The following is a 54,723-nucleotide window of genomic DNA, read 5'->3' on the forward strand; positions in this document are numbered from 1 at the left end:
GTGCGCAAAGCCCTTCATTGTGTCGAGCGATTAGATTAAACAGGAGGCCCATGACGCGGTACATCTTCATCACCGGCGGCGTGGTTTCCTCCCTCGGCAAAGGTCTGGCTTCGGCGGCGCTTGGCGCGCTGCTGCAGGCCCGTGGTTATTCCGTCCGCCTGCGCAAGCTCGACCCCTACATCAACGTCGATCCGGGCACCATGAGCCCGTATCAGCATGGCGAGGTCTTCGTCACCGACGACGGTGCCGAGACCGACCTCGACCTTGGCCATTACGAGCGCTTCACCGGCGTGCCGGGGCGCAAGACCGACAACATCACCACCGGCCGCATCTACCAGACCGTGATCGCCAAGGAGCGCCGCGGCGATTATCTGGGCGGCACGGTGCAGGTGATCCCGCACATCACCGACGCCATCAAGGACTTCATCGCCGCCGAGCGCGAAGGCACCGACTTCATGCTGGTGGAGGTGGGCGGCACGGTGGGCGACATCGAAAGCCTGCCTTTCCTGGAGGCGATCCGCCAGTTCGGACTGGAAGCGGGCCGGGGCCAGGCGATCTATATCCATGTCACGCTGGTGCCGTTCATCGCGGCCAGCGGCGAGCTGAAGACCAAACCGACCCAGCATTCGGTGAAGGAACTGCGCTCCATCGGCATCCAGCCCGATATCCTGCTCTGCCGCGCCGACCGCGAGATTCCGCAGGGCGACCGCAAGAAGATGGCGCTGTTCTGCAACGTGCGCGAAGAGGCGGTGATCCCCGCGCTGGACGTGAACACCATCTATGCCGCGCCGCTGGCCTATCACGAGGCCGGGCTGGACGTGCAGGTGCTGAAAAGCTTCGGCCTCGATGCGGCCAGGGAACCCGACCTGTCGCGCTGGCAGAATGTGGTGCAGCGCGTGGTGGCGCCGGAAAACACGGTAAAGATCGCCATCGTCGGCAAATATACCGGCCTGAAGGATGCCTATAAGTCGCTGGCCGAGGCGCTGGTGCATGGCGGCATCGCCAACAACGCGCGCGTCAACATCGAGTGGATCGAGTCCGAGATTTTCGAGAAGGACGAAACCGCCCTGCATGCCCTGGACGGCGTGCATGCCATCCTGGTGCCGGGCGGCTTCGGCGAACGCGGATCGGAAGGCAAGATCCGCGCCGTCACCTTCGCGCGCGAACGCAACGTGCCGTATTTCGGCATCTGCTTCGGCATGCAGATGGCGGTGATCGAATATGCCCGCTCCAAGGCCGGCATCAAGAAAGCCAGCAGCACCGAATTCGGCCCGGCCGATGAGCCTCTCGTGGGCCTGATGACCGAATGGATGCGCGGCAACGAACTGGAACAGCGCAGCAGGGCCGGCGATCTGGGCGGCACCATGCGCCTGGGCGCCTATGACGCGGCTTTGAAGCCCGGCTCCCGCGTGGCCGAGATCTACGGCAGCACGACGATCTCCGAACGCCACCGGCACCGCTACGAGGTGAACACCAAGTATCGCGACAAGCTGGAATCCTGCGGCCTGATCTTCTCCGGCATGTCGCCCGATGGCCTGCTGCCCGAGATCGTGGAACTGCCCGACCATCCCTGGTTCATCGGCGTGCAGTATCACCCCGAGCTGAAATCCAAGCCCTTCGAGCCGCATCCGCTATTCGCCAGCTTCGTGAAGGCGGCGCTGGACCAGTCGCGGTTGGTTTAGGTTTCTGAAATTGTCATGGCCGGGCTTGTCCCGGCCATCCACGTCTTTTTTGCGCGCATACGCAACTCGTGGATCCCCGGGACAAGCCCGGGGATGACGTATAGAATGGGCCAGGGGCACGGCACAGGAGAGAGTTATGACCGAAGCAGCCAATCCCATCCGCCATGTGAAGGTCGGTGAATTCGAGATCGGCAACGACCTGCCGCTGACGCTGATCGCCGGGCCCTGCGCCATGGAAAGCCGCGAACACGCGCTGGACATGGCCGGCTCGCTGAAGGAGCTGACCGAAAAGCTCGGTATCAGCTTCATCTACAAGTCTTCCTTCGACAAGGCCAACCGTACCTCGATCCGTTCCAACCGCGGCTTCGGCCTGGAAAACGCCATTCCGGTCTTCGACGAGATTCGCTCAACGCTCGGCCTGCCGGTGATCACCGACGTGCATACAGAAGAGCAGTGCCGCGAAGTGGCGCCGCATGTGGACGTGCTGCAGATTCCGGCTTTCCTGTGCCGCCAGACCGACCTGCTGGTCGCCGCCGCGCAGACCGGCAAGCCGGTGAACGTGAAGAAGGGGCAATTCCTCGCACCCTGGGACATGAAGAACATCGTCGAGAAGTTCGACTATTGCGGCAACCCGAATGTGATGCTGTGCGAGCGCGGCGTGAGTTTCGGCTACAACACGCTGGTCAACGACATGCGCGCGCTCCCCATAATGGCCGAGACCGGCTGCCCTGTTGTGTTCGATGCCACGCATTCGGTGCAGCAGCCGGGCGGCAAGGGCACGGCCTCGGGCGGCGACCGCCGCTTCGTGCCGGTACTGGCGCGCGGCGCGGTGGCGATCGGCGTGGCCGCCTTGTTCATGGAAACCCACAAGGACCCGGACTCAGCGCCGTCGGACGGCCCCAACATGGTGGAATTCGACCGGCTGGAACCGATCCTCGAACAGCTGCTCGAATTCGACCATCTGGCGAAAAGCGGGCATTGAGGCAATCCGCTGACCTTAGAGGCGCTGAAGCGCTGCCAGGCCGCGCGATGTGATGGCATAGAGGGGGCGACCGCTTTTGCGCCCGATCCGGGTCTCGGCCATGGTCAGTTCGACCATGCGGTTCAGGCGATCATGGACCAGCGGCTGAGGTAGGCCACTGTCAGTGGCGGTGCCGGCAAGCGTGCGCCAGGTAAAGCTGGAAGCGGCCAAGGCTTTGAGAATCTTTCTGTCGTCGGCGCTCGGAGCTTCCAGTGAGGTATCGGTATCAAAGATCGATTTGACCTCTGCCATCAGAACATCTGGCGTAGGCCGAGGCGGCGAGTCTATGTTTTCCGATACTTCGTCAAGCTTCTCATTCGTCCGCTGGATGGACCGCTGGGCATTCTCGACCGAGCGCTTCATATCGTTGAGCAGCTTCTCGGACATGCCTTGAAGGAAGGCGCGGGAAGAGAATGCCGCCAGCAGACAGAAACCTGCAAAGATGAACAGCTTTCCATACAGGCTCGAGCAGTTTGCGCTTTGTGCTGCGCCGTTCGTTGGCTCGTCGTTGCAGGTAGCTTTGATGATATCGTCCAGCAGCGAGCTTTGCGCGAGACTGAGAAACAGGGGCACGATTAGGGCAGCGATAATCCCGAGAAAGGCATAGCCGAGCCAACTCAGTTGCAGGGCCGGCGTTCCGCCGGCGGGATCATCGCTTTGCGGTCGGCTGTTGCTGAGCAGGTAATTGGCGATGCCACCGAGCATGCCGGTGGAAACGATCACGCACAGAATCAGAATGATCTTGACGGTCATCTCCACGCCCCCGGCTTTATGTGCTGCCAGCTTCTGTCCCGCGAGAGAATATCACGCGGCGCTTTGTCGTGGAGTTGAAAGCAGCGGCATGGGCTGGCCCGAATGACTAATCCAGTATGCGGATATCGGGTTCGTGGGCTTTCCGCTACACGATGATCCCGCCTAGGTGGGTCACACCTCCAGCTTCGCCAGCACCTGGCCTTCCTTGACGCTGTCGCCCTCGGCGACGGTGAGGGACGCGAGCCTGCCCGCCTTGGGCGCTTCGACCGGGATTTCCATCTTCATCGATTCGAGGATCATCACGATGTCGCCGCTGGCCAGGCTGGCGCCGGCCTCGGCCTCGATCTTCCACACCTTGCCGGTGACATCGGCCTTGATCTCGATAACGGGCATGCATCCTCCTCGGTCCGTTAACCCTGTTTCTGCCTTGGAAGTGCCTGTCACGCCAGCGTAAAATGCACGGGTTCCGCCGAGTCCCGAAAGGCCGCCATGTCCTGCCGTAACGTCTTCGCGGTTTTAGTCTTTGCCGGCCTGCTGGCGGGTTGCGACACCTATAACGCGATCCGCCGCGATATCGGCATCGATCCGCGCGATCCTGCCCCGCAGCAGCACATGGCGCAGCCCATGGCCCAGCCGCAAGCCGCGCCGCCACAGGCACAGCCGCTGACTGTGCAGCCGGCGCCAGTTATGCCAGCTCCAGTCATGCAGGGCGGCGTGGCGCAAGCGAACTGGGCCGCCCAGCGCGCGGCCACCGCCGCCGCCAACAACCAGGGCAACACGACGCCGGTCGGTTACAAGGAGCCGGAGAAGCCTGCCGAACCCGTGGCGACCACGTCGGTGGCACCGACCACGGCTATTGCGCCGGCCACTGTGCCGCCTCCCGCCACGCGGCCGGCACGGTCGGCGGCGCCATCAGGCAACGCGACGGCGACCCGTACGGCAACGGCTCCTTCCGCTGCCGCCGCGCCGGGCCTGCCGTCGGGCTACAAACCCTCGGCCTCGGCCACGGACAATCCGGCCAAGGCGACCGAGCAGCAGAAGATGGCGGCTGCCACCGGAGCGATGCCTGAGCCGCCCAAGATGGCCGGCAGCATGAAGGAGCCGGGCAGCGTCACCGGCGGCTCATGGCGCGTGCATCTGGCCTCGCACCGCACGGAATCGGCGGCGATCAACGAATGGCAGGAACTGCTGAAGGCCAATCCGCAACTCTATGGCCAGTATGATCCGCTGGTCTCCTGGGTCGAGCTACAGGGGCGGGGTTCGTTCGCGCGGCTGGAACTGGTCGGCTTCCCCGACAGGAAGGCGGCCGAGGCGGCCTGCGCGAAGCTGCGTTCCGGCACGCGCTACTGCGCGGCGGTGGCGGAGTAAGAGAGACGAAAAAGGCCGGGGATAACCCGGCCTTTTGTAGTCTGGAAAACCTGAAGTGCTTTACGCAGCCGCCTCGGCAGCGCGGCTGGCGCGCTTGCGGTCGTTCGGGTCGAGCAGCTTCTTGCGGATGCGGATCGACTTCGGCGTCACTTCCACCAGCTCGTCGTCGCCGATATAGCTGATCGCCTGTTCCAGCGTCATCTTGCGCGGCGGGGTGAGGCGCACGGCCTCGTCCTTGCCCGAGGCGCGCATGTTGGTGAGCTGCTTGGCCTTCATCGGATTGACTTCGAGGTCGTTGTCGCGGCTGTTCTCGCCGATGATCATGCCCTCGTAGACCGGCGTGCCCGGATCGACGAACAGCACGCCGCGCTCCTCGATATACCACAGCGCATAGGCCACGGTTTCGCCGGTGCCGTTGGCGATCAGCACGCCGTTGCGGCGGCCCGGGATCGGACCGCGATGCGGGCCGTAGCCGTGGAACAGCTTGTTCATGATGCCGGTGCCGCGCGTGTCGGTCAGGAATTCGCCGTGATAGCCGATCAGGCCGCGCGATGGGGCATGGAAGGTGACGCGGGTCTTGCCGCCGCCCGAGGGGCGCATGTCGCGCAGCTCGGCCTTGCGCAGGCTCATCTTCTCGACCACGACGCCGGTATAGGCGTCGTCGACGTCGATATGCACTTCCTCGATCGGCTCAAGCAGCTGGCCGTTTTCGTCCTTCTGGAAGATCACGCGCGGACGGCTGATCGAAAGCTCGAAGCCCTCGCGGCGCATCACCTCGACCAGAACGCCGAGCTGCAATTCGCCGCGGCCGGCGACCTGGAAGGCATCCTTCTCGTCGGTTTCGGTCACGCGGATCGCCACGTTGCCCTCGGCCTCGCGCAGCAGGCGCTCGCGGATCACGCGGCTCTGCACCTTGCTGCCTTCTTTGCCGGCGAAGGGCGAGTTGTTGACCGAAAAGGTCATGGCGAGCGTCGGCGGGTCGATCGGGTTGGCCGGCACCGGTTCGGTGACGGCGGGCTCGCAGATGGTGTCGGCCACGGTGGTGGTGGTCAGGCCGGCGATGGCGACGATGTCGCCGGCTTCGGCCTCGTCCACCGGCACGCGCTCGATGCCGCGGAAGGCCAGCAGCTTGGTGACGCGGCCGGTTTCGATTTCGGTGCCGTCGGCGCGCAGGGAATGGATCGGGCTATTGACCTTCAGCTTGCCGGAATAGATGCGGCCGGTAAGGATGCGGCCGAGGAAATTGTCGGCTTCCAGCGTAGTGACCAGCATCTTGAACGGAGCGTTCAGCTCGACGGTCGGGGCCGGGACGTGGCGCACGATCAGGTCGAACAGCGGAGCCAGATCCTTGCGCGGTCCTTCCAGGCTGTCATCGGCCCAGCCGCTGCGGCCCGAGGCGAACATGCAGGGGAAATCGAGCTGCTCTTCCGTCGCATCCAGCGCGGCGAACAGATCGAAGACTTCGGAATGCACTTCTACCGGGCGGGCATCCTGGCGGTCGACCTTGTTGATGACCACGATCGGACGCATGCCAAGGCCGAGCGCCTTGCCCAGCACGAACTTGGTCTGCGGCAGCGGGCCTTCGGCAGCGTCCACCAGCAGCACCACGCCGTCCACCATGGAGAGGATGCGCTCGACCTCGCCGCCGAAATCGGCGTGGCCGGGGGTGTCGACGATGTTGACGCGGGTGCCGTGCCACTCGACCGAGGTGCACTTGGCCAGGATGGTGATGCCGCGCTCGCGCTCCAGGTCGTTGGAATCCATCACGCGCTCGGCCACCTGCTGGTTCTCGCGGAACGAGCCGGACTGACGCAGCAGGGCGTCAACCAGGGTGGTCTTGCCGTGGTCGACGTGGGCGATGATGGCGATATTGCGGATATCCATGCGGCTTACACAAAAGGCCCGGTCCATCCTGGGGTCAGGCGGCCGGGCGCGATTCCTTTAAATCGGCTAGGGTTGGGCGGGTATATACGGTGCGCGACCGATTGTTACAAGGATAGATTTGTTGCGTCGCAGTGACGGCGGCGCAGGGCAGCCATGTTACTACCCCGCCGGATAATTAACCCCGCCGAATCCGTAGCTTAGCTGGGGCAGGGGTAGCAGGCGCCCCTTCGGCCACGGTTTTCTCGGCTTCGGCCGCCAGCCAGGCCACGAAGGCCCGCACCCGCAGGTCGCCCGACAGGGCCGCCGGCCAGCGCACCAGATGCACCTTGCTGCAGGGCATGCCCCAGCCGGGCCCCAGCGGCCTGACCAGCCGGCCGTCCTTCAGCGCGTCATCGACCAGCAGGGATCTGGCCAGCACCACGCCGCCGCCCTCGATGGCGGCGGTGACAGCCGTACCGATATCGACGAACCGCAGGCTGGTTTTAGGTTTGCCCGCAATGCCGAGCCGTTTGAACCAGATGCTCCATTCCCATTCCGGGGTGTTGCCCTCCTCGGTGCCCTTGTAGAGCAGGGGGAGGGTTGCGAGCTGCGCCGGATCGCGCAGCGGTTTCCTGAGCACCGAGGGTGCGCAGACCGGGAAGACCTGTTCGCGGAACAGCAGGCGCTGGGTGCTGGTGTTGCGTGCCTCCTCGGGTCTGACCCACAGCACGCTCAGATCGCAATCGCCGCTGCGCGCCTTCATCTGCGCCTGGGTGGTGGCGATGACCAGTTCGATTTCGATGCCGGGATGCCGTCGCGCGAAAGCCGGCAGGCGGCGCACCAGCCAGTGCTGCGCCAGCGCCGCGCCGATGCCGACGCGCAGGCGGCCCGGCGTTGTCGCGGCGCGGCAACGTTCACCCAGGCCAGCCATGCTGTCGAACACATCACCCAATCCTTCCGCCAAAGCCGAACCCGCCGGAGTCGGAGACAGACCGGCGCGACGCCGCAGCAGCAAGGATGTGCCGATGAAGGCTTCGAGACGGCGTAGGCGATGGCTCACCGCGCTCTGGGTGATGCCCAGCTCGCTGGCCGCCGCAGTCATGCTGCCATGGCGCAGCACGGCATCGAAGGCCACAAGGGAGTCGAAGGGCGGCAAGGGGCGCATAGTTGTATTATGAATGAAATTCATGATGCTGTGAAGCGATGTCGTTGGCGTGGTGCGCGGCGGCATGCGATGCAGTGCCATGTCCGATCTCGCACAACCCACGCCCCGCTTTGGCTTCAGTCATCCCATGGCCGTGGCCTGGGTGCTGGCGCTGTCGGTCAGCCTGGTCAACTTCGATGTCACCGTCGTCGCCGTGGTGTTGCCGGCCATCCGTGACGAACTGGGTTTCTCCATCAGTGCCACGGCCTGGGTGATGGATGCCTACAGCCTTGCCTTTGCCGGTTCATTGTTCGCCGCCGGCGCCCTGGCCGACCGCTTCGGCCGCCGCCGTATGCTGGTGCTGGGCAATGCCGGCTTCGCGCTGGCGTCGCTGTTCTGCGGCCTGACCTGGGACGGGCCGTCGCTGTGGTTTGCCCGCGCGCTGCAGGGCCTGTGCGCCGCCTTCTATATCACCGGCAGCCTGGCGGCGATCTCGCTGGCTTATCCGATATCGAACGCGGAAAATCGGGCGCGGGCCTTCGGCATCATCGGCGTTACCGGCGGTGCGGCGATGGCGCTGGGTCCCACGCTCGGCGGTTTCGTCGCCGCAGGATTCGGCTGGCGCTGGATATTCCTGATCAACCTGCCGGTTTGCGCGATCTGCGCCTGGGCGGTGCGTCGCGTGATTGCAGAATCGCGCGACGAAGAGGGGCGGGCGCTCGATATTACCGGCGTGGTTCTGCTGACGCTGACCATCGCCCTGCCGGTACAGGCGCTGCTGCACAGCGATGGCGCGCCGGCCTGGCGCTGGTTCGGCGCGGCAGCGGGTTTTGCACTCGGCATCGCGCTGATACGGCAACAGCAGCGCCGTGCCAAACCGATGCTCGACCCGACATTGTTCCGGCGGCGCGAGGCCATTGGCATCGGCAGCCTGCTGCTGTCATTGTCGGCCGGCTACTGGGCCACGCTGATCTATCTGCCGCTCTATCTGCTGGCGGCATTCGGCCTCGATATCGAGCAGAGCGGATTGGCGATGCTGGCCGCCACGTTGCCGATGCTGGCGCTGCCACCGGTCGGTGTCTGGGTAACCCAGCGATACGGCTGGCGGGTGAATTTCACCGGCGGCATGCTGCTGCTCACCGCCGGGCTGGCGTTGCTGGTCTATGCCGCCCTCAGGGATGCATCGCTCTGGTTCGCGCTGGGGGCCATGCTGTTGCTGGCGAGCGGGGCAGGGATCAGCAATTCGCAGGTTTCGGGCGCGCTGGTGGCGCTGGCGCCGCCGGATCGCGCCGGCATGGCGTCTGCCATGGCAACGACATTGCGGCAGGCCGGCTTTGCCATCGGTATCGCGCTGCTCGGTGCGGTCTCCGGCGGTGTGGACTATGCCGCTGCCTTTGGCGTGGCGGCGCTTGCCGCCGCCCTTGGTGCGGTGGCGGCGGCACTGACGCTCAGGAAAAATCTCGTCTAGACAGCTCAGACCAGCATGTCGGCGATGCCGCCGGCGCTCTTGCCGGTGCCCTGCTTGACGGCTTCTTCGATCTTCTCGCGGATTTCTTCTTCGATCTTCTTGCGCAGTTTCTCGTCCAGTTGGGCGAGGCCTTCTTCGGTCAGGCCATTTTCTTCAAGATATTTCGCCCGGATGCGTTCCGGGATCGACATCTTGGCATAATCGAGAAAATCCTGGGTGGCATCGGGGTGCTTCGACGGCGCCGTCGCGGCAACCGCCTCGGCTGTCTGTGTCGCGGTGGCCGTCTGCGTCGCAGCCACTTCGTCGACCGCGCCGACCGCCGTGTTCAGCCAGGCCGGGCGGCTCAGCGGATCGGTGCCTTCGGCTTCCTTGCGCTTCGCCCGTGCCTGCGCGACGAACTGCTCCATCGTCTCGCTGTCGAATGAAAGCAGCTGCAGCCGGCTGCTGCCACCGCCGATACCGGAAACCGACATGCCATCCTCCTGTTGTCTTTGAACAGCAGAGAAGCAATGCGCATGCCATCACTTAGCGGCGACAGGCACGTCGGGATGTTGCGGAAATCGGCAAAATCACAATGTTTCAGGACATGGTAAACACGCGTTAAGCGGAATTTTCTGCCGCCCCATCGGCATGAATGACCCGGACCTCGGGTTTTGCGTCCAGCCAGTCGCCGCTCCAACAGCCCTGATCTTTGCGGCGCTGCCAGAACTGGCAGAAGAAGATGATATCCGGCGTGGCAGAATCTGCATAACGCAGCGGCATCACCAGGCGATAGGTGATCCCATTCACGAAATTACCTTCATCGTGATAAAGGCTGGATGTGTATACCGGCAGGCATTCCGCCAGCACAGTGCGGTTCAGCAGGCGCACATAGTCCAGATAGCCCGCGGGCAGCACTTCATCCAGATAACAGCCGGTCAATTCGCGACCGGTATAGAGTGCGACATGAGTGCCGGCCAGACGGAAGCGGTAACGGTCGTCGTCGGTATTGCGCCCGGTGACGCGGTCGAGCAGCATGACGTTGGGCAGCAGGGCAGGGAAATCGAGCGGATCGATATCGGCGCGCAGCGGTACCTCGCCGGACCGTGCCCGGGAAAACCAGTAGCGCGCCAGCATCTGCAGGCGGTCGTCCGGAATGTCGGCGATACGACCGTGGCCGATCTCTAGGCTGACGCGGGGCAGAGTGGCGAAAGTATCCACGCTTCCTCCTGCCGCTTAACGGTCGATATGGCCGAGATCGCGCTGGGGATCGAGACGGTCGCGCACGATCTGCTTGAGCGTTTTTACATCCGGAAAGCCATTGTCGCGCTTCCTTTCCCAGATCGTGTCGTCGTCGTAGCGGATTTCGAATATGCCGCCCGTGCCCGGCTGCAGGGCGACTTCGGCCAGATCATCGCCAAAGGTGGAAAGCAGTTCCTGCGCCATCCAGGCTGCGCGCAGCAACCATTGGCACTGCGTGCAATAAACAATGGTTATGTGCGGCCGGTCGGCTGTGGGCATGTGATGCTAACCCGGAATGTGATCGCTGCGTAAGCCATCCAGCAGGCCCGGGGTGGCGACCATGCCGCTCACCGCGTCGCCCCAGATGATATCGAAACCCGCCGCAACGCCCATGCGCAGATCGTCGCGGTTGTTGATGTTGGCGAGGATCGCGACGTTACGATGCAGGTGGACGCGGCGCGCGAAATTGCTGATGTCGGTCTGCAGCCGGGCGGCATCGTGCTGGTCGGCAGGTATTTCCGTGCTCAGGCCGTAGCAGCCGGTGCCGGCATAAATGTCCACAAGTTTAACGTCAGCTGCCACATGCGCGACCTGCAGGGAGGATAGCGGCCGGAGGTAGGATACCAGGTCGCCCAGCCGGCTGGCCGGCATACCGACCGGCAGATTGGTGACGGCAAAGGCGATGAAGGTGCGGATGCCGTCGGGCACCTCGCGCAGGCGGCCGAAATACTGTTCCCGCAGACGGCTGATGCTCAGTGTGTCGTAACTGATCGGAACCACCAGCTTGGTCTGCAGGTTGGCGCTGATCATGCGTTGCAGGCCGAGCAGGGCGGCGCCAAGCGTGAAACGGTCTAGCGCGGGCAGCAACTCTTCCGGTTTGTCGAGCAGCGGATCGTCATCGACCAGCACCATTCGCCCCGTGCGCTTGCTGGTGACGCTGGTCAGGAACGACGAAAATACCCGACGTTTCGTATTGAACATCGGGCGGAAGTTGGCGCTGCACTGCTTGAGGTAGTCTTCGGTGCTGGTGCGATGGAACAGCGTGCTGAAATCCTGGTTCAGCTCGGGAATGTCGGCAAACTCCGACTCCGCGCCCCCTTCCATGACCGAGTGCTCCCGGGCCGCCGCGTCGGCACTGACCCGCACATGCTCGATCAACTCATCCAGCGAGTTGACCTTTTCCAGCACGAATTGCCGATTGATTTCGGCCACGCGCGAAACCACGGCGATCTCATGGACGGTCGATTCCTCGCCGACGATCAGTTTCTCGATCTCTTCGGCGATCATGCGGGCCTTGAACTCAGCCTCGCGCTGCCGCAGGCGGGTGAACAGGATCAGAAAGTTTTCGTCATCCACCCTGTAATAGGCATCGGTCAGATCCAGGCGGCGCCGGAATATGCCTTCGATCAGGCGGAAAATCTGTTCGCTGCGCTGTTCCCAGCGCTCGCCCAGCGCAGCCCGGATGCCTGAGAGGCCAATCAGTTGCAGCGAACCGGCGGCAATCTTGCCGGGCGTGATGCCGAGGCCAGTGAGGCCCTGCGGACCCGCATCGGCAGGTTCGCGCCGACGGGGCGCCGGTGGCGGCTCGTCCTTCCCGGCGAGAATCTGGCCCAGCCTCTGGAGGAGGGATGTCCGACTATTATCCATGGAATGGGAACGCGTCGTCTGGTTGGTTGCGGCGGAAAGGCTACGCGCAGACGTAAATTCGACGGAAGTATTACATCATTTTCCAAGTGGATGGCTGCGAGGTTTCTTTAATAGCGAGTCGATTATAAAATATTTATTATATATCAATATGATAGAGTGATTTTTGCGGCCTGCTAATCTCACGGCGCATAGACATTTTTTGACACTAAGCAAAATTCACGAGCATAATATGATGATTGTCATCATATTATGCCTGACTAACGATGAATCAGACCGGACTTCAACTCGCTCCAACCCCGCGCCGCCAGGCCACGCGGGAGAGGATTCTGCGCGCGGCGGCCAGCGCGATCCGGGCCCAGGGCCCACAGGGCGTGGGCGTGCTGGAAATCATGCGTGAGGCCGGCCTGACCCATGGCGGTTTTTATGCGCATTTCAAATCCAAGGACAATCTGGTCGCCGCCGCCATTGCCACGATGTTCGGGCAGGGACGGGAACGCTTTTTCGCCCGTACGGCCGACAGGCAGGGTATCGAGGCCCTGCGTCTGTGGATCGATGCCTATGTCTCGCCCTCGCATCGCGACAATGTGGGCGGAGGTTGCGCGCTGGCGGCGCTGACCAGCGATGTCGCCCGTCTGGATGCGGCAAGCCGGGCCGCCTTCGACGAGGGCCTGCGCGGCATCGTGGCGCGGTTCGTGGCGCATCTGCCGGCGCGCGAAGAATTCGATGCCGAATCTTTCGCCATGGCACTGCTGGCCGAAATGGCCGGCGCCGTGGCGCTGGCCCGCGCGGTGAGTGACGGAGATTTGTCCGACCGTATCCTGCAATCGGCCCGCGTCAGTCTGCAGGCCCGCCTGAATCAGGTGGAAGCATGAACGAGCAGAGCCCTGTCGCTGCCGATCCACGCCCCTTCGTGCAGCCGATCCGCCCGCCACCGCCTGTGCAGGAAAAACTGCTGGCCGCGCCGATCCTGCCGACCCTGCTGAAACTCACCCTGCCCAACACGGTGGCGATGGGGGCCACCGCGCTGGCTGCGATTGCCGAGACGGCGTATGTGGGCCTGCTGGGTGTCGAACCACTGGCCGCGATGGCGCTGGCATTTCCGATGATCATGCTGATGCAGATGACCTCGGCGGGCGCGATGGGGGGCGGCGTGTCGTCGGCCATTGCGCGTTCGCTGGGCGGCGGTGATATCGTCCGCGCCAATGCCCTGGCGCTGCATGCCGTGGTGATCGCGGTTTGCGCCGGCTTGCTTTTCACGGCCTTTTTCTGGCTGCTGGGGCCGGCGATCTATCGGTTGCTGGGTGGTCGCGGCGATACGCTGGCTCAGGCCGTGCTGTATTCCAACACTGTATTTTCCGGTGCCATCGCGGTCTGGCTGTTCAATACGCTGTCGTCGGTGTTGCGCGGTAGCGGCAATATGGCTGTGCCGTCCGCCCTGGGCCTGGCCGTTGCCGTATTGCAGATCATGATCGGCGGCACGCTCGGCCTCGGGCTGGGGCCGGTGCCGCGGCTTGGCATGATGGGAGTCGCGCTCGGGCAGGTGATCGCCTTCAGCCTCGGCACGCTGTATCTGGCCTGGCATCTGCTGGCGGGTCATGCCCGGCTGCGCCTCAGCCCCGGCAGTTTCGAGGCTCGGAGGGAAATGTTCGCCGACATCCTGAAGGTCGGTGCCATGGCCAGCCTGTCGTCACTGCAGACCGTGCTGACCATCCTGATCTTCACCGGATTGGTGGCGCGTTTCGGCACCGTGGCATTGGCCGGCTATGGCATTGGGGCGCGGCTTGAATTCATGCTGATCCCGATTGCCTTCTCGGTTGGCGTGGCCAGTGTGCCGATGGTGGGCATGGCGATTGGTGCCCGTGACGTGCCGCGTGCCCGTCGCGTGGCCTGGACCGCCGGCAGCCTGGCTTTCGGCATCCTGGCTGTGATCGGCCTGATCGTTATCCTGCTGCCCGATGTCTGGTCGGGCCTCTTCACCGAAGATGCCGCCGTGATCGCGGCGGCACGGCAGTATCTGATCGCGGCCGGCGCCGGTTTTCCATTCTTCGGCCTCGGCCTGTGCCTGTATTTCGCATCGCAGGGCGCAGGCAGACTGGTGGGGCCGGTTCTGGCCGGCACGCTTCGTCTGGCTCTGGTGGCTTTGGGCGGCTGGCTCCTGACCATGCAGGCCGCTCCGGTCTGGACGCTGTTCGCGCTGGCCGGCGGGGCGATGATGATCTATGGGTTGGCCACGCTGGCTGCGGTGCGGTTCACCCGCTGGTGAGCAGCGCCGAGTTCAGTCTCTGGCGCCGTGGTAGTAAAACACCGAAATGATACGGTCGATGATGATGCCATCGTCGGCCAGCGGGCAGTGAACATATTCCAGATCTGCATAGTCGTGCCGGAATTTCATGCGCGGCGGCCCATGCCAATAGTAGCTCACGCCGGTCTGCAGTACCTGTTGGCGCACATCGAGTATCACATTGGCAGGCTGGCCCGACAGGTGCGTGTTGGTGGCGACGATCTCGTCGATATAACGGTTCATCATCGGCGATAGCGCTGCTTCAAGCACGACCTCGCCGGCCACACGCACAAAAAACCGCGCGGGCTGCGGCGCCGGTTGGCGCTCCACCTGCACCAGCACTATGTTGGGCAGCAGATGCAACACTGCGGCCATATCGAAATCATGGCGTGCCGGCAGACGGTCAAGCGGATGGATTTGCCGCATGTAGTGCAGGAAATCGCGCACCACATTGCTGTGTGCTCGAGCCAGGATGTCGTCAATCGCTGCAATATTGGGGTGCGGAACCATACCGAATTATGGGTTCGCCAACCAGGAAAGACCAGCCGCCAATAAGGCGACATGAACGCCATCATGGTACCGCAATACCATGATGGCGCGGGTAATCAGACGGGTAGGGCGGCACCACCCTGTTTCACGCGCTCCAGCAGGCGGGCCATGAAGGCTTCGCAGAGGGCGATCTGCTCCAGTGCGATGAATTCATCGGGCTTGTGCGCCTGCTCAATCGAGCCGGGGCCACAGACAATCGTGGGAATGCCCAGTTCCGAGAACAGGCCGGCCTCGGTGCCGAAGGCTACCTTCTGCACGCGGTTGGCGCCGGTCAGGGCTTTGGCCAGTTCGACCACGCCCGCACGATCGTCGGTGGCCAGGCCGGGGAATTCGGAAATCTGCGTGAAGGTGAAGCCGCAACTGGGGTCGATGGCCTTCAGTTCGGGCTCCAGCTTGTTTTTGGCATAGGCCACCACCTCAGCGTAAAGGGCATCCACATCGTCCTGCGGAAGGTAGCGGATTTCCCACAGGAAGCTGCAGTCCTTCGGCACGATATTCAGCGCAGTGCCGCCATTGACAGTGCCGGTATGCAGCGAGGTATAGGGTGGCGCGAATTCGCCGTCGAATGGGCCATGCTCGCGCTTCTTGCGCGCCAGCCCCTTGATGAAGGCGATCAGCTCCGCGGCGGCTTCCACGGCATTGGCGCCCAGATGCGTGAGCGAGGAATGGCATTCGAAGCCGCGCACATCCACGCGCCAGCTTTTTTTGCCCTTGTGCTGGGCGATCACCTGCATCTCGGTCGGTTCGCCGACGATGCAGGCTTTGGGTTTCACCGGCATGTCCTTCAATACCTGGATCAGTTTCTTGGCGCCCAGACAGCCCACTTCCTCGTCATAGGTGAAGGCGTAATGAATCGGGGTTTCCAGTTTCTGCGCCAGAAACTTCGGCGCGTAGGACAGCGCCACGGCAACGAAGCTTTTCATGTCAGAAGTGCCGCGACCGTACAGGCGGCCATCCTTTTCGGTCAATGTGAAGGGATCGGTATTCCATTCCTGCCCGTCGATCGGCACGACGTCGGTATGGCCCGACAACACGATGCCGGGTTTGTCCTGCGGCCCCAGCGTGGCGTAGAGATTGGCCTTCTTGCGGCTGTCGTCATAGACCAGTGTGACTTCCACGCCGAGCGATTGCAGGTGTTCCTGGATCCAGTAGATCAGGGCCAGATTGGAGTCGCGGCTCACCGTCGGCATCTCGATGAGCTGGCGAACCATGGCAAGGGCTTCTGCACTGGGTTTGGTCATGGGGAGGTACGCTTTCTTGCTTAGTTGGACTGTAGGCTTTTGATCTGGTTGTCGAGGTCGTCGGCGATGAAACCCTGCACGATCTCGTCGATGGAGGCGTCTGTGGTGAATCCCAGGGTAGCGGCACGGGCCGAACGCGTTTCTCCCGGCCAGCCATCCACGATCTTCTGGATCGCCGGATCGGGTTGCCAGTGAATCGAACCGATCCTGCGATTGCCCTTGTTGCGTTCGACTGCGGCGGCCATTTCGCCGGCAGTGACGCGGATGCCGCTGAGCAGCAGCGTGCGGTCCTTGCCGAAGCTCTCGCCGGGCAGGTCATGGGCCCGTATGAAGGCATCCACCGTGCGCCGCGGCGACAGGCAGGCCATGGGCGAGTCTGGCCGCACCGGGCAGGTCGCATCCACGCCCGACAGCGGTTCGCGTATGATCGAACTGGCCCAGGTGGATGCGGCTTTGTTCGGTTTGCCCGGTCGCACCATGATGGTGGGCAGGCGGATGGCGCGGCCATCGACGAAGCCTTTACGGCTGTAGTCGTTGATCAGCAATTCGCCGGTCAGCTTCTGCACGCCGTAAGACGTGGTCGGTCGCTGCGCGGTTTCGTCGGTGACTGTCTTTGGCAACCCATCGCCGCCGTATACAGCGACGGAGGAGGCAAAGACCATGCGTGGCGTGTGGGTGGTGATGGCGCGGCAGGCTTCCAGCACATAGCGGGTGCCTTCGAGATTGACGCGATAGCCGCCCTCGAAATCCGCCTCGGCACCGGACGAGACGATGGCGGCCAGATGGAACACCGAGTGCGTGTTGTGCCCGATCAGGCGCAGGACTTCGCCATGGTCGCCGATATCGCCGGCCATGCAGACGATGCGCTCGTCCTGAGGACCCGCTGCTTCGACGGTATCGAACAGGGTGATGCGATGGATCGGTTCAGGCTTGCCGCTCGGGCCGGTCAGGCTGCCGCGCTTCAGCAGTTCCTGCGCCAGTTTCTGGCCGATGAAACCGGCTCCGCCGGTGATGACGACATTGAGCATGAACGCCCCCAGTAGACAGCAGGGAAAGCGCTCACGCTAGCGATGCCGGCCGGCGGAAACAAGCCGGCCGGCATGGTTCGGGTTGGTTCAGTCCTGTGGTGGCGGCGGCAGGCGGTGCGGCGGCGGACCATCCATATGGCGGCTACCACCCGGACCTCCCATGGGGCCATCCGGCGGGGGCGGCATGGGCGGGCCATGCCGCATGAGCCGTTGCGCCAGCTTAGCTCGTTCTTCCGGTGTCATGGCATCGGCCGCGGCCAGCAGTCCGGCCTGCAGGCCCTGCTGCAGCTGATCCAGCCGGCGGCGATGTTCAAGCAGGGCGGCTTCCAGTCTGGCGCGGTCGTAAGGTTCGGCGGCGAGGGCGGTGCCCAGCTCGCGGCTCATGTCGCGCAGGGTGAGAGCATTACCCTTGTGAGCTTTTTCGAACGCCTTGCGGAAAGCCTTGCCAGCATCGTCGGGCAGACGGCGGGCGAACTGCTCCTCGATATGGGCGCGGTCGCGGTCCATCCAGCGGCTGTACTTTACAAAGCGCACGGCGCCCCAGCCGACGAAAGCCAGGTTGATCGCCACCGAGGCGATCAGGCCGATGGCGAGCCAGCGGTTGATACGCGACTTCGGCGCCGGTGCAGCCGGAGGCGGGGTGATGTTTGGGTCGGCCATGATTCTTATTCCTCGTACAGAAGCGGTGCGGTGCTGGCCAATTGCACGGCCACCAACTCGACTTCCTGCGTGTCGATCAAGGAGAAATTGCTCAGTCCCGCACCGATGCCGATGAACAGCGCCAGCGCCAGCGTGGCCAGTTGTGGCATGGCGCGGCCGGCGGGGAACAGCAGGGCTAGGGCTTCGGCGATCTGCGCGCGCCATCCGGGCGGTGTGGCGACGGCGGTGGCGGGCAGGGCGGCAACCTGGGCAAAGATGCGGGCGCGCAGGTCGTCGCTCGGCTCGATCTCGGGAAGCGTGGCTGCGAGCAGACGATTATCGAAACGCAGGGCCGCGCGCTGCAATTCTCGCGCTTCCGATGACGCCGCCAGCAGGCGATCAGCCGCTGCCTGGTCACGCGCCGGCCAATGTTCGATATCGGCGCCATAGGCATCGATCAGGTGGGTGAAGCGGTCGAGATCCATGATTTCACTCCAGACTCATTCCGTGGCGCCGAAGGTCGCGCCGAGATCGTCGCGCAGGCTGCGTTTGGCGCGCACCAGAAGGGATTCCAGGGCGCCGACGCTGATTCCCAAGCTCTGGGCGGCGGTGATGTTGGTCTCGCCCTCCCAGAAGCAGAGCAGGATGGCGGCGCGCTGCCGCTCCGGCAGTCTGGCCAGGGCTGCGGTGACGCGGTCGCCGGTCTCGGCGGCCAGACGCGCCTGGTAGGGATTGGGCTGCGCTTCATCGATCGGTTCGGGCTGGTCGTCCAGTGCGGCCATGCCCGGCTTGCGCTTGCGGTCGATGCACAGATTGACCACCACGCGATTGAGCCAGGTCTTGAAACTGGCGCCGCCATCGGCCCGCCAGCGGCTGGCATGCTGCCAGACGCGCAGGAAGGCCTCCTGCGCGACTTCCTCGGCGTCGGCCCGGTCGAACAGCACGCGATAGGCCATGGTCACCGCATGGCGCAGGTAACGGTCGACCAGCAGGCGATAGGCGGCATGGTCGCCGTTGGCGACCCGCAGCATCAGAGCGGCGTCGATATCCTGCACGGTCTCATTCCGCCGCAGCGGTATGGACAACAGGGTCGTTGGCAACACGCCCGTAAAAGCATCTGGGCGGGGTAGTGCGATGGAAGCAAGCATCCGGATAATTCCTGCTCTGGCCGACGAAACGGGGGCCGGGATTTCTCCCATGTCCCCTATACGGGCCAGCGGGGGAAATCCTGCGCAGGCGGGTCATGCTGCGATCAGGCCTGTCCGGCCGCCTCTAGGGCCTTGAGTTCCTCGGTCAGGCGGGCAATTTCCTGGCCCACGGCCCGCGCCATGTCGGACTGGTCCCAGTCGCGATATTGGCGCTGTCGATAGGCCAGGGCATTGCGGTAATACAGCCAGGCGTTGAGGCGGCAGCGTACGTAATTATTCTGGGTCTTGATCACCTTTCCGGGGCTGCCGACCACCACCGAATTGTCCGGGATCACGGTGCCTTCCTTCAGGAAGGTATGGCCGCCGATGATGCAGTTATTCCCGATCACGCACCCGTCCATGATGGTCGAGCCGATGCCGATCAGGCAGTTGTCGCCGATGGTGCAGCCATGGATGGTGCAGTGATGGGTGATCGAGCAATGCGCGCCAATATAGGTACCGGTCTGGCTGCCGACATGCAGCATCGAGAAGTCCTGGATGTTGGTATAGGCGCCGACGACAATCTCGTAATTTTCGGCCCGCATGGCGACATTGATCCAGACCGAACTGCCTTCCTCCAGCCGCACCTTGCCGTAAATCTGCGCGGTGTCGTGGATATAGGCGGGATTGTTCAGCACCACATCGGGGCCATGCACAGGCATTATCGTTCCTCCATCTTCGGAAAACGACCTTAACCAAGCGCAGCGGAGGGAAAAAGGGCGGAAGGGCGCCTGTCAGGCCGCCACGGCCTCATCGGCCTCGACTGTTTCGCCGCCGGCGATCTTCCAGGCGAGCAGGCCGCCTTCAAGATGGAACAGATCCTCGACACCCTGAGCCGCCAGGCGGGTCAGCGCGGTGGCCGAGCGTTTGCCGGTCAGGCATTGCAGCACACGCCGCTTGCCTTGTGCGGCCGGCAGGGCCGCCGGATCGAGGCTGGAAAGCGGTACCAGTACCGAACCGGGGATGTATTCGTCGGCGTATTCGTCCGGCTCGCGCACATCGATCAGCACGGCCTCTCCGGCCGCCAGCCAGGCCAGCACGGTCTGGGCCGTGACAACGGCTGCGGGGGAATTCAGGATCATGTCATTGGCGGTGGACATAGACCGAATATATGGCCTGCGACTGTGGAATTCAAATGAAATAGCATTTCAATATGTAATAACAAATATTCACAAATAATGGAGTAAAATAAAAAGCGGCCTCCCGGTCTGAGGAGGCCGCTTAGAAAACAGTCGGTTACTTGGTGGCGTCCTTCAGGTAGGCGATCAGGTCAGCCACTTCGCTTTCCTTCTTGATGCCGGGGAAGACCATCTTGTTGCCAGGGATATAGGCCTTCGGATCGGCGATATAGGCGGCAATGGTCTTTTCATCCCACACCACGGCCTTGGCCTTCATGGCATCGGAATACTTGAAACCCTCGGCCGTGCCGGACTTGCGCCCGAAAACGTTGTGCAGGCTTGGGCCGACGCCGTTCTTGCCTTCCGCCAGTTGATGACAGGCGCGGCATTTGGCGAAAGCCTTCTTGCCGGCTTCGACGTCGCCGGCTGCCTGGGCGCCGCTGGCAAGGGTGAATGAAACCGCCAGGGCGGCAAGGGCGGAAAAAACGACTCGCGACATCTCGTGGGGCTCCTCGCGTGATTCTGGTCCGTCCGGGAACGTATACGCCTTTACGGCGCGGCGAAATCCCCGAAGCCGGATGGAAAATAGCATAGCGACTCGCTCTATCAACAGCGGCGCGTTGCCGCATTTACCGGCGCTTAACAGCCGCCTGCTTAGTCTGCCCCGCCTGGACGCAAAAAATGTCCTCGCGGAGCGGGAGTTCGGCTGAAGATGAACATGATGGCCAATCTGGGTCATGGCCGGTTGCAGTCGATGGTTGCAGCCGGGAACGAGGTGCTGCGGATCCAGCAGGCGCTGGCGGCCCGCCGCAGCAACCTGGTGGCTGAATTGCTGCGCGGCGAAGAGGATTTCTACGAACAGAGGCATTATCCGGCCGGGGATGTATTCGATCCGCAGACGGGAGCGCAGTATTACTATCATGCTCATCGCAACGATGGCCGCGAGCATGGTCATTTCCACATCTTTCAGCGGCCGCACCTCTTGCCGGAAAAATTCGAACCGGTTCGTTTCGTGAAACCCGGAATCGGCCGCTGCTCGCCGAAGGAAAAGATCGGCCCGCACTGGCCGCGGGGCCATCGCGCACTGGCCCATATCGTTGCCGTGGCGATGGACCATTACGGCCAGCCGATCCGGCTGTTCACCGTCAATCGCTGGGTTACCGACGAGACCTGGTATTCGGCGCGCGACCTGATCGCGATGCTGGATCGTTTTGAATTGCGTCACGGCTGGCCGGCGCCAGATGTGAATCGCTGGCTGAATGGCCTGTTGCGCCTGTTCCAGCCCGAGGTCGTCGAACTGATCCGTCGCCGCGACGCTGCGGTGGAGGCGCGGGGGCGCGCCAATCCGCGTGGTGATGCACTAGAAGACCGCAGCCTGGAAGTGACCGCGTCCCTGGATATTTCGGTAGAACGCCGGATGCGGCAGTTGCGCCGCTCGTTGGCTGCCTGAACTTCAGGGCAGATAGCCGAGGTTCCGCCACTCGGCATAGGCCTGGCGGAAACTCTGGTAGGATTCCCAGACTTTCTTGAATTCCGGATTGGTGGCGCTCTCTTCCTTCACCACCTTGATCCAGGCGGTTTTCAGTTCCTGCATCACCGGCTTGGGCAGGGTGCGTATCGTCACGCCACGGGCGCGGATTTCCTGCAAGGCCTTCACCTGCTGGGCCTCGCCCTCGGCCAGGCTCTCGCGCACGGTATCGCCACAGACGCTGGTGATCAGGCCGCGCTGCGCGTCACTCAGGCCTTCCCAGACCTTCATGTTGATCAGTAACGAGATCAGCGAACTCTGCTGGTGCCAGCCGGGGAAGTAAAAATTCTGCGCCGCCTTGTAGAACCCGAAACGCAGGTCGGTCGCGGGCAGGGAGAATTCAGCCGCGTCGATGTCGCCGGTCTGCAAGGCATCGAATATGTCACCGCCATTCAACGGCACGACCTCGACGCCAAGCTGGCTGATCACGCGGGCGCCGATCCCCATGAAGCGCATCCGCAAACCGTTCAGGTCGGTGGCGGCATTGATCTCGCGGCGGAACCATCCACCGGATTCCGGCGGCAGGATGGTGCAGACCACCGGCTTGATGTTGAAACGGGCGAAGCTCTCGTCCATCAGCGGCTGGCCACCGCCATACGATAGCCAGGCCAGGTATTCACTGGCCGGCGGACCGAATGGCACGCTGGAAAACAACCAAAAAGCGGAATCGCGTGAGGCGAAAAAATTGGCCGACGACCAGACGGCATCGATCTCGCCGCTCGACACCTTGTCGAACAGCTCGGCATTCGGTGCCAGCGTGTTGGGTTCATACAGCTTGAACTTGACGTTGCCATTCGAGGCAATGGCCAGCTTGTCGACCATGGCTGTTGCCATGGTTCCGATCAGCGGCGCCGTCGATGGGGCTGGGCTGGCCAGTTTGATCCGTGCCGGCTGATCTGTCGGCTCGTTGGGCGGGGGCGTGATGGCAGCGGCCGGCTCGGGTTCCTTGATCGCGCGTGCCTCGGGGGCATTGGACGCGCGCTGCAGCGACACGGCGCCGATGCCGATCAGGATACCCAATACCAATGCGAGGCCAGCTACGGTGACCAGACGCGCCATCAGGATTTCACTTTCTCTCCGCCAGGCGCTCCAAATGCGGCTGGCAACTGCCGGGCGTCACCATAAGGGGCAGGCAGGCGGGTCGTCCATCGGTCCGGGCCATCCGCTTGACTCTTAGTTTCTCTTGTAACTAACTTTGGATCAGGTAAAAAAATCCACAACAAATTCCTCGGGAGGAATTGCCGTGCGAAACAACCTTAAGGCCATCCTGGCCCGGGCCGCTTTTGCCGTGGCCTCAGGCGCCGCCCTGTTCGTCGCCGCCCCCGCGCAGCCTGTTGCAGCGCAGGAGATCGAACTCAAGCTGAGCCATTTCCTGCCGCCCGGCCATGGTATCCACCGCGACTGGCTGCTGCCCTGGGGGGAGGAACTGACCAAGCGCAGCAACGGCAAGGTCAAAGTAACGATCTTCCCCGCCGGCTCGGCCTTCGGCAACCCGGCCCGCCAGCTCGAACAGGCCGTCAGCGGCGTGGTCGATATCGCCCATGGCCTGCGCGGCGTGCCGGCGGGACGGTTCAACCGCATGGGCATCATCGAATTCCCCTTCCTGGTGGAAACCGCCAATGCTGCCAGCCGCACCCTGTGGGAGATGTATCCCAAGCATTTCGCGCAGGAGTTCCCCGACACGGTAAAAGTGCTGGGCTTGCATGCCCATAACGCCGGCCTGATTCATACCCGCGACAAGCAGGTGAAAAACATGGACGATCTGAAGGGCCTGCGCATCCGCTCGCCCAGTCCGCAGATCAACGCCATGCTGCAGCAGCTTGGCGCAACCCCGGTTGGCCTGCCGCCGGGCGAGGTATACGAAAACCTGCAGCGCGGCGTGATCGACGGCGCGGTGTTCCCGTGGGATCCGATCAATTCCTTCCGACTGTTCGAAGTGACCAAGTATCACCTCGACGCGCGCTCCTATACAGCCAGCTTCTATTTCGTGATGAACAAGCGCAAATACGACAGCCTGCCGGCCGAGGTGAAGAAGGCGATCGACGACACCACCGGTGCGGCGCTGACCGAGAAATTCGGCGACTGGTGGAACCAGTGGGATGCGCCTGGCCTGGAAGCGGCGAGCAAGAAGGGCAACGTGATGTCGTCGCTGAGCGAGGCGGAACGTAACCGCTGGCGCGACGCCCTGAAGCCCACCACCGAGAAGCTGCTCACCGACCTGGAAGGTCAGGGCATCAAGAATGCCCGCGAGATCTATCGCGAGATGCAGCAGCGCATCGCCAAGTATGAAGGCGGCAAGCGCTGAGGCGATATAATCCCGTGGCCCGCCGAACCGGTTTTTCCGGCGCGGCGGGCCACAGTCTTTTCTGACGGATGCCGGAATGACGCCGATCTATCGTGCGGCTGAATGGAGTGCCGCCTGGGCCGCACGGGTGGGTGCTTTCTGCGCCCTGCTGGCCGGGCTTGCGACCTGTGCCGATGTAGTGATTCGTCATGCCGGGGGGCAGGGCATCCTCGGCACGGTCGACATCACCCAGCTGATGATCATGGCCACGGCCTTCCTGACCATCCCCTATGGGTTCATCGCCGACAGCCATGTGGCCGTCGATCTCGGTGTCGAACGTTTGCCTTACCGGCTGCAGGCTTTCTGCCGCATGCTGGCCGCCCTGTGCGGTGCGGTGCTGATGCTGGCGATCACCTGGTTTGGCTGGCAGCAGTTCAACACCGTGGCGCTGATGGGCGACAAATCGCAGACCATCGCCATGCCCATGACCTGGTATTGGTATCCGCTGCTGGGCGGTGCGGTATTTGCCGCGCTGATGGCTCTGACGGTCGCCTTGCGCCATCTCATGACACTGCTGACCGGTCGCGATCCGCTGCCGGCGCCGCACCCGCAGCCACCGGCATGACCCCGGCGTTGGTGGGCATCCTGGGTTTCGGCGCCGTTCTGGCGCTGATGTTGCTGCGCGTGCCGGTGGCCGTGGCAATGGGCCTGGTCGGCGCCGCCGGTTTCCTGATGCTGCAGGGCTGGGATGGTCTGGCCTATGTGATGGGGTCCTCGCCGTTCGAGAGCGTGTTTCCATATAGCCTTTCGGTCGTGCCGCTGTTCGTGATGATGGGCGTGTTCGCCACCTATGCCGGATTGTCGCGTCAACTTTATGATGCCGCCTATGCCTTTCTCGGACATTTCCGCGGCGGTCTGGCGCTTGCCACCATCGGGGCCTGCGCGGCTTTCGGCTCGATCTGCGGATCGGCGATTGCCACGGCGGCCACGATGTGTCGCGTCGCGCTGCCAGAGATGCGTCGCCGCGGTTATGCCGACAGTCTGGCCACCGCAACGATTGCCGCCGGGGGCACGCTGGGAATCCTCATTCCTCCCTCAATTATTCTGCTGATCTATGCACTGCTGACCGAGCAGTCGCTGGGCAAGCTGTATGTCGCCGCTCTGCTGCCGGGCCTGCTTGGCACGGGCCTCTATATGCTGGCGATTGCCGCCACCGTGCGCTTTAACCCGAACAGCGGGCCGGCGGGCGAGCGCATGGCCTGGCCGCGACGTTTGCGCACCATGCGCAGCGTATGGCCGGTTTTCCTGCTGTTCGTGGTGGTGATCGGCGGTATGTTCGCTGGCATCTTTTCCCCCAACGAAGCCGCGTCGGTCGGCGCGGTCGGCGCGCTGCTGTTCGCCTTGGCCGGTCGTACGATGGGCCTGTCGCGTTTCAAGGACTCGCTGCTGGAAACAGCTTCCACCAGCGCGATGATCTTCCTGATCCTGATCGGTGCAGGCCTGTTCAACTTCTTTCTCGAAGTCACCAATGCGCCGCAACTGGTGGTGCAGCAGATTCAGGCCCTGAATGTCAGCCCGGCGCTGTTCCTCGTACTGCTCACCGTGTTCTACGTCGTGCTCGGTGCGCTGATGGACGACCTGGCGATGATGCTGCTGACGCTGCCCTTCGTGTTTCCGGCGGTGCAGGCCCTGGGAATCGATCCGCTCTGGTTCGGCATCTATATGGTCACCATCGTCGAGATCGGCATGATCGTGCCGCCGGTCGGCATGAATCTCTTCGTGATCCAGGGCGTGGGACAGGTGAAGCTGCCCACCGTGATCCGCGGCATCCTGCCCTTCGTGCTGGCCGATCTGGTGCGGGTCGGCCTGCTGATCGGTTTTCCGCAGATCGTGCTGTGGCTGCCAAGCCTCATGGATTGATGGCCTTATGGACTGATCAGCGTTTCTTCGGCACCACGCCGTATTCCCTGATCCAGCCCAGCGAGGCGGCAGTGTCGCCTTCGGGGCGGTATTCGCAGCCCACCCAGCCGTCATAGCCCAGCGCATCCAGCCGGCCGAAAACATAGTGGTAGTCGATCTCGCCGTTGCCGGGTTCGCGCCGGTCGGGCGGATTTGCAATCTGGATATGGCCGATCCATGGCATCTGCCGTTCCAGCCGCCTGGTGATGTCGCCGTGGATGATCTGGGCGTGGTAGATGTCGAATTGCAGGCGCAGGTTGGGGGCGCCGATATCCTCCAGCACCTTCTGGGCAAAATCGAAATCGCTGAGGAAGAAACCCGGGATGTCGCGCCGGTTGATCGGCTCGATCAGGAGCAGCAGGCCGGCGCCCGAGGCCTGTTCGGCCGCCCAGGCCAGGTTGTCCATGTAGCAGGCTTCCATGGCGCGGCGGTCGGCCTGGGCCGGTTCCACGCCCGCGACGACGTGGATGCGCGGACAATTCAGCGCGGCCGCATACTCAAAGGCCCTGGCCATGGCGGCACGGAAATCCTTGCGCCGGCTCGGCAGGGAAGCCAGACCGCGCTCGCCGGCCGCCCAGTCGCCGGGCGGGGCATTGAACAGGACGACCTGCAGGCCGGCATCGCGCATGGCGGCTGCCACCGCGGCCGGGGCATGGTCGTAGGGAAACATGAACTCCACCCCGCCAAAGCCCTGCTCGGCGGCGGCCGGGAAGCGGTCGAGGAAGGGCAGGTCCTGGAACAGGAAGCTGAGATTCGCGGCAAAGTGTGGCATGGCACCCCCTGGTCGGCTTTCCGGCCTTCGTCGAGCCTGCACCCGAAGCATCGGTTTGCCGAGACTGTCATTTCTGGTAACTGTTGGGCAAGCCTTGTTGTTTTCCCCTTCCGAGGATCGATGGCCGGCGGCCTGCAAACAGAACGGGATGGAACGGCGTTGCGCCTGCGCCTGACTGGCGACTGGACGCTCGCTCATGCCACTGCGTTGCTGCCGCGTCTGGGGGGGCTGGCCACGGCCGGACTGGCCGGCAGCCATGTCACCGGCGGTGGGGAACGCCGGGCTGTCTTCGATACTGCCGCGCTCGAGCGCCTTGATACCGCCGGGGCGATCCTGCTGGTGCGGTTGCATCGGCAACTGCTCGATCAGGGTTTTGAAATCGACTGGCCGCAGGCCCGGCGCGAACATCGCGCATTGTTCGACTATGTGGCCGGTTCGGGCGACGCTGTCACGGTGTGGCCGAAAACCGGCAGCGGACTGCTCGGCATTGTCGAATATCTCGGCTGGCAGACGATCTTCTTCGTGCGCGAGGCGCGCCGCTTCATCGCCTTCATCGGCCAGGTGACGGAAACCGCATTGCTGGTTGCGCTCCGGCCCGGCCGCATGCGCTTCACCTCCATGGTGCACCATATGGAGGAAACCGGCCTGAAGGCCATCCCCATCGTTGGGTTGCTGTCGTTCCTGATCGGCATGGTGATGGCTTATCAGGGCGCCAGTCAGTTGCAGAAATTCGGTGCTGAAATCTTTGTCGTCGATCTGATCGGCATATCCGTGCTGCGCGAACTGGGCGTGCTGCTGACCGCGATCCTGATCGCTGGCCGCTCGGGCAGCGCCTTCACCGCCCAGATCGGTACGATGAAGGTGAACGAGGAAATCGCCGCCATGCGCACGCTGGGCCTCGACCCGGTCGTGGTGCTGGTGCTGCCGCGACTGTTTGCCCTGGTCCTCACGCTGCCGATACTCACGTTCTTCGCCGACCTGATGGGCCTAGCTGGTGGTGCGCTGATGGCATGGAACACCCTGGGTATCGACCCGGTGCTGTTTTTCAACCGGCTGAACGACGTGATCGTGCCGCGCACCTTTTTCATCGGCATGGTGAAGGCGCCGGTTTTTGCCTCCCTGATCGCTCTGGTCGGTTGCTATGAGGGTCTGCGGGTCAAGCGCGATGCCGAAAGCGTCGGCCGACTGACCACCCGTTCGGTGGTGCAGTCGATCTTTCTGGTCATCCTGTTCGATGCCCTGTTCTCCATCCTGTTCAACATCCTGAAAGTCTAGGCATGGCGGGGGAAGAGCAGGGCAGGGAGCGGGTGATCACGGTGCGGGGACTGGTGAACCGGTTTGACACGCATGTGGTGCACGACAATCTCGATATCGATGTCTATCGCGGCGAGGTGCTCGGCGTCGTGGGCGGCTCGGGTACCGGAAAGTCGGTCTTGCTGCGCACCATCATTGCGCTCAACGAGGCCGCGGCCGGCAGCATCGATCTGCTGGGCACCGACATGATCAACGGGTCTCCCGAGGATTTGCGTGCGGTGCGCCAGCGGTTCGGTGTGCTGTTCCAGGATGGCGCACTGTTTTCCTCGCTGACCGTGGCACAGAATATCCAGGTGCCGTTGAAGGAATTCTACGATCTGCCGGAAGACCTGCTGGACGAGATCGTGGCTGCCAAGCTGCACATGGTCGGCCTGCAGTCCGATGCCGGCGCCAAGTATCCGGCTGAGCTTTCCGGCGGCATGCGCAAGCGCGCAGGCCTGGCCCGTGCGCTGGCACTCGATCCGGAAGTGGTGTTCTTCGACGAACCGACCGCCGGTCTCGATCCCATCGGCGCGGCGGCCTTCGACCAACTGGTACGCGACCTGCAGCAGGCGCTGGGTCTGACCGTGTTCATGGTCACTCACGACCTCGACTCGCTTTATGCCATCTGCGACCGTATCGCCGTGCTGGCCGAGAAGAAGGTGCTGCTGGCCGGGTCGATGGACGTGATGCTGCAGGACAAGCATCCCTGGGTAATGGAATATTTCCACGGGCCGCGCGCCCGGGCGGCCGCGATCACCGCGGCGCTGGACAAGAGGTGAAGCCATGGAAACACGGGCACATCATCTGCTGATCGGCAGCTTCATGCTGGTTTTCCTGACCGGCATCGTGGCTTTTGTGCTGTGGCTTGCGAAATCCGAGGTCGACCGCGAGATCGCGCGCTACAATATCTTCTTCACCGGCTCGGTGGCCGGCCTGGGCCTGGGCGGCGATGTGCGTTTCAACGGCATCAAGGTCGGCAGCGTTTCGCAGATCACCATCGACCGCCAGGATACCAGCCGGGTGCGCGTAACTGTCGAGGTTGACGCCGATACGCCGATCCGTGCCGATTCCGAGGCGACGCTGCAGCTTCAGGGCGTGACGGGCGTTTCCTTCGTCCAGATCTCGCCCGGCAGCCGCGACGCAGAGATCCTGCCGGTGGTGGCCGGCCGCGATGCCAGCAAATATCCGACGATCCGTTCCAAGCCATCGGCCATCGAGGCATTGGTGGAGGCAGCGCCGGAACTCTTCCAGCGCGCCGCCCGGATACTGAGTGACGAAAACCTTGAGAACCTGACCGGGTTCATCGCCAATCTGCGTGAGATATCGCAGACCCTGGCATCGCGGCAGGAATCGATCGGCCGCGCGATCGACAGTTTCAGCACCACGACCGGCGACATCGCCAAGGCGGCATCTGCGGCGCGCGATATCGCCGACAAGCTGGATCGCGTGATGAACGAGGCCGAAGCAACGCTGAAGAATGCCAACAGGATTCTGGAAAGCGACGCCGCTCCCGCTGCCGTCGATGCACGTCAGGCCATGGCCCAGCTCAATACGCTGCTGACCGAACTGAACGCCATCATGGAAGAAAACCGGGCGCCGTTGCATGCCATGACGACCGAAGGTTTTGGTGAGTTCCGCCGCCTGATGTCGGAGACCCGTATCCTGGTATCCAGTCTGGCGCGGGTGGCGCAGCGTCTGGAAGACGATCCGAGTTCAGTGCTGTTCGGCAATCGCGATGCCGAGTATCGCGGCGAAGGGGGAGGGCAGCGGCCATGACCAGGATGACGATCACAAGACGCGGTATTCTGCTGGCGGGAGCCGCGTTGCCGCTTTCCGCCTGCGGCGGCCTGATCCCGCAGACGCCACCGTCCAATCTTTACAGCCTGTCGCCCAAGACCATCTTCACCGATACGCTGCCGCGCGTGGACTGGCAGCTGGTGGTGGAAGAGCCTTTCGCTGCCGGCGGACTGGACACCCACAAGATCGCGATCTTCACCACCCCTTACGAGGTGAAGTATTATGCCGAGGCGCGCTGGACCGAACGGGCGCCGCGCATGGTGCAGACCCTGCTGGTGGAGAGTTTCGAAAACACCGGGAAGATTGTGGCCGTCGGCCGCCAGTCGGTCGGCCTGCGCTCGGATTTCAACCTGAAGGGCGAGCTGCGTGAATTCCAGGCGGAACTGAAGGACGGCAGCGGCCTGCCCGAGGCCCATGTCGCCCTGCAGGTGAAGCTGGTGGCGCAGCCGCGCCAGCAGATCGTGGCGGCGGCAACTTTCAGCCAGCGGGCGAAAGCGAAGAATGCCACGCTGCCGAGCGTGGTGGCGGCTTTCGACGAGGCCCTGGGTTACGTCCTGCGCGAGACCGTGCAATGGACGCTGATGACGGGTAAGAAACCCGCAGCGTAGGATTACAGGCCGCTGCGAAGCTCCACGATGGGCTTCGACATCACCGCTTCCTGGTCCCAGGGGAACAGGATCCAGGTATCCTGGCTCACTTCGGTGATGAAGGTATCCACCATCGGCCGGCCGTTCGGCTTGGCATAGATGGTGGCGAAATGCGCCTTGGGCAGCAGGGCGCGCACCGCCTTGGCCGTGACGCCGGTATCGACCAGATCATCCACGATCAGCCAGCCCTCGCCCTGTTCGGCGAGCGCCGCCTCGGCGGTCTTGAGGATGTTTACCTTCGAGCCGCGCTCCAGTTCGTTATAGGTCGAGCAGGAGATCGTTTCGATCATGCGCAGGTTCAACTCGCGCGCCACGATGGCGGCCGGGACAAGACCGCCGCGGGTGATCGCCACGATGCCACGATAGCCGCCGCGTGCCTGGGCGGCATCCAGCAGGCGCCACGCCAATGCCTTGCAGTGACGGTGCAGTTCCTCCCACGAGACCGGGAAGAATTTGGTATAGCCATGGCCTTCGGTCATGATGGGTTCGCTCCCGGCTTCTCAGGCTTGTGCCGGCGTGGTCGCCTGGCGGTAGGCTTCGATGGGGCCGCGGATGCGCTCCGGGATTTCCACCGACTTCAGGATTTTCTCATCCACGATGCAGGAGACATGGGTGCAGGTGAAGCAGACATCGCCCGCCGCATTGCGTCCCCTGAACTCGTAGGTGATGGTGGCGCGGCTCAGCTTCTCGACCCGCAATTCGACAGTAAAGGGATCGCCACCCTTCAGGGCGCGCTGGAAATCCAGCTTGGTGCTGACCGTGGGAGAGCCAAGGCCCAGTTCCTTGTGCAGGCGCAGGAAGCTGTAGCCGATGATGTCGCGCCAGAAGGCTTCCAGCGTCTCCATCACGTAATCCAGGAACTGGGTGGTGTAGACCATCCCGGCAGGGTCGCATTCGCCCCATTGCACGATGCGGGGGCAGGCGAAGGGGCGGTCGGGGGTGAAGGATCGGTTTGCGGAATCGGTCATAGCCGCGGATCATACGGAGGGCCGGCACGAAAAAAAAGCGCGGGCACGCGAAAGCCGGGGAAAAGAAAAGGGCGCCCGGCAGGGGGACCGGACGCCCGTCTAGGCAGGGGAGGATAAAACCTACTTACGCACGCACATATTCGAAATCGACCGGCTGGTTGTTGATGCCGCGGGCCGGGGGGGCCACCCAGTTGGCGAATTTGCCGGGCTCGGTCACCGGGGTCATCAGGCTGATTACATAGGTGCGGTCGGCATCGGTCGGCAGCCATTCATGATGGCGGGCATCCCATTCGGCCTGGCTGATGATGCGGCCGTCCGGGTCGACGCGCAGTTCGGAGAACTGGCCGATCTGGCGGTGGAAGGCGCGATGCGGCAGCTTGAGCTCGAAGTCGATGCCGTGGCGCTTGATGATCTGGTTCCAGCGCATCACGCCGCGCGCGCAGTCGGCCACGTAATCGTCGCGCAGGCGCTCGTTCAGGGCGGTCAGCGCGGCCTCTTCCTTCTCGCGGAAGCCGTCGCCATCCACTTCCAGAACCTTGTAGGCGGCATCGGTCAGCTTGTGGTCGTCGCTGATCCGCGTCTCGTCGAAACGGCCCTTGATGCCCATGGTGTAGTAGTTGGCGGCATTGGTGGAGATTTCCGACCCGAACAGGTCGATCGAGACCGAGAAGTGGAAGTTCAGGTATTTCTGCAGCGTGGGCAGGTCGATCACGCCATGCTTGCGCACATCGTCGGTCTTGAAGTCGCGCATCACTTCGCAGGTGCGCTGGATCACGCGGCCTACGCCGGTCTCGCCCACGAACATGTGGTGCGCTTCCTCGGTCAGCATGAAGCGGCAGGACCGTGCCAGCGGATCGAAGCCGCTTTCCGCCAGCGAGGCGAGCTGGAACTTGCCGTCGCGGTCGGTAAAGAAGGTGAACATGTAGAAGCTGAGCCAGTCCGGCGTCTTCTCGTTGAAGGCGCCCAGGATGCGCGGCTTGTCGTCGTCGCCCGAGCGGCGCTGCAGCAGAGCTTCGGCTTCCTCGCGACCGTCGCGGCCGAAATAGGCATCCAGCAGGTAGACCATGGCCCAGAGATGGCGGCCTTCTTCCACATTCACCTGGAACAGGTTGCGCAGGTCATACAGCGACGGGCAGGTCTGGCCCAGCAGGCGCTGCTGCTCCACCGAGGCCGGCTCGGTATCGCCTTGGGTCACGATCAGGCGGCGCAGCACGCCGCGATACTCGCCGGGCACTTCCTGCCAGGCCGCTTCGCCCTTGTGATCGCCGAAATTCACCTTGCGCTCGGCTTCCGGCTCGGCAAGGAAAATGCCCCAGCGGTAATCCGGCATCTTCACATAGCCGAACTGCGCCCAGCCTTCGGCATCGACGCTGACGGCGGTGCGCAGATAGGCTTCGCGGGCCTGGAAACCGGCCGGGCCCATATCCTGCCACCAGTCGAGGAATTTCGGCTGCCATTCCTCCAGCGCGCGCTGCAGGCGGCGGTTGTCGGAAAGGTTGACGTTGTTGGGGATGCGCGAGTTGTAGTCGATGGCCATTTTGTTTTCTCCCTAGACCCGTTTGCGGTCATACGCGGCGCGCTGGCCGGTGCCATACAGCTTGAGGGCGCCCTGTTCGCCGACGGCGTTGGGACGCTGGAAAATCCAGTTCTGCCAGGCGGTGAGGCGACCGAAGATTTTTGTCTCCATCGTCTCGGGGCCGCCGAAGCGCAGGCTCGCTTCCATGCCGGTGAGGGCATCGGGTGAGAAGGCGGCGCGCTCCTCAATGGCGATGCGCACCTCGTCTTCCCAGTCGATGTCGTCAGGCGTGAAGGTGACCAGCCCGGCCTCGTCGGCGGCCTGGGCATCGAGATCATTGCCGATCAGCTTTTTGATCTCGTCGACGCGGGACGGGTTGTCGAGGTTGCGGCTGGCGATGCGGCTCAGGCCGTTGCCCATCGGATAGGCACCGAAATTCATCGGCGTCATGCGGATGGTGGCGGGCGGACGGTTGTCGCCTTCCATCTGGCCGTCCAGCATGTAGGAGCGGTCAGCGGCGACGACGAGTTCCAGCAGCGTGCCGGTGAAGCAGGAACCGGGTTCGATCAGCGCGAAGATCGAGCGCGATGACACGTCAATGCGCTTGAACACGCGCTTGAGGAACAGGCGGATCTCGCGCACCAGCCAATGCGATTTGTGCTGTTCCAGCGCGGCATCATAGGCGGCCACCAGATCGGCGTCGCCGTTGGTGCGGAACACCCACATGCCGGTGGTTTCCTCGTTGGTGCGCAGATGCAGGATCAGGTCGTCCAGTTCGCGCGCCAGCGCCAGCGACCAGAACTGGTCGCCCTGGGCCAGGATCGCATCGGTCGATGCCGGCGGCGGGGCTTTGGGGCCATGCACGGTGATCTCGGCGATGCCTTTGGCGCGATCCAGCCGGGCCTCGACATGGCTGTAGCGGATCGTGTCGCCGTCGATTTTGCGTTCCAGCTTCGACAGCGCGATGCCCTTCGCATTGGCCGGCCGGTCGGACTTGGCCGCGAAAGCTTCAGCGCGCTCGCGCATGGCGTCGTTCAGCTTGGTGCGCGGCACGACCTCGTCGACCAGACGCCAGTCCACGGCGCGCTTTCCCTTGATGCCTTCCTCGATGGTGCAGAAGAAATCGGCGCGGTCGCGGCGCACCATGCGCTTGTCGACCAGGCGCGTAAGGCCGCCGGTGCCGGGCAGCACAGCCAGCAGCGGCACTTCGGGCAGCGAGACCGAGGTATTGCCGTCGTCGGCCATCAGGATGTAGTCGGCGGCCAGCGCCAGTTCGTAACCGCCGCCGGCGCAGGGGCCGTTCACGGCCGCGATGTAGGTCTGCTTCGATTCCGCCGTGGCTTCTTCGATCCCGTTGCGGGTCTCGTTGGTGAATTTGCAGAAATTCACCTTCCAGCCATGGGCCGACTGGTTGAGCATGCGGATATTGGCGCCGGCGCAGAAGATGCGCTCCTTCGCCGAGGTGATGATCACCGATTTCACTTCCGGATGCTCGAAGCGCAGGCGCTGCACGGCGTCGTGCAGTTCGATATCGACGCCCAGGTCGTAGGAATTCAGCTTCAGCTCATAGCCGGGGCGCACGCCGCCGTCTTCCCGCACGTCCATCGCGAGTGTGGCGACGGGGCCGTCGATGCTGAGTTTCCAATGTTTGTACTGGCTGGGCTCGGTGCGGAAATCCACCGGAGCGGCGCCGTTGGGTTGGCTGTCGGCCATGCTGGTCCTCCCTCAAACTGAATATGCATTATAATACACAGTTTCGGGGCGACAAGAATTATTTTGCAGCTTTTGTCGGCGCCGTCCTTTTTATTCCGCCGCTTCGCGGGCCAGCCAGGCCGGATGGGCGCGCAGGGCGGTCGCCAGCTCGGTGCCAGCCTGGTCCAGGGTCTTGCCAGCGGTGTCGAAGGCCATGTCGGCGCGGGCATAAAGCGCCTCGCGCTGGGCCAGGATGCGTTTCAGGTCGGCCATGGCTTCGGACTGGCCGGCGATCGGCCGCAGGTCGCCCTGGGCGACGACTCGGCCCATGTGCTCTTCCGGCTTCGCCTTCAGCCAGATGGTGAAGCAATGCGACAGCAGATGGGCATAGGTGGTCGGTTCGGAGGGCAGGCTGCCGCCGGTGGAAATCACTTTCGGCGACGGATCGGCGGTCACACGCTCCAGCGCGCGACGTTCGAAGCGGCGATAGGCGGCCTGGCCGTACAGATCGAAAATCTCGTTCAGGGAAAGGCCGGCCTCGGTCTCGATTTCCTTGGCCATTTCCACGAATTGCAGGCCGAAAGCGGTGGCCAGCCGCTGGCCCAGCGAGGTTTTGCCCGCGCCGCGCAGGCCGATCAAGGCGATATGGCGCTTCACGCTGGCGGCAACACCAAAACGCTCGCGCGCGAAAGCCTGCAATTCCTGCAGCTGCTCGGCATTCAGGTCCTCGATCTGCCGCAGCAGCAGGGCCTGATCCACACCCAGCGGCGGACGGTCGCCGAGAAAATCGGTGATCGGCAGATCCATCGCCCGGGCGATCTGGCGCAATAGCAGAATGGAGATGTTGCCCGCGCCGCCTTCGAGCTGGGCGAGGTAGCGTTCCGATACGCCTGAATCGCGGGCGAGAATCTTGCGGCTCATGCCGCGCCTTGCGCGCGCATTGCGCACCCGCTCGCCCACAACCTGCAGGAAAGCGGTATCTTCGGGGCTGGCCTTGTCGCGGCTCTCGTTCATGGCATGCATTATAGTGCAATTTCTGCTGGAGCGCCAGCAAACACTGCGTTATAGTTCGAGCCACACTAACTACAGTCAGCCCCGGCGAACAGGTTCAGGAGAGCGTAGATGCAGGTTTCCATTCTGGTCGGCACCATGACGGGCACCGCGGAGCTGGTGGCCGGCGATGTGAAGAAGGCGCTGGAAGGCAAGGGCCACAGCGTCGACGTGCTGCTGATGGACAACCTAAAGGCCGAGGTGTTTCAGCGTCCGGGCGTCTTCCTGATCTGCACCTCGACTTACGGCCAGGGCGACGTGCCAGACAATGCCCGCGACTTCTTCGCCGATCTGCAGGCGGCCAAGCCCGACCTGACCGGCAAGCTGGTCGGCGTCATCGGCCTGGGCGACACCACCTACCAGGATACCTTCAATCATGGCGGCCAGCAGTTCGAAACCCTTCTGAAGGGCCTGAATGCCACTCTGGTCGGCGAGCGCATGCAGCATAACGCTTCGGGCGGGACCCTGCCGGAAGAGGATGCCGTGACCTGGGCGCTGGACTGGGTGGAACAGGCCGCACCGCTTGCTAAGGCTGCATGACCGCTCGCTGACATAAGCGGGCGGCATAACAAAAAATCCCCGGGAGGAAACGATGCCGCGCTTCATCGAGCTGCCGCGGCGGTATAACGCCGCGAGCCATTTCGTCGACCGTCACATCGCCGAAGGCCGCGGGGCGAAGACCGCCTTCATCGACGACAAGGGCAGCTACAGCTACGCCGATCTGGCCGCACGGGTGAACCGTGCCGGCAATCTGCTGAAGGCCCAGGGCGTGCAGCCGGAACAGCGCGTGATGCTGGCGATGCTGGATGGCATCGATTTCCCAGCATTGTTTTTTGGCGCGATGAAGATCGGTGCCGTGCCGGTGCCGGTGAACACCCTGCTCACCACCCCCGATTACGATTTCCTGCTGCGCGACAGCCGCGCCGTGGTGCTGGCGGTTTCCGATGCGCTGCTGGAGAAATTCCGGCCCATCGTTTCCGGCCAGCCGCATCTGAAGCAGGTGCTGATCTCTGGCCAGGTGCCGCCGACGGTGACGCCGCTGCACAAACTGCTGGAGGCACAGTCCGACCAGCTTGAGGCGGCGGAAACCACGCCGGACGATATCGGCTTCTGGCTTTACTCCTCGGGCTCCACCGGAGCGCCCAAGGGTGCGATGCATCTGCATGGCGATCTGGTGCATACCGCGGTGCTCTATGGCGAGGAAGTGCTCGGCATCAAGGAAGACGATGTCGTTTTCTCGGCGGCCAAGCTCTTCTTCGCCTATGGCATGGGCAATGCCATGACCTTTCCGCTGCATGTCGGCGCTACCGCCGTGCTGATGGCGGAACGGCCGACACCGCAAGCCGTGATGAAGTGCCTGAAGGACCATCAGGCCAGCATCTTCTACGGCGTGCCGACGCTCTATGCCGGCATCCTTGCTGCCGAAGGCATCACGAAGGAAAGCGGTTCGGCGAAACTGCGCTGCTGCGTCTCGGCCGGCGAAGCGCTGCCCGAGGATATCGGCAAACGCTGGGAAAAGCTGTTCGGCGTGCAGATTCTGGATGGCATCGGCTCGACCGAGATGCTGCATATCTTCCTGTCCAACCGGCCGGGCGACGTGCGTTATGGCACCACCGGCACGGCGGTGCCGGGCTACGACCTGCGCATCGTGGATGAACATGGCAAGGACGTGGAGCAGGGTGGCATCGGCGAGTTGCTGGTCAGTGGCCCGTCCAGCGCCATCGCCTACTGGAACAACCGCACCAAGAGCCTGAACACCTTCCAGGGCCCGTGGACGCGCACCGGTGACAAATATATCCGCACCAACGACGGCTATTACATCTATGCCGGCCGCTCCGACGACATGCTGAAGGTCAGCGGAATCTGGGTCTCGCCGTTTGAGGTCGAATCCGCGCTGCTGGCGCATCCCAAGGTGCTGGAAGCTGCCGTGGTGGCCCATGCCGATACCGACGACCTGATCAAGCCCAAGGCCTATGTCGTGCTCAAGCCCGGCATTGGCGCCGAGGATGCCTTGGTCGATGAACTGAAGGCTTTCGTGAAGGATCGCCTGGCGCCGTACAAATACCCGCGCTGGGTCGAGATCGTCGACGAACTGCCCAAGACCGCCACCGGCAAGATCCAGCGCTTCAAGCTGCGCGATAAGGCGTGACGATCCGGGCATGACGGCAGACAGCTACGTCGAACTGGGCCGGGGCCGCATCGAATACCGCTGGATCGGTCCACGCCAGTCCGGCCTGCCGGTGCTGGTTTTCCTGCATGAAGGACTTGGCTGCGTCGCGCTGTGGAAGGATTTCCCGGACCGCATGGCAGAGGCTACAGGCCTGCCGGCTTTGGTCTACAGCCGCATCGGTTATGGCGGATCGAGTCCCTGTGCGCTGCCGCGTCCGCTGACCTACATGCATGAGGAAGGCGAGGCTGTGTTGCCGGAACTGCTGGCGGCTTTCGGAATCCAGCGCCATATCCTGATCGGCCATTCCGATGGCGCCTCGATCTCGCTGATCTATGCCGGCGCGGCAGATCGCCCGGGCCTGCAGGGCGTGGCGGTGATGGCGCCACACAGTTTCTGCGAAGAGGTATCGGTCGCTTCGATCCGTGCCGCCGACCAGGCCTTCGCCACCGGCGATCTGCGCGCCCGTTTGGCGAAATATCATGGCGACAACGTTGATTGCGCCTTCCATGGCTGGTGCGATGGCTGGCTGAATCCCGATTTCATGCGCTGGAACATCGAAGGCTATGTCGACCGCATCACGGTACCGGTCCTGGTGATCCAGGGCGAGGACGACGAATACGGCACCGCGGCGCAGGTCGACAGCATCGCCCGCCGCGTGGCGGGGGCGGAGACCCTGATGCTTCCGCGCTGTGGCCACTCGCCCCAGCGCGACCAGCCCGAAGCGACGCTGGCCGCCATCGCCGGGTTCGTCCGCAGGCTGACGGCTTGAATCGAACTTCAGGTCTGGCCCACATAAAAAGCGCCCACATAAAAGTGAAAGTCAGTCTCACTTGCTGCTGGGGGAGGGCAATGCTAGTTTCTGCGCTTGAAAGTAAGTCGCAGAAACAATAACCCCGCTTACAGGAGCAGAGGCATGCGTCTCGCCACCCTCAACCAGTCTTCGATCGCCCGCCGCGCCCTCATGCTGGGCCTGCTGGCCGGCGCCACCATTTTCGGCCTACCCGGTCTCGCCTCGGCGCAGGACAAGGTGATCAACCTCTATTCCTCGCGCCATTACGACACTGACGAGGCGCTGTATGCGAATTTCACCAAGGAAACCGGTATCAAGATCAACCGACTGGAAGCCAGCGAGGACCAGTTGCTGCAGCGCATGCGCGCCGAAGGCGACAAGAGTCCGGCCGATGTGCTGATCACTGTCGATGCCGGCCGCCTGTGGCGCGCCCAGGAAGCCGGCCTGCTGCAGCCGGTGAAATCGGCGGCTCTGGAAAAGGCCATCCCGGCTCATCTGCGCGAGTCCGATGGTCACTGGTTCGGCTTCTCCAAGCGCGCCCGCATCTTCGTGGTGAACAAGACCAAAGTGAAGGCCGGCGAAATCAGCCGTTATGAGGATCTGGCCGATGCGAAGTGGAAGGGCCGGGTGCTGATCCGCTCGTCGACCAATGTCTACAACCAGTCGCTGGTCGGTTCGATGATCGCCACGCTTGGACCTGAGGCGACCGAAACCTGGGCCAAGGCCGTTGTGGCCAACATGGCGCGTGCACCGAAGGGCGGCGATACCGACCAGATCAAGGCGGTGGCGGCCGGCGAGGGCGATGTGGCGGTCTCGAACACCTACTATTTCGCGCGACTGATGGGCTCTAAGAAGCCTGAGGACCAGGCGGTGATCGCCAACCTCGCGGTGATCTTCCCCAACCAGAATGACCGCGGCACCCATGTGAATATCAGCGGTGCCGGTGTGGCCAAGCATGCCCCCAACAAGGCCAATGCCATCAAGTTCCTCGAGTATCTGGCGTCCAAGCAGGCCCAGGAATATTTCGCCAAGGGCAATTATGAGTTCCCCGTGGTCGGCGGTGTGCCGCTGCATCCGGTGATCGCGGCCTGGTCCGAATTCAAGGAAGACACGCTGAACGCAGCCGTGTTCGGCAAGAACAACGAGGCGGCGCTGAAGCTGATGGACCGCGCCGGCTGGAAATAAGCCGCAAGGCCTGAAAAGACAAAAGGGCGGGGGAAACCCCGCCCTTTTTCGTTTTCATCGGCTGAGTAGGCGCGGCGTCAGTCGCGGCGCGCGATCACCATGAAGCAGGGAACGGGCTGGCCCATTTCTTCGCGGCCATGGGTCTGCTCCAGGCTCAGAATTGAAAAACCGGCCGTCTGCAATGCGCGCCGCACATAAGCTTCGTCATGCTGATAGCGGCCGGTGGGGCCGAGCTTGAAGCCTTCGGCCGGCGAGGGGCCCTGCATGGCTTCCACGGTGAATCCCAGCAGGCCGCCCGGCCTCGTCTTGGCCGTGATGGCCTTCAGGGTCGGATCGAGTTGGCCGAAATAGCAGAACACATCGGCGGCCACCGTCATGTCGTAGCGGTCGGCGGTATTGGCGAGGAAGCGGCCCAACTCCGCTTCGTGCAGGGAATCATACAGGCCGCGCGCCTTCGCCTTGGCCAGCATGCCGCCGCTGAGATCGACGCCGACCAGGGTTCTGGCCAGCGGCTTGAGCAGGGGCGCGCAGAGGCCGGTGCCGCAGCCGACATCCAGGATAGCCAGATCGCGGCGGCCATCGAGATGTTTTTCCATCGCGCCGCAGAGCAGTTCCGGCACGCGGTAGCCCAGGCCGGCCAACGTGGTTTCGAAGTCGCTGGCGAAGCGGTCGAAGGTTTCGCGTACATAGGTGTCATCGGCGCGGGCCGGCGCATTCTCGCCCAAGATCGCCGCCACCATATGCTGCGCGATCGGGTCGTCGCCGCAGGTTTCGCGCCATTGTCGGGCATAACGGTGTGCCTGTTCGGTTTTGCCGGTGCGGATCAGGCCATAGAGCATTTCACCCATATGGTATTGCAGCATGGTATCGCCGGGTGCGGCGGCGATGGCGCGGAAGGTGACTTCTGTGCCCTGCTCATATTCGCCGACCTTGTAGAGCGACAGCGACATGTTGCGCAGCGCATGGGGATGGTTCGGGACCAGCGTTACTGTTTTCAGGCAATTCTCGATGGCGCCGCGGAAGTCTTCCTTGGTGGCGAGAAGGCCGGCCAGATTGGCGAAAGCATCCGCATAGCCGGGTTCCAGGGCCACGGCGTTGCGGTATGCAGCTTCCGCATCATCAGTCTGCCCGGCATCGCGATAGGCATTGCCGAGGCTGAAATAGGCCTGGGCATAGGAGGGATAGAAACTGATTGCAGTCTTGTAGCTGGCGATGGCGGCCGGCAGATCGCCGCTTTTGCTCAGGGCGACGCCAAGGTTGAAATGCAGCAGAGGCTGTTGCGGTTCTATTTTCAGGCCGTTGCGATAGGTCTCCATCGCTTGCCCAAGGCGATTCATGCGCAGATAGGTATTGCCCAGATTGACATAGCCGTCGATAACGTTGGGCGCGAGCTGGATGGCGCGCTTGAACGCCTGGGCGGCCGGCTTGAGTTCGCTCAGCATGGTGTGCAGCTGCCCGAGGCTGAACCAGGCATCGGCGCGGCGCGGGCTTTTCTTCACCAGGTCTTCCAGCAGGGCGCGCGCCGCCTCGTGCTGTCCCTGCTGAACCAGGGCGCTGGCCGTGCCTAGCGGATCGCCGCCTATACCGGCCTGTTGCAGAAGCGCGTCGCTAACCGGATTCGCCATACCGCTCAATCCCACCTGATATTGCGGCCTTGTCGGTTCGGGAACCGGCAGGCCGTTTGGTCAATCTTCGCCGGGGCGCGAACGGGCCACGGCAGCATGGAGCCAGATTACGGGAATGAGGCTGACTGCGACAATGATCAGGGCCCCGGTGGAGGCCTCGCCCAGCCGCTCGTCGCTGGCCAATTGGTAGACCCGCACCGCCAGGGTGTCGAAATCGAAGGGCCGCACGATCAAGGTGGCGGGCAGTTCCTTCAGCACATCGACGAAGATCAGCATGGCCGCGGTCAAAAGGCTGCCGCGCAACATCGGTGCATGAACCCGCCGCACCACGCCCAACGGCGTTTCGCCCAGCACGCGGGCGGCCTGGTCCAGGCTGGGGCGGATGCGATGCAGTCCACCATCCACGGTGTTGAAGGCCACGGCCAGGAAACGCACCAGATAGGCATAGAACAGGGCGACCAGGCTGCCGCTCAGCAGCAGGCCGGGCCCGGCGCCGAAGGCGGCCTCGACCCAGCGGTTGATGGCGTGATCGAAAGTGGCCAGCGGCAGGATCACGCCAATGGCGATCACCGAGCCGGGCACGGCATAGCCCATGGTGGAAAGCTGGATCAGCCACCCCGTCATGCGTCGTGGCACCAGCCGGTTGGTATAGGCCAGCCCCAGGGCGACGGCGATCAGAAGCACGGCGGCAAGTCCTGCCAGGATGAAGCTGTTTGAGGTGAAATCGGCCAGGCGGGTGTAACCGATCTGGTCGCCCTCGCGGATCGCCAGATGCAGCAGCCACCCGCCCGGAATGCCGAAACCGAGCAGGATCGGCAGTAGGCAGGCCGTGATGGCAAGCACCGCTCGGCCGGGCGGCAGCGGCCGCAGTGGCAGCGGCCGGGTCCGCGCCGATGTATGGTGGAAGCGCTTGGCCTGCCGGCTGGTGCGTTCCAGCATCACGGCGGCCAGCACGAAGATCAGCAGCACACCGGACAACTGCGCTGCCGTGGTAACGTCCCCCATGCCAAACCATGTGCGGTAGATCGCGGTGGTGAAGGTGGGCACGCCGAGCCAGCTCACGGCGCCGAAATCGGCCAGCGTTTCCATCAGCACCAGCGCAGCGCCGCCGGCGATCATCGGCCGCGCCAGCGGCAGGGCGATGCGCCAGAAGCGGGCCCAGGGGCCCAGGCCCAGGGTGCGGCCGACTTCCAGAACACAGACCGACTGGTCGAGGAAAGCTGCCCGGGCCAGCATGAAGACATAGGGATAGAAGCTCACGATGAAGAGCGCAACGGCGCCCTGCAGCGACAGGAAATCGGGGAACCAGTAATCGCCGCGCTGCCAGTCGAACAGCGTGCGCAGGCCACTCTGCACCGGACCGGCGAATTGCAGCAGATCGCTGTAGACGAAAGCGCTGACATAGGCCGGCATGGCCAGCGGCAGGAACAGGGCCCAGGACAGCCAACGCCGGCCGGGAAACTCGGTCATGGTGACCAGCCAGGCACAGCCCGTGCCGATCACCACCGCGCCGATGCCGACCCCCAGCATCAGCACCACGGTGTTGGCCAGCATCTCGGGCATCACCGTGGTGAAGAGATGCTGCCACACATCGCCGGCTGGCTGGGCCAGATTGATCAGGATGGCGAGGATGGGGGCCGCAATCACCAGAGCCAGCAGGGTGGCGAAAGCAATCCACAGCCGGCCATGGCGCAATCCGGGTGGGGATGCGGCGATCATGGGCGAGGAAGCGGCGGTATCGGTCACGCGGGCAGGTCGAATGATGATAAAAAGAATGCCCTGCTTACGTCATTTGCAAGGCATTCGCAAATGTCCGACGGCCGCAGGCATCTTGCCGGGCGATCCGGAATGCATTGTGGAATTGCTCCTGGCGGGCAGCTTTCCTATTCTGGTGCAGCAGCGCAGGAGGATGGCATGGCAGACGGGGTGCGGGTTCTCCGCAATGGGCAGGTCAAACCGACCGATGCCCAGTTGCGGTATCTGCGTCGCGGCCTGCGGCAGGCTGGCGGCAAACTGCCCCTGTTCGACGAGCATGGCCAGCAGATCAGCACGCTCACTATCGTGTCCTGCGTCAAGGCCGGCTGGGCCGAGCCCTGGTTCGAAAACCCGATCAAGCCGGACTGGCTGGTCTGCAAGCTGACGCCGCAGGGCAGGGCGTTGTTCGGCATTCCCGGTCGTTGATCATGCAGTATTCCAGACGGGCGCGGGCCGTTGTCCTCGCGCTGCTTTTCGGCGGGCTTCCCGCTTTTGCGCCCGCCGCGGCAGAGGCCCGGCCGAGCGACCGGTTTTCCGCGCCGCATGTCGGGCCGGTCGCTCCCGTGGCGGCTTTCCCCGATCTGCTGCGCCAGGCCGAGGCGGGCGAGGCAGAAGCGCAATTCCAGGTCGGACTGGCCTATCAGCTTGGCCTGGGCGTCGCGCGGGACCTGGCGGCTGCCCGGCAATGGTTCGGGCGGGCCGCGGCGCAGCAGCATCCGCGCGCGCTGAACGGGCTTGGCTTCATGCAATTGGTCGGTCAGGGCGGTCCGCAGGATCTGCCCGGGGCTGAACAATCCTTACGGCAGGCCGGCGAGCGTGGCGAGGCGACGGCCTGGGCCAATCTGGCCGAACTGATCCTGGAATACCGCCCGGCCGAGAAGGTCCAGGCTGTGGCCGTGCTTGAGCGCGCCGTGGCTGCGGGTGCCCTGAATGCGCGCTATCGCCTGGGGCGGATGCTGTTTGAAGGGGGCGCTGTCGACGCCGATGAAACGCGTGGTCTGGCTCTGCTGAACGAAGCCGCGGCGCAGGGCAGTCCCTATGCCAGGAATTATCTGGCCGCCCTGGTCCTTGAGGAGGACCGACGTGCCGGGACGGCGGAACACGGACTGGACCTGGCAAGACAGGCGGCCGGAGCTGGATTGGCCGAGGGGGTCAACCAGCTTGGCCTCTATCACCTGCGCGGCTTGGCCACGCCACGCGATGCTGTACGGGCGGCGACCCTGTTCCGGCAGGCCGGCGAATTGGGCGACAGCACGGGCTGGCTCAATCTCGCCATGCTGCATGAGACCGGTCAACTAGGCGCACCGGATGAGGCCGAGGCCCGGCGGCTGGCAATCCGTGCCGCCGACGAAGGCAATCTGCGCGCCGCCGACATGGCCGGGCGGATGTTGTTCCGTGGTGAGGGCGGTGTGCCCGATCCCATCGCCGCGGGTCCCTATCTGCAAAGGGCGGCCGAAGCCGGCTTCGCCGACGCCCAGAATTTTCTGGCCATGACGCTGTTCAATGGCCTGACTGGCCCCGCCGATCAGGCCGCCGCCATGGGCTGGTGGGAAAAAGCCGTGGCGCAGGACCATCCCGCCGCCACCAATAACTTCGCTACCTATCTGGCCGTCGGCCAGGGCGGCCGGGCCGCCGATCCGGTCCGCGCCCGCGCCCTCGTTACGCGGCAGGCCGAGGCGGGGTATATGCCGGCGCAGTTCCGTCTGGCGCTCTGGCTGGAGCAGGGCTGGGGCGGCATCGCGAAGGACCTGCCGGCCGCAATCGGCTGGTTTCGTCGGGCGGCCGAAAACGGCCATGCCGCCGGAGCTTTCAAATATGCCAGCTATCTCGAAGCCGGCGAAGGAGTCGCTGCCGATGCCGCCGCCGCACGGCGTTGGTATGAAGTGGCCGCTAATCGGGGCAATGCCGACGCGCAGTTCCAGATGGCCCGCATCCTGTTCAATGGCGATGGGGTGAGGGCGGATCTGACCGCCGCCGACACCTGGCTCCAACGTGCTGCCCGGCAGGGTTATCCCCATGCCTTGCTGGTGCTGGGGGAGCAATATGCCCGCGGCGATGGGCGGGCGGTTGATCCGGCGATGGCCTGGGCCCACCTGCGTATGGCCGAACAGGCCGGCATGGCGGAGGCCACGGGTGGCCGGCGTTTCATCCAAGCCCGCCTGACCACCGCGGAGCAGGCCCGGGCGGCAGCCCTGTTTCAGCGACTGGCCGGTGGCATCCGGCCGGAAAGAGAGGATGAATGACCGAGCTTGTTCTGGCGGCCCTGGCCTGGGTCCTTCTGCATATGGTGGTGGCCGGTCCGCTGCGGCCGGCTCTTGTCGCGCGGCTTGGCCTGCCGGCCTATCGTGGGTTGTTTTCGGTTCTGAGTGTCATTGCGCTGGTCGCTCTGATCTGGACCTATGGAGCAGCCCCTTACGTTGAACTCTGGCCGACCACTTCGGCCGTATCGGTCGTACCCGTCGTGGTGATGCCGGTGGCCCTGCTGTTTCTGGTCGGCAGCCTTCGGCCGTCCAATCCGACCTCTGCCGGACCTGACATGCTGATGCGGGGCAAGGGGGAGGAACTGCCCATCCGGGGCTTCACCAAGATCACCCGCCATCCCATGCTCTGGGCTTTCGCCCTCTGGGCTGGTTCGCACATGATCGCCAATGGTGACCTGGCCACCTTGCTGCTGGCCGGCGCGGTGCTGCTCACCGCGGTGAACGGCATGTTTTCCATCGATCGCAAGAGAGCCGCCGTATTTGGCGATAGATGGCAAAGGTTTAAAGCCAAAACCTCAGTCTTTCCTTTCGCTGCCGCCTGGTCGGGCCGGGTCAGATTGGGGTTGGGCGACATTGGGTGGATGAATATTCTTGGTTCAGCAACGCTTTATGCAATCTTTTTATGGGCACATGCCACCCTGTTTGGTGTGCCGGCATACCATCCATGACTCTTATTATTTTTTCAATAAAATTAATATAAAACAGTATTTTATTTATTGTTATTAATTTGAAAGTTTAGATGAATGGCGCGTCGGGCGGCAGGGCGGTTTGTCGGTTGGTTCCGGCCAGACCGGGGCAGCGGCAGCGGAACCCTGCAAGACCAGCTTTACGCCGCCATCCGGCAGGCCGTGCTGCGGGGGGAGCTGGCTGCTGGCGAACGGCTGCCGTCCAGCCGGGCATTGGCCGCCGACCTCGGACTGGGGCGAAACACGGTGCTGGTTGCCATCGAACGCCTGGTGGCGGAAGGTTACCTGAGCAGCCGGCGCGGCGCCGGCCTGTTCGTCGCGGCCGACTTACCGGCCGAGGGTGTGCGGCCGCCTTCGACCGCAGCCGCGCCGGCCCTGTCCCGACGCTCCGCCGCGGCTCCCGGCCTGCACGCAGGGGGCGAGTCCGCTGTCCGGCGGCCTTTCGCCCTTGGCGCCGGCGCGATGGATGTTTTCCCCGTCGAGATATGGCGGCGTCTGGCGGTGCAGACCCTGCGCCGCCAGCCCGGCGATGTGCTGGGCTATGGCGATCCGCGAGGGCTGCCCGCCCTGCGCCGGGCGCTGACGACCTATTTGGCCGACAGCCGCGGCGTAGCCTGTTCGCCGGAAACCATCGTGATCGTTTCCGGTGCCCAGCAGGCGCTGGACCTGATCGCCCGGCTGCTGCTCGACCCGGGCGATGCGGTGGCGGTCGAGGATCCTGGCTATGTCGGTGCCCGGGACGCCCTGGCCAGTGCCGGTGCGCGGCTGGTGCCGGTGGCGGTGGATGACCAGGGTTTCGATCCGGCCGTTCTGGCCTCGCTCAGCCCGGTGCCCAAGCTGGCAATGCTGACGCCCTCGCACCAGTTTCCGCTTGGCATGACGCTGCCGGCTTCGCGCCGGCTGGCCCTGCTGGCCGAGGCGCGGGCACGCAGCATCTGGATCGTGGAAGACGATTACGACTGCGAATACCGCTATGGCGGTCCACCGCTCCAGGCCCTGCAGGGACTCGATGGCGGCGAACGGGTGCTTTACGTCGGCACCTTCAGCAAGGTGCTGTTCCCCGGCCTGCGGCTAGGCTACGTGGTGCTGCCGCCGGGACTGGTCGACGGTTTCCTGCGCCTGAAAACGGCGGCCGATGGTTTCGTGCCCGGCTGGCCCCAGGCGATCCTGGCCGAGTTCATCGCCGAGGGGCATCTGGTGCAGCATATCCGGCGCATGCGCGTGCTGTATCGCCGGCGCCGGGCGGCTTTGCTGGCTGCTCTCGAACGTCATGCCGGCAACCTTCTGCTGCCGCGCCTGTCGGAAGCCGGACTGCATGTGGCCGCCGAATTCCGCGACGGTCGCGACGACCGCGCGGCGGCAGAGGCAGCGCGAGCGGCGGGCCTGACCGTTGCGCCGCTGTCGCGCTATGCGATCACGCGGCGCCTCAGCGGTCTGCTGCTCGGCTTCGCGGCTTTTCCGGAAGCCGAGCTGGAATCCGCGATTCAGCGCCTTGTCAAAGCCTTGAGATAGCTGGGCAGGGGTGTGCCCGGGGCGAGCAGCGGGTCGGGCTCCGGCGCGGCGAAACCGGTGTTGAACGGCAGAACGCCGGCCCAGGCCGGGATGGCCATGTCTTCGGCATCGTCCTTCGGCGGGCCGCGGCGGATTTTGGCGCTGGCCTCGCTGAGCGCCAGACGCAGAACCATCGTGGCCTTGAATTCCTGCTTGTTCGGCCCGCGGATTTCGGCCCAGCGACCCGGCGCGAGCTTTTCGGTGAAGGCCTCGAGCGCCGCCATCTTGTGATCGTCGGGCACCGGCTCGAAGCGGCCGAACGCCACCACCGAGCGATAGTTCATCGAATGATGGAAAGCCGAACGGGCCAGCACCAGGCCATCCAGCAGCGTGACGGCGACGCAGGCCGGCTCACCTTGGGCCAGCGCCATGGCCATGCGGCTTTTCGTCGATCCGTGGATGTAGAGGTGATCGCCCTCGCGCCAGTAGGCGGTGGGAATCACGACAGGCTGGCCATCCTGGCTGAAGGCGACATGGCAGACATGCCCGGCATCCAGCACGGCATGCACGGTGTCGCGGTCGTAATGGCCGCGATCGGGCACGCGCTTGACCCGGCTGCGGGTGCTGGGGGCGGGGGATTTGGCGGAAACCGGCTTCGCGATCGGCTTGGACATCAGGGCATCTCCTTGGTGCCGCTGGGATTATCCGTTATCCGGCACTGTATTAAGCGCCAGTTATGGGAATTCTTATGGAGCCAGAAATGATCCGGCCTCGGTTTACCTGCCGTGTCCGCCATGCTACAGCCGAACCCCTTCCTTTTGGTCAGATTACGGAGCGCGGAGACGGTGTGGGACATCCTGCTGATGCTGGGCAAAGGCGCGCTGGCGGGATTCATCATTGCCGCTCCGGTCGGTCCGGTCGGCGTGTTGTGCGTGCAGCGCACCTTGCATCAGGGCAGGCTGGCCGGCCTGTCCGCTGGCCTGGGCGCCGCGCTGGCCGATGCGCTGTATGGCTGCATCGCCGCTTTCGGCCTCAGCCTGATCTCGCGTTGGCTGCAGGATCATGAAACCGCATTCCGGCTCGGCGGTGGTGCTTTCCTGATTTTCATGGCCTGGCGCATGCTGCGTGCGGCTCTGCATCCCTCGCCTGAGGTCGCCGCGGCGCCGCTGCATGGCCGCGACGGCCCCATCACCGGCCTGGTCTCCACCTTCATCCTGACGGCCACAAACCCGATTACCATCGTGGCCTTCCTCGGAATCTTTGCTTTCTTCGGGATCGGCTCACTCGGCCTGTCGCACGCCATGGCGGCGTGGCTGGTGCTGGGCGTGTTCGCCGGCTCTTCGATCTGGTGGCTGTCGCTGGCGGCTTTGGCTGGGGCGTTTCGCCAGCGGCTTGGCAATGGCGGGCTGCGCTGGATCAATGGCCTGTCGGGACTGTTGATCCTGGGCTTCGGCCTCTATGGGATCGGCAGCGTTGTGTGGTTGAAAGGATTGCAATGACGGATCAGCACGCGGCCCTGCCGCCCATCGAATTGCTGCCGAAAGACATCTCGGCTTATCGCGCGGGCAATCGCGGCGTCGATTACGTCCACACCTTCGATTCCGGCCGCCCGGGTCCGCATGTGATCGTGAATGCGTTGACCCATGGCAACGAGTTCTGCGGCATGGTTGCCGTGACGCATCTGCTGGATCAGGGTATCCGGCCGCTGCGCGGCAAACTCACCCTGGCTTTCGCCAATGTGGATGCCTATCACCGGTTCGATCCGGCAAAGCCGTTTGAGTCGCGTTACGTGGACCGCGATTTCAACCGGGTCTGGGATGTCGATACCCTGGAAGGCCCTGACGAGACGGTGGACGTGAAGCGGGCCCGCGCGCTGCGGCATATCTATGCCGAGGCCGATGCCCTGCTGGACATCCATTCGACCTCCTATGCCGTGCCGCCGATGCTGATCCACGAACGCATGGCCAAGATCGAGCCCCTGACGCGCCACCTGCACGCGCCGCTGCACCATGTGATGCTGCAGGGCGTGAAACACCCGGGGCGGCCACTGATCCAGTATGGCGCCTTCGGCGATCCGCAGGCGATGCCGGTTGGACTTGTGGTCGAATGCGGCCAGCATTTTGCGCGCACGAGCGGCGACATCGCTATTGGCGTCACTATGCGGTTCCTGGATTTCTACGGGATGATTCCGCCGTCTATTGCAGCGCAATATCCGGCCGAGGCGGGTGAGCCGAAACGCTACGAAATCATGGAAATCCTGCTCGCAAAAAGCGAGCGGTTCCGTTTCGCGGCGCCTTTCATCGGCTTCGAGGATCTGCCAGGTGGCACCCTGATCGCCACCGATGGCGAGGAGGAGATTCGTGCGCCGGCCCAGGGCTGCACGCTGATCATGCCGGCACGTCGCATCATCAAGGGCAGGGATGTGGTGTCGCTGGCCCAACGGCTAGCCTGAACCACTTACCACAAAGGTTTGCAGCCATGCCTTAAGGGCATGCAACAGGCCATTTTTTTCAGCATGATGTTTTTCCAGTCAGGTGTAGACGTATGCACGTCTGCGGCCCTATGATCCGGCCAATCTGCCGCCAGCTAGCGGTGGTTTACATGTCGGCCCGATGAACGGGCCACAGTTGGGAGAAGGATAAGGGGACGATGCAACGAGGCAAGTTCTTCAAGGCAACTCTGATTGCCGCAGTGGCTACCGTGGCGCTGCTTGGCGCGCAGCCGGGTTCGGCCAAGACGTTCAAATGGGGCAATGACGGCGACGTCAGCTCGATGGATCCGTACGCCCGCAACGAGACCTTCCTGTTGACCTTCATGGCCAACATCTACGAGCCCGTGGTCCGGCGCGATCGCAACCTGAAGCTTGAGCCGGCGCTGGCGGTCAAGTGGAGCAACCCGAGCCCGACCCTGTGGCGTTTCGAACTGCGCCAGGGCGTGAAGTTCACCGGCGGCGAGGCCTTCTCGGCCGACGACGTGGTGTTCTCCTACAATCGCGCGATGGGCAAGGGTTCCAACCTGGGCGGCAACTTCACTTCGGTGAAGGAAGTCCGCAAGGTCAGCGACTTCGTCGTCGAGATCGACACCAAGTATCCGGATCCGCTGCTGGCCGACAAACTGGCGCTGATCGGCATCATGTCCAAGGCCTGGGCCGAGAAGAACAACGCCCAGTTCGCCGCCGACATGACGAAGAACGAAGAGAACTTCGCCACCCGCAACTCGAACGGCACCGGCCCCTTCGTGGTCAAGGTGCGCGAGCCGGACGTGCGTACGGTTCTCGAGCCGAACAAGGGCTGGTGGGACAAGCCGGAGCATAACCTGACCGAGGTTATCTTCCAGCGCGTCGCCAACGATGCCACCCGCGTCGCGGCCCTGCTGTCGGGTGAGATCGACATGATCTACACTGTGCCGCCGCAGGACGTTGAGCGCATCCGCAAGACGGCCGGTCGCCGCATCATCGAGGGTCCGGAAACCCGCATCGTGTTCCTTGGCTTCAACCAGCAGGTCGACGAGCTGCCGGAGTCGAACATCAAGGGCAAGAACCCGTTCAAGGACAAGCGGGTGCGCGAAGCCTTCTATCGCGCCATCGACGTCGAGGCGATCAAGCGCACCGTCATGCGCGGCCAGTCGCGTCCCAGCGCCCTGATGGTGGGCCAGGGCCTGAACGGCTACGACAAGGACCTCGACGTGCGTCCGAAGTTCGATCCGGAGCTGTCGAAGAAGCTGCTGGCCGAAGCCGGTTATCCGAACGGCTTCGAGGTTGGCATGGACTGCCCGAACGACCGCTACGTCAACGACGAAGCGATCTGCCAGGCGTCGGTCGCCATGCTGGCCAAGGTCGGCATCAAGGTGAACCTGCTGGCCCAGACCCGTTCGAAGTACTTTGCGAAGATCCTGCGCACTGCGTCGGATATCGAGAAGTCGCCGAATACCAGCTTCTACATGCTGGGCTGGTCGCCGGCCGCGACTTACGACGTGCATAACGTCTTCGAGTCGCTGATCCAGAGCCCGAGCGCCCAGACCAAGAAGGGCCTGTTCAATGCCGGCGGCTATTCGAACGCCAAGTTCGACGAGCTGTCCAACAAGGTTGAGCAGGAAACCGACGTCGCCAAGCGCAATGCGATGATCAAGGAAGCCACCAAGATCTATCTGGACGACTATGCCTACATCCCGCTGCATCAGCAGTTCGTGGTGTGGGCGTCGAAGGATAACATCGAACTGGTGCAGCCGGCGGACAACTACTTCCCGCTGCGCTTCGTCAAGGTCAAGTAAGACTGTCCTCTCATAACGGGCGGCCCGGGCTTTGTGCCTGGGCCGCATCCGTTAGGGATTGCCCCCAATGATTGCTTTTATTGTTCGCCGCCTCGTACAGGCCGCGCTGGTGATGCTGGCGGTCGCCTTCATCGCCTTTGCGATGTTCAATTTCGTTGGTGATCCGGTCATCAACATGGTCGGCCAGGATACCCCGGTCGACGAGATCCTCGAGCTCCGCAAAACCCTGGGCGTGGACGATCCGATGCCGGTGCGCTTCGGCCGTTTCGTCGTCAATGCGGTGCAGGGCAAGTTCGGGCTGAGCTACCGCACGACCGAGCCCGTCGCCCGCATGATCACCGACCGCCTGCCCGCGACGCTGGAGCTGAGCTTTGTCGCCATCATCATCGCGCTTGCGGTCGGCATACCGATGGGGGTCTTTTCCGGCCTCTATCCGCAGCACTGGCTCAGCCGCGGCATGATGACCGTTTCCCTGGTCGGCATCTCGCTGCCGACCTTCCTGATCGGCATCCTGCTGATTCTGATCTTTGCCGTCATGCTTGGCTGGTTGCCCAGTTTCGGCCGTGGCGATGTGGTCAAGCTCGGCTTCTGGAGCACGGGATTCCTCACCGTCTCGGGCTGGAAGGCCGTCATCCTGCCGGCCATCACGCTTGGTCTGTTCCAGATGACATTGATCATGCGCCTGGTGCGCTCCGAGATGCTGGAGGTGCTGCGCACCGACTATATCAAGTTCGCCCGCGCCCGCGGCCTGACCAATCGCGCCGTGCATTTCGGCCATGCCCTGAAGAACACGCTGGTGCCGGTGATCACCATAACCGGCCTGCAACTCGGCTCGATCATCGCTTTTGCGATCATCACCGAGACGGTGTTCTCGTGGCCCGGTGTCGGCCTGTTGTTCCTGCAATCGGTGCAGGCCGTCGACATTCCCGTGATGTCGGCCTATCTGGTCATGATCGGCCTGCTGTTCGTGCTGATCAACCTGGCCGTCGACATCCTGTATTTCGTGGTTGACCCGCGGCTGCGCAGCCAGGGCGCCAAGGCAGGTGCGAAATGATGCTGCCCACCGCACGCGTCATCGAATTCTGGCGCAGCGCTGCTGACAGCGACATCTACTGGAGTTTCAAGCGCTCCAAGCTGATCATGCTGTCGGCGCTTATTGTGGTCGTCTTCTTCATCGGTGCCTTCGGGGCCGGTTTCCTGGCGCCGCATAACCCCTTCGACCTGGCGTCGCTGGAGCTCTCTGATGCCTTCAAGCCGCCATTCTGGGAAGAGGGCGGCGATCCGAAATTTATCCTCGGTACCGACGATCAGGGCCGCGACCTGCTGTCCACCATTATGTACGGATCACGCATCTCGCTGGTGGTCGGCTTCCTGTCGGTCATCTTCGCCATGGTGCTGGGCATCGGCCTCGGGCTGGTGGCCGGTTATATGGGCGGCGGCATCGATGCCTTCATCATGCGCGTCGCCGATGTTCAGCTCTCTTTCCCGGCCATCCTGATCGCCCTGCTGGTCGATGGCGTCACCCGCGGCATCCTGGGCGAAGCGCGGCATTCCGACTTCGCCGAGGCCGTGCTGGTGGTCGCCATCGGTCTGAGTTACTGGGTGCAGTACGCCCGCACGGTGCGCGGCTCGGTGCTGGTGGAAAAGAACAAGGAATACGTGCAGGCCGCCCGCGTGATCGGCCTGCCCGGGCCGCTGATCGCGATCCGCCATGTGCTGCCCAACGTGCTGGGTCCGGTGCTGGTGATCGCCACCATCAACCTGGCGCTGGCCATCATTACGGAAGCGACGCTCAGCTTCCTGGGCGTGGGCCTGCCGCCGACCGAACCGTCGCTCGGCACGCTGATCCGTATCGGCAACGATTTCCTGTTCTCCGGCGAATGGTGGATTACCATCTTCCCCGGCATCGCCCTGGCGGCCCTGGTGCTGGCAGTCAACCTGCTGGGTGACTGGCTGCGCGATGCCCTGAATCCCAAGCTGCGGTGAGGACCGCGCCATGACCAGCTCCAAGCTTCTTGAAGTCCGTAACCTCCGCGTCGAGTTCCCCACCCGGCGCGGTACACTTGTCGCCGTCGACGACGTCTCGCTCGACATCGCCGCCGGCGAAGTGCTGGGTGTGGTGGGCGAGTCCGGCGCCGGCAAGTCGATGACCGGCGCGGCCATTATCGGCCTGCTGGAACCGCCCGGCCGCATCGCCGCCGGCGAAATCCGCCTGGAAGGGCGGCGCATCGACAACCTGCCGTATTCGGAGATGCGCAAGATCCGCGGCCGGCAGATCGGCGCCATCTTCCAGGACCCGCTCACCAGCCTGAATCCGCTTTACAAGGTGGGCGACCAACTGGTCGAGACGATCCTCACCCATCTGCCGCTCAGCCAGGCCCAGGCGCGGGACCGCGCGGTGAAGCTGCTGGAGGATGTCGGCATTCCCTCGGCTGCCGAGCGCATCACGCATTATCCGCACCAGTTCTCGGGCGGCATGCGCCAGCGTGTGGTGATCGCGCTGGCCCTGGCCGCCGAACCGAAGCTGATCATCGCCGACGAGCCGACCACAGCGCTGGACGTCTCGATCCAGGCGCAGATCATCCAGCTGCTCAAGCGCCTGTGCCGCGAGCATGGCACCGCCGTGATGCTGGTGACGCATGACATGGGCGTGATCGCCGAAACCGCCGACCGCGTCGCCGTCATGTATGCCGGCCGCATCGCCGAGATCGGTCCGGTGCAGGACGTGATCCAGCGGCCGCATCATCCCTATACCGTGGGCCTGATGGGCGC

Annotated in this window: 55 protein-coding genes (1 of these 55 only partly in view); 28 read left to right on the forward strand and 27 right to left on the reverse strand. The window is 63.7% G+C overall.

The features are described 5' to 3' along the window. The first annotated feature begins 50 nt into the window (after positions 1-50). Together ACK4FJ_RS13840 and kdsA are read left to right on the forward strand one after the other, a co-directional pair. Complete coding sequence (locus ACK4FJ_RS13840) at positions 51-1,682, forward strand: CTP synthase (RefSeq protein ID WP_409767294.1); 1,632 nt, start codon at positions 51-53, stop codon at positions 1,680-1,682. Positions 1,683-1,818: 136 nt separating this feature from the next. After that, positions 1,819-2,664 (forward strand): 3-deoxy-8-phosphooctulonate synthase, encoded by an 846-nt coding sequence (gene kdsA / locus ACK4FJ_RS13845; protein ID WP_409767295.1) that lies wholly within the window; start codon positions 1,819-1,821, stop codon positions 2,662-2,664. Positions 2,665-2,679: 15 nt separating this feature from the next. Here kdsA and ACK4FJ_RS13850 read toward each other — a convergent pair whose 3' ends face one another. Both ACK4FJ_RS13850 and ACK4FJ_RS13855 read right to left on the reverse strand, forming a co-directional pair. Continuing rightward, positions 2,680-3,456 carry a YEATS-associated helix-containing protein gene (locus tag ACK4FJ_RS13850; RefSeq protein WP_409767297.1) on the reverse strand — a complete coding sequence of 259 codons (777 nt, stop codon included), beginning with the start codon at positions 3,454-3,456 and terminating at the stop codon, positions 2,680-2,682. 171 nt (positions 3,457-3,627) lie between these two features. Continuing rightward, positions 3,628-3,849, reverse strand: a complete 222-nt coding sequence (locus ACK4FJ_RS13855) for a biotin/lipoyl-binding carrier protein (protein WP_409767298.1) — start codon at positions 3,847-3,849, stop codon at positions 3,628-3,630. Between the two features lie 96 nt (positions 3,850-3,945). On the opposite strand from ACK4FJ_RS13855, the gene ACK4FJ_RS13860 reads away from it, so the two are divergent. Beyond that, positions 3,946-4,824, forward strand: coding sequence for an SPOR domain-containing protein (locus ACK4FJ_RS13860; protein ID WP_409767299.1), 879 nt, complete (start codon positions 3,946-3,948; stop codon positions 4,822-4,824). 60 nt (positions 4,825-4,884) lie between these two features. On the opposite strand, the gene typA is transcribed toward ACK4FJ_RS13860, so the two are convergent. Continuing rightward, positions 4,885-6,708, reverse strand: coding sequence for a translational GTPase TypA (typA, locus tag ACK4FJ_RS13865; protein WP_409767300.1), 1,824 nt, complete (start codon positions 6,706-6,708; stop codon positions 4,885-4,887). Positions 6,709-6,883: 175 nt separating this feature from the next. Next, the gene (locus ACK4FJ_RS13870; RefSeq protein ID WP_409767301.1) at positions 6,884-7,933 is read right to left on the reverse strand and encodes a LysR substrate-binding domain-containing protein; all 1,050 of its coding nucleotides are present in this window, start codon (positions 7,931-7,933) and stop codon (positions 6,884-6,886) included. Between ACK4FJ_RS13870 and ACK4FJ_RS13875 the strand changes: the two genes are divergently transcribed. Further along, the gene (locus tag ACK4FJ_RS13875; RefSeq protein WP_409767302.1) at positions 7,932-9,299 is read left to right on the forward strand and encodes an MFS transporter; all 1,368 of its coding nucleotides are present in this window, start codon (positions 7,932-7,934) and stop codon (positions 9,297-9,299) included. The two genes, ACK4FJ_RS13870 and ACK4FJ_RS13875, sit on opposite strands and share 2 nt — an antisense overlap. A gap of 5 nt (positions 9,300-9,304) precedes the next feature. Here the strand turns inward: ACK4FJ_RS13875 and ACK4FJ_RS13880 are convergent, their stop codons facing one another. The 4 genes from ACK4FJ_RS13880 to ACK4FJ_RS13895 all read right to left on the reverse strand — a co-directional run bounded on the left by ACK4FJ_RS13880 (position 9,305) and on the right by ACK4FJ_RS13895 (position 12,167). Next, positions 9,305-9,772, reverse strand: a complete 468-nt coding sequence (locus tag ACK4FJ_RS13880) for a hypothetical protein (protein ID WP_409767303.1) — start codon at positions 9,770-9,772, stop codon at positions 9,305-9,307. A 127-nt stretch (positions 9,773-9,899) separates the two neighbouring features. Continuing rightward, complete coding sequence (locus tag ACK4FJ_RS13885; protein WP_409767304.1) at positions 9,900-10,499, reverse strand: PAS domain-containing protein; 600 nt, start codon at positions 10,497-10,499, stop codon at positions 9,900-9,902. Positions 10,500-10,514: 15 nt separating this feature from the next. Then, the gene (locus ACK4FJ_RS13890; RefSeq protein ID WP_409767305.1) at positions 10,515-10,799 is read right to left on the reverse strand and encodes a SelT/SelW/SelH family protein; all 285 of its coding nucleotides are present in this window, start codon (positions 10,797-10,799) and stop codon (positions 10,515-10,517) included. 6 nt (positions 10,800-10,805) lie between these two features. Further along, the gene (locus ACK4FJ_RS13895) at positions 10,806-12,167 is read right to left on the reverse strand and encodes a hypothetical protein (protein ID WP_409767306.1); all 1,362 of its coding nucleotides are present in this window, start codon (positions 12,165-12,167) and stop codon (positions 10,806-10,808) included. Positions 12,168-12,430: 263 nt separating this feature from the next. Here ACK4FJ_RS13895 and ACK4FJ_RS13900 point away from each other — a divergent pair, with 263 nt between their 5' ends. Beyond that, positions 12,431-13,039 carry a TetR/AcrR family transcriptional regulator gene (locus ACK4FJ_RS13900; protein ID WP_409767307.1) on the forward strand — a complete coding sequence of 203 codons (609 nt, stop codon included), beginning with the start codon at positions 12,431-12,433 and terminating at the stop codon, positions 13,037-13,039. After that, positions 13,036-14,430 (forward strand): MATE family efflux transporter, encoded by a 1,395-nt coding sequence (locus ACK4FJ_RS13905; protein ID WP_409767308.1) that lies wholly within the window; start codon positions 13,036-13,038, stop codon positions 14,428-14,430. Before ACK4FJ_RS13900 ends, ACK4FJ_RS13905 begins: the two co-directional genes overlap by 4 nt. 12 nt (positions 14,431-14,442) lie before the next feature. On the opposite strand, the gene ACK4FJ_RS13910 is transcribed toward ACK4FJ_RS13905, so the two are convergent. From ACK4FJ_RS13910 to ACK4FJ_RS13950, 9 genes are all read right to left on the reverse strand, one after another. Further along, positions 14,443-14,958, reverse strand: a complete 516-nt coding sequence (locus ACK4FJ_RS13910; RefSeq protein ID WP_409767310.1) for a hypothetical protein — start codon at positions 14,956-14,958, stop codon at positions 14,443-14,445. A gap of 95 nt (positions 14,959-15,053) precedes the next feature. After that, the gene (argE, locus tag ACK4FJ_RS13915) at positions 15,054-16,238 is read right to left on the reverse strand and encodes an acetylornithine deacetylase (RefSeq protein ID WP_409767311.1); all 1,185 of its coding nucleotides are present in this window, start codon (positions 16,236-16,238) and stop codon (positions 15,054-15,056) included. A 20-nt stretch (positions 16,239-16,258) separates the two neighbouring features. Then, entirely contained in the window at positions 16,259-17,266 is a 1,008-nt protein-coding gene (denD, locus tag ACK4FJ_RS13920; protein WP_409767312.1) for a D-erythronate dehydrogenase, read from the reverse strand. Positions 17,267-17,353: 87 nt separating this feature from the next. Next, positions 17,354-17,926 (reverse strand): periplasmic heavy metal sensor, encoded by a 573-nt coding sequence (locus tag ACK4FJ_RS13925; RefSeq protein WP_409767313.1) that lies wholly within the window; start codon positions 17,924-17,926, stop codon positions 17,354-17,356. Positions 17,927-17,931: 5 nt separating this feature from the next. Further along, on the reverse strand, positions 17,932-18,390 hold the full coding sequence (locus tag ACK4FJ_RS13930; protein WP_409767314.1) for a hypothetical protein: 459 nt from the start codon (positions 18,388-18,390) through the stop codon (positions 17,932-17,934). 15 nt (positions 18,391-18,405) lie between these two features. Next, complete coding sequence (locus ACK4FJ_RS13935; protein ID WP_409767315.1) at positions 18,406-19,104, reverse strand: RNA polymerase sigma factor; 699 nt, start codon at positions 19,102-19,104, stop codon at positions 18,406-18,408. A gap of 53 nt (positions 19,105-19,157) precedes the next feature. Further along, positions 19,158-19,754, reverse strand: a complete 597-nt coding sequence (locus ACK4FJ_RS13940; RefSeq protein WP_409767316.1) for a gamma carbonic anhydrase family protein — start codon at positions 19,752-19,754, stop codon at positions 19,158-19,160. Between the two features lie 72 nt (positions 19,755-19,826). Then, positions 19,827-20,192, reverse strand: coding sequence for a rhodanese-like domain-containing protein (locus ACK4FJ_RS13945; RefSeq protein WP_409767317.1), 366 nt, complete (start codon positions 20,190-20,192; stop codon positions 19,827-19,829). Between the two features lie 136 nt (positions 20,193-20,328). Next, positions 20,329-20,709: a c-type cytochrome gene (locus ACK4FJ_RS13950; protein WP_409767318.1), complete on the reverse strand. Its 381-nt coding sequence runs from the start codon at positions 20,707-20,709 to the stop codon at positions 20,329-20,331. Between the two features lie 219 nt (positions 20,710-20,928). Here ACK4FJ_RS13950 and ACK4FJ_RS13955 point away from each other — a divergent pair, with 219 nt between their 5' ends. Beyond that, positions 20,929-21,660, forward strand: a complete 732-nt coding sequence (locus tag ACK4FJ_RS13955; RefSeq protein ID WP_409767319.1) for a DUF6969 family protein — start codon at positions 20,929-20,931, stop codon at positions 21,658-21,660. Positions 21,661-21,663: 3 nt separating this feature from the next. Here ACK4FJ_RS13955 and ACK4FJ_RS13960 read toward each other — a convergent pair whose 3' ends face one another. Continuing rightward, positions 21,664-22,797: a TRAP transporter substrate-binding protein gene (locus ACK4FJ_RS13960; protein ID WP_409767320.1), complete on the reverse strand. Its 1,134-nt coding sequence runs from the start codon at positions 22,795-22,797 to the stop codon at positions 21,664-21,666. A 184-nt stretch (positions 22,798-22,981) separates the two neighbouring features. On the opposite strand from ACK4FJ_RS13960, the gene ACK4FJ_RS13965 reads away from it, so the two are divergent. The 3 genes from ACK4FJ_RS13965 to ACK4FJ_RS13975 all read left to right on the forward strand — a co-directional run bounded on the left by ACK4FJ_RS13965 (position 22,982) and on the right by ACK4FJ_RS13975 (position 25,942). Continuing rightward, entirely contained in the window at positions 22,982-24,043 is a 1,062-nt protein-coding gene (locus ACK4FJ_RS13965; protein WP_409767321.1) for a TRAP transporter substrate-binding protein, read from the forward strand. 76 nt (positions 24,044-24,119) lie between these two features. Further along, positions 24,120-24,647, forward strand: a complete 528-nt coding sequence (locus tag ACK4FJ_RS13970; RefSeq protein WP_409767322.1) for a TRAP transporter small permease — start codon at positions 24,120-24,122, stop codon at positions 24,645-24,647. Next, a complete protein-coding gene (locus ACK4FJ_RS13975; RefSeq protein WP_409767323.1) occupies positions 24,644-25,942 on the forward strand; it encodes a TRAP transporter large permease in 1,299 nt (432 codons plus the stop codon). Before ACK4FJ_RS13970 ends, ACK4FJ_RS13975 begins: the two co-directional genes overlap by 4 nt. Positions 25,943-25,958: 16 nt before the next feature. Here ACK4FJ_RS13975 and otnI read toward each other — a convergent pair whose 3' ends face one another. Further along, positions 25,959-26,753: a 2-oxo-tetronate isomerase gene (otnI, locus tag ACK4FJ_RS13980; protein ID WP_409767324.1), complete on the reverse strand. Its 795-nt coding sequence runs from the start codon at positions 26,751-26,753 to the stop codon at positions 25,959-25,961. A gap of 159 nt (positions 26,754-26,912) precedes the next feature. Here otnI and ACK4FJ_RS13985 point away from each other — a divergent pair, with 159 nt between their 5' ends. Genes ACK4FJ_RS13985 through ACK4FJ_RS14000 form a run of 4 tightly spaced genes read left to right on the forward strand, consistent with a single transcriptional unit; the run spans position 26,913 to position 30,454 of the window. Next, a complete protein-coding gene (locus tag ACK4FJ_RS13985; RefSeq protein WP_409767325.1) occupies positions 26,913-28,028 on the forward strand; it encodes an MlaE family lipid ABC transporter permease subunit in 1,116 nt (371 codons plus the stop codon). 2 nt (positions 28,029-28,030) lie between these two features. Continuing rightward, entirely contained in the window at positions 28,031-28,828 is a 798-nt protein-coding gene (locus ACK4FJ_RS13990; protein WP_409767326.1) for an ABC transporter ATP-binding protein, read from the forward strand. Between the two features lie 4 nt (positions 28,829-28,832). Continuing rightward, entirely contained in the window at positions 28,833-29,825 is a 993-nt protein-coding gene (locus tag ACK4FJ_RS13995; RefSeq protein ID WP_409767328.1) for an MlaD family protein, read from the forward strand. Then, a complete protein-coding gene (locus ACK4FJ_RS14000; RefSeq protein ID WP_409767329.1) occupies positions 29,822-30,454 on the forward strand; it encodes an ABC-type transport auxiliary lipoprotein family protein in 633 nt (210 codons plus the stop codon). The genes ACK4FJ_RS13995 and ACK4FJ_RS14000 overlap by 4 nt, the downstream gene beginning before the upstream one ends. Positions 30,455-30,456: 2 nt before the next feature. Here the strand turns inward: ACK4FJ_RS14000 and gpt are convergent, their stop codons facing one another. The 5 genes from gpt to ACK4FJ_RS14025 all read right to left on the reverse strand — a co-directional run bounded on the left by gpt (position 30,457) and on the right by ACK4FJ_RS14025 (position 35,683). Beyond that, positions 30,457-30,972, reverse strand: coding sequence for a xanthine phosphoribosyltransferase (gpt, locus tag ACK4FJ_RS14005; protein WP_409767330.1), 516 nt, complete (start codon positions 30,970-30,972; stop codon positions 30,457-30,459). Between the two features lie 21 nt (positions 30,973-30,993). Continuing rightward, positions 30,994-31,461 carry an acyl-CoA thioesterase gene (locus ACK4FJ_RS14010; RefSeq protein ID WP_409767331.1) on the reverse strand — a complete coding sequence of 156 codons (468 nt, stop codon included), beginning with the start codon at positions 31,459-31,461 and terminating at the stop codon, positions 30,994-30,996. A 124-nt stretch (positions 31,462-31,585) separates the two neighbouring features. Further along, the gene (boxB, locus tag ACK4FJ_RS14015; protein WP_409767332.1) at positions 31,586-32,998 is read right to left on the reverse strand and encodes a benzoyl-CoA 2,3-epoxidase subunit BoxB; all 1,413 of its coding nucleotides are present in this window, start codon (positions 32,996-32,998) and stop codon (positions 31,586-31,588) included. A gap of 12 nt (positions 32,999-33,010) precedes the next feature. Further along, the gene (gene boxC / locus ACK4FJ_RS14020; RefSeq protein WP_409767333.1) at positions 33,011-34,690 is read right to left on the reverse strand and encodes a 2,3-epoxybenzoyl-CoA dihydrolase; all 1,680 of its coding nucleotides are present in this window, start codon (positions 34,688-34,690) and stop codon (positions 33,011-33,013) included. Positions 34,691-34,780: 90 nt separating this feature from the next. Beyond that, positions 34,781-35,683, reverse strand: coding sequence for a helix-turn-helix transcriptional regulator (locus tag ACK4FJ_RS14025; RefSeq protein WP_409767334.1), 903 nt, complete (start codon positions 35,681-35,683; stop codon positions 34,781-34,783). A gap of 108 nt (positions 35,684-35,791) precedes the next feature. On the opposite strand from ACK4FJ_RS14025, the gene ACK4FJ_RS14030 reads away from it, so the two are divergent. From ACK4FJ_RS14030 to ACK4FJ_RS14045, 4 genes are all read left to right on the forward strand, one after another. Then, the gene (locus ACK4FJ_RS14030) at positions 35,792-36,259 is read left to right on the forward strand and encodes a flavodoxin domain-containing protein (RefSeq protein ID WP_409767335.1); all 468 of its coding nucleotides are present in this window, start codon (positions 35,792-35,794) and stop codon (positions 36,257-36,259) included. Positions 36,260-36,311: 52 nt separating this feature from the next. Beyond that, positions 36,312-37,868: a benzoate-CoA ligase family protein gene (locus tag ACK4FJ_RS14035; RefSeq protein WP_409767336.1), complete on the forward strand. Its 1,557-nt coding sequence runs from the start codon at positions 36,312-36,314 to the stop codon at positions 37,866-37,868. Between the two features lie 10 nt (positions 37,869-37,878). Next, entirely contained in the window at positions 37,879-38,658 is a 780-nt protein-coding gene (locus tag ACK4FJ_RS14040) for an alpha/beta fold hydrolase (RefSeq protein WP_409767337.1), read from the forward strand. A 144-nt stretch (positions 38,659-38,802) separates the two neighbouring features. Next, complete coding sequence (locus tag ACK4FJ_RS14045; protein ID WP_409767338.1) at positions 38,803-39,864, forward strand: Fe(3+) ABC transporter substrate-binding protein; 1,062 nt, start codon at positions 38,803-38,805, stop codon at positions 39,862-39,864. Between the two features lie 77 nt (positions 39,865-39,941). Here ACK4FJ_RS14045 and ACK4FJ_RS14050 read toward each other — a convergent pair whose 3' ends face one another. Both ACK4FJ_RS14050 and ACK4FJ_RS14055 read right to left on the reverse strand, forming a co-directional pair. Then, positions 39,942-41,489 carry a tetratricopeptide repeat protein gene (locus ACK4FJ_RS14050; protein WP_409767339.1) on the reverse strand — a complete coding sequence of 516 codons (1,548 nt, stop codon included), beginning with the start codon at positions 41,487-41,489 and terminating at the stop codon, positions 39,942-39,944. A 60-nt stretch (positions 41,490-41,549) separates the two neighbouring features. Beyond that, positions 41,550-43,235, reverse strand: coding sequence for an ABC transporter permease (locus ACK4FJ_RS14055; protein WP_409767340.1), 1,686 nt, complete (start codon positions 43,233-43,235; stop codon positions 41,550-41,552). 168 nt (positions 43,236-43,403) lie between these two features. Here ACK4FJ_RS14055 and ACK4FJ_RS14060 point away from each other — a divergent pair, with 168 nt between their 5' ends. From ACK4FJ_RS14060 to ACK4FJ_RS14075, 4 genes are all read left to right on the forward strand, one after another. After that, positions 43,404-43,670 carry a hypothetical protein gene (locus ACK4FJ_RS14060; RefSeq protein ID WP_409767341.1) on the forward strand — a complete coding sequence of 89 codons (267 nt, stop codon included), beginning with the start codon at positions 43,404-43,406 and terminating at the stop codon, positions 43,668-43,670. Between the two features lie 2 nt (positions 43,671-43,672). Continuing rightward, the gene (locus ACK4FJ_RS14065; protein WP_409767342.1) at positions 43,673-45,487 is read left to right on the forward strand and encodes a tetratricopeptide repeat protein; all 1,815 of its coding nucleotides are present in this window, start codon (positions 43,673-43,675) and stop codon (positions 45,485-45,487) included. After that, positions 45,484-46,173, forward strand: coding sequence for an NnrU family protein (locus ACK4FJ_RS14070; protein WP_409767343.1), 690 nt, complete (start codon positions 45,484-45,486; stop codon positions 46,171-46,173). The genes ACK4FJ_RS14065 and ACK4FJ_RS14070 overlap by 4 nt, the downstream gene beginning before the upstream one ends. 75 nt (positions 46,174-46,248) lie before the next feature. Then, positions 46,249-47,703: a PLP-dependent aminotransferase family protein gene (locus ACK4FJ_RS14075; RefSeq protein ID WP_409767344.1), complete on the forward strand. Its 1,455-nt coding sequence runs from the start codon at positions 46,249-46,251 to the stop codon at positions 47,701-47,703. On the opposite strand, the gene ACK4FJ_RS14080 is transcribed toward ACK4FJ_RS14075, so the two are convergent. Further along, positions 47,676-48,356, reverse strand: a complete 681-nt coding sequence (locus tag ACK4FJ_RS14080) for a pyridoxamine 5'-phosphate oxidase family protein (protein WP_409767345.1) — start codon at positions 48,354-48,356, stop codon at positions 47,676-47,678. The two genes, ACK4FJ_RS14075 and ACK4FJ_RS14080, sit on opposite strands and share 28 nt — an antisense overlap. Positions 48,357-48,527: 171 nt before the next feature. Between ACK4FJ_RS14080 and ACK4FJ_RS14085 the strand changes: the two genes are divergently transcribed. The 6 genes from ACK4FJ_RS14085 to ACK4FJ_RS14110 form a co-directional block, all read left to right on the forward strand. Beyond that, a complete protein-coding gene (locus ACK4FJ_RS14085) occupies positions 48,528-49,181 on the forward strand; it encodes a LysE family translocator (protein ID WP_409767346.1) in 654 nt (217 codons plus the stop codon). Continuing rightward, positions 49,178-50,134, forward strand: coding sequence for a succinylglutamate desuccinylase/aspartoacylase family protein (locus ACK4FJ_RS14090; RefSeq protein ID WP_409767347.1), 957 nt, complete (start codon positions 49,178-49,180; stop codon positions 50,132-50,134). The genes ACK4FJ_RS14085 and ACK4FJ_RS14090 overlap by 4 nt, the downstream gene beginning before the upstream one ends. Before the next feature lie 197 nt (positions 50,135-50,331). Further along, positions 50,332-51,951 carry an ABC transporter substrate-binding protein gene (locus ACK4FJ_RS14095; RefSeq protein WP_409767348.1) on the forward strand — a complete coding sequence of 540 codons (1,620 nt, stop codon included), beginning with the start codon at positions 50,332-50,334 and terminating at the stop codon, positions 51,949-51,951. 67 nt (positions 51,952-52,018) lie between these two features. Then, complete coding sequence (locus ACK4FJ_RS14100) at positions 52,019-53,005, forward strand: ABC transporter permease (protein ID WP_409767349.1); 987 nt, start codon at positions 52,019-52,021, stop codon at positions 53,003-53,005. Continuing rightward, entirely contained in the window at positions 53,002-53,937 is a 936-nt protein-coding gene (locus ACK4FJ_RS14105; RefSeq protein WP_409767350.1) for an ABC transporter permease, read from the forward strand. The genes ACK4FJ_RS14100 and ACK4FJ_RS14105 overlap by 4 nt, the downstream gene beginning before the upstream one ends. Positions 53,938-53,947: 10 nt before the next feature. Then, positions 53,948-54,723, forward strand: partial view of an ABC transporter ATP-binding protein gene (locus ACK4FJ_RS14110; protein WP_409767351.1) — the 5' portion only. The gene runs 205 nt beyond the window's last position; the window shows 776 of its 981 coding nt (coding positions 1-776); its start codon is at positions 53,948-53,950; its stop codon lies beyond the right edge, outside the window.

Origin of the sequence: Ferrovibrio sp. (assembly GCF_046297595.1) — a bacterium.
GTDB lineage: Bacteria > Pseudomonadota > Alphaproteobacteria > Ferrovibrionales > Ferrovibrionaceae > Ferrovibrio.

Coding starts and splice junctions, on each gene's coding strand:
- ACK4FJ_RS13840 (WP_409767294.1), top strand. CDS start 51: ATGACGCGGTACATCTTCATCACCGGCGGCGTGGTTTCCTCCCTCGGC.
- kdsA (WP_409767295.1), top strand. CDS start 1,819: ATGACCGAAGCAGCCAATCCCATCCGCCATGTGAAGGTCGGTGAATTC.
- ACK4FJ_RS13850 (WP_409767297.1), bottom strand. CDS start 3,456: ATGACCGTCAAGATCATTCTGATTCTGTGCGTGATCGTTTCCACCGGC.
- ACK4FJ_RS13855 (WP_409767298.1), bottom strand. CDS start 3,849: ATGCCCGTTATCGAGATCAAGGCCGATGTCACCGGCAAGGTGTGGAAG.
- ACK4FJ_RS13860 (WP_409767299.1), top strand. CDS start 3,946: ATGTCCTGCCGTAACGTCTTCGCGGTTTTAGTCTTTGCCGGCCTGCTG.
- typA (WP_409767300.1), bottom strand. CDS start 6,708: ATGGATATCCGCAATATCGCCATCATCGCCCACGTCGACCACGGCAAG.
- ACK4FJ_RS13875 (WP_409767302.1), top strand. CDS start 7,932: ATGTCCGATCTCGCACAACCCACGCCCCGCTTTGGCTTCAGTCATCCC.
- ACK4FJ_RS13870 (WP_409767301.1), bottom strand. CDS start 7,933: ATGGCACTGCATCGCATGCCGCCGCGCACCACGCCAACGACATCGCTT.
- ACK4FJ_RS13880 (WP_409767303.1), bottom strand. CDS start 9,772: ATGTCGGTTTCCGGTATCGGCGGTGGCAGCAGCCGGCTGCAGCTGCTT.
- ACK4FJ_RS13890 (WP_409767305.1), bottom strand. CDS start 10,799: ATGCCCACAGCCGACCGGCCGCACATAACCATTGTTTATTGCACGCAG.
- ACK4FJ_RS13895 (WP_409767306.1), bottom strand. CDS start 12,167: ATGGATAATAGTCGGACATCCCTCCTCCAGAGGCTGGGCCAGATTCTC.
- ACK4FJ_RS13900 (WP_409767307.1), top strand. CDS start 12,431: ATGAATCAGACCGGACTTCAACTCGCTCCAACCCCGCGCCGCCAGGCC.
- ACK4FJ_RS13905 (WP_409767308.1), top strand. CDS start 13,036: ATGAACGAGCAGAGCCCTGTCGCTGCCGATCCACGCCCCTTCGTGCAG.
- ACK4FJ_RS13910 (WP_409767310.1), bottom strand. CDS start 14,958: ATGGTTCCGCACCCCAATATTGCAGCGATTGACGACATCCTGGCTCGA.
- argE (WP_409767311.1), bottom strand. CDS start 16,238: ATGACCAAACCCAGTGCAGAAGCCCTTGCCATGGTTCGCCAGCTCATC.
- denD (WP_409767312.1), bottom strand. CDS start 17,266: ATGCTCAATGTCGTCATCACCGGCGGAGCCGGTTTCATCGGCCAGAAA.
- ACK4FJ_RS13925 (WP_409767313.1), bottom strand. CDS start 17,926: ATGGCCGACCCAAACATCACCCCGCCTCCGGCTGCACCGGCGCCGAAG.
- ACK4FJ_RS13930 (WP_409767314.1), bottom strand. CDS start 18,390: ATGGATCTCGACCGCTTCACCCACCTGATCGATGCCTATGGCGCCGAT.
- ACK4FJ_RS13935 (WP_409767315.1), bottom strand. CDS start 19,104: ATGGGAGAAATCCCGGCCCCCGTTTCGTCGGCCAGAGCAGGAATTATC.
- ACK4FJ_RS13940 (WP_409767316.1), bottom strand. CDS start 19,754: ATGCCTGTGCATGGCCCCGATGTGGTGCTGAACAATCCCGCCTATATC.
- ACK4FJ_RS13945 (WP_409767317.1), bottom strand. CDS start 20,192: ATGTCCACCGCCAATGACATGATCCTGAATTCCCCCGCAGCCGTTGTC.
- ACK4FJ_RS13950 (WP_409767318.1), bottom strand. CDS start 20,709: ATGTCGCGAGTCGTTTTTTCCGCCCTTGCCGCCCTGGCGGTTTCATTC.
- ACK4FJ_RS13955 (WP_409767319.1), top strand. CDS start 20,929: ATGATGGCCAATCTGGGTCATGGCCGGTTGCAGTCGATGGTTGCAGCC.
- ACK4FJ_RS13960 (WP_409767320.1), bottom strand. CDS start 22,797: ATGGCGCGTCTGGTCACCGTAGCTGGCCTCGCATTGGTATTGGGTATC.
- ACK4FJ_RS13970 (WP_409767322.1), top strand. CDS start 24,120: ATGACGCCGATCTATCGTGCGGCTGAATGGAGTGCCGCCTGGGCCGCA.
- ACK4FJ_RS13975 (WP_409767323.1), top strand. CDS start 24,644: ATGACCCCGGCGTTGGTGGGCATCCTGGGTTTCGGCGCCGTTCTGGCG.
- otnI (WP_409767324.1), bottom strand. CDS start 26,753: ATGCCACACTTTGCCGCGAATCTCAGCTTCCTGTTCCAGGACCTGCCC.
- ACK4FJ_RS13990 (WP_409767326.1), top strand. CDS start 28,031: ATGGCGGGGGAAGAGCAGGGCAGGGAGCGGGTGATCACGGTGCGGGGA.
- ACK4FJ_RS13995 (WP_409767328.1), top strand. CDS start 28,833: ATGGAAACACGGGCACATCATCTGCTGATCGGCAGCTTCATGCTGGTT.
- ACK4FJ_RS14000 (WP_409767329.1), top strand. CDS start 29,822: ATGACCAGGATGACGATCACAAGACGCGGTATTCTGCTGGCGGGAGCC.
- gpt (WP_409767330.1), bottom strand. CDS start 30,972: ATGACCGAAGGCCATGGCTATACCAAATTCTTCCCGGTCTCGTGGGAG.
- ACK4FJ_RS14010 (WP_409767331.1), bottom strand. CDS start 31,461: ATGACCGATTCCGCAAACCGATCCTTCACCCCCGACCGCCCCTTCGCC.
- boxB (WP_409767332.1), bottom strand. CDS start 32,998: ATGGCCATCGACTACAACTCGCGCATCCCCAACAACGTCAACCTTTCC.
- boxC (WP_409767333.1), bottom strand. CDS start 34,690: ATGGCCGACAGCCAACCCAACGGCGCCGCTCCGGTGGATTTCCGCACC.
- ACK4FJ_RS14025 (WP_409767334.1), bottom strand. CDS start 35,683: ATGAACGAGAGCCGCGACAAGGCCAGCCCCGAAGATACCGCTTTCCTG.
- ACK4FJ_RS14030 (WP_409767335.1), top strand. CDS start 35,792: ATGCAGGTTTCCATTCTGGTCGGCACCATGACGGGCACCGCGGAGCTG.
- ACK4FJ_RS14035 (WP_409767336.1), top strand. CDS start 36,312: ATGCCGCGCTTCATCGAGCTGCCGCGGCGGTATAACGCCGCGAGCCAT.
- ACK4FJ_RS14040 (WP_409767337.1), top strand. CDS start 37,879: ATGACGGCAGACAGCTACGTCGAACTGGGCCGGGGCCGCATCGAATAC.
- ACK4FJ_RS14045 (WP_409767338.1), top strand. CDS start 38,803: ATGCGTCTCGCCACCCTCAACCAGTCTTCGATCGCCCGCCGCGCCCTC.
- ACK4FJ_RS14050 (WP_409767339.1), bottom strand. CDS start 41,489: ATGGCGAATCCGGTTAGCGACGCGCTTCTGCAACAGGCCGGTATAGGC.
- ACK4FJ_RS14060 (WP_409767341.1), top strand. CDS start 43,404: ATGGCAGACGGGGTGCGGGTTCTCCGCAATGGGCAGGTCAAACCGACC.
- ACK4FJ_RS14065 (WP_409767342.1), top strand. CDS start 43,673: ATGCAGTATTCCAGACGGGCGCGGGCCGTTGTCCTCGCGCTGCTTTTC.
- ACK4FJ_RS14070 (WP_409767343.1), top strand. CDS start 45,484: ATGACCGAGCTTGTTCTGGCGGCCCTGGCCTGGGTCCTTCTGCATATG.
- ACK4FJ_RS14075 (WP_409767344.1), top strand. CDS start 46,249: ATGGCGCGTCGGGCGGCAGGGCGGTTTGTCGGTTGGTTCCGGCCAGAC.
- ACK4FJ_RS14080 (WP_409767345.1), bottom strand. CDS start 48,356: ATGTCCAAGCCGATCGCGAAGCCGGTTTCCGCCAAATCCCCCGCCCCC.
- ACK4FJ_RS14090 (WP_409767347.1), top strand. CDS start 49,178: ATGACGGATCAGCACGCGGCCCTGCCGCCCATCGAATTGCTGCCGAAA.
- ACK4FJ_RS14095 (WP_409767348.1), top strand. CDS start 50,332: ATGCAACGAGGCAAGTTCTTCAAGGCAACTCTGATTGCCGCAGTGGCT.
- ACK4FJ_RS14100 (WP_409767349.1), top strand. CDS start 52,019: ATGATTGCTTTTATTGTTCGCCGCCTCGTACAGGCCGCGCTGGTGATG.
- ACK4FJ_RS14105 (WP_409767350.1), top strand. CDS start 53,002: ATGATGCTGCCCACCGCACGCGTCATCGAATTCTGGCGCAGCGCTGCT.